A 57,671-nucleotide genomic window follows, 5' to 3' on the forward strand; every position below is an offset into this window, starting at 1 on the left:
GAGATGAGTTCTCACTAGACTTTTAAAGTCTCTGAAGGGCCGTTGAAGACTACAACGTTGATAGGCAAGATGTGGAAGTGGTGTGAGCCATTAAGCTAACTTGTACTAATTACCCGTGAGGCTTAACCATACAACGCCAAACGCGTTTTATGTGATAGTTTATACAGAAGTTAATATGACTAAAGTAGATATTTACTGAAAGACTTAAAAAATATTATCAGATATTTTCCAAATTCAGTTAGTGCGTAGAAATACGAACTGACAACCTAATTTGCTTGGTGACAATAGCGTTTTGGACCCACCTGATTCCATGCCGAACTCAGTAGTGAAACGAAACAGCGCCGATGATAGTGTAGCATTTGCTATGTGAAAGTAGGACATTACCAGGCTTCAAATTAAAGAAACCCGTTACAGCAATGTGACGGGTTTTTTGCTGTCTGGGATTTAATAAATAGCCAAGAGCCCATGACGAACTCAGTAGTGGCCGCTTTCGTACATCCTGTACTCCACGGCATTTGTATTCCTATACATCAAACAAAACAGCTCGAAGGCGAGCCCCNATGCCGAACTCAGTAGTGAAACGAAACAGCGCCGATGATAGTGTAGCATTTGCTATGTGAAAGTAGGACATTACCAGGCTTCAAATTAAAGAAACCCGTTACAGCAATGTGACGGGTTTTTTGCTGTCTGGGATTTAATAAATAGCCAAGAGCCCATGACGAACTCAGTAGTGGCCGCTTTCGTACATCCTGTACTCCACGGCATTTGTATTCCTATACATCAAACAAAACAGCTCGAAGGCGAGCCCCGGCCAACGATAGTGTAGCATTTGCTATGTGAAAGTAGGACATTACCAGGCTTCAAATTGTAGAGAGCCCGATTCGAAAGAGTCGGGCTTTTTTACGTCTGCAGAAAAGTAAAATGTGCGCAATTGACACACACTTACACAACACCTAGCACGTAGGTCGGGCGAGCGTAGCGACTCCCGACGCAAAGAGTGTGTAGCATTTCACTGTGACTCTCCACCGCTGTGGGAACCACGATATTCTGGAAAATTTAAATATAAGGGAATAGCGAACATTACTTACTCGAGGTCCTGCAGTCATAACTCGAACTCAATGGCTCATTGCTTCAGTACTAAAGTTTATAACCAAATTTAAAGGCTATTTAAAATAGTCCGTAAGCTTGGGTTTCTTCACTTTCAGATTCTTCTAGTTGAGTTGGTTTAAATATTACGCTTGGATCAATTAATACACTGTGTTTTTGTGCGAGCTTGATTAATCCTCGCATCATATTTTTAGTTTGTGGGTCTAGATCAAAACCAACCTCAGTGAGCTTATCTAATGGTTTAATGTCTTCTTTTTTATAGTCGATATTATCTTCGACTTTATCTACCAATAACCCTACATGTGGGCTCAAGCCGTCTTTAGTGGTAAAAACAATAATAGGTTTATAGTCTAATGTTATTTGTTCTTTAGCTGATTCAAATAAACGCTCAAGCTGAATTAGACTATTACGCTTAATTTTTTCGAGCAGAGCTGATGCGTGTTTATGATCACTTTGATTATGGGCTGCTATGGCTGCTTTCGTTGTTTCTAGTAATGATTGGAAGGGCTCGTCAAGCCGAGACATTGTTAATTTTAAGTCTTCATTGTCGGTGTTGAATTCTTTGTAAAACAGGACAAAATCTTTTAGTTCTACGTCATTATTTGAAATAGAAGCCGAGCTATTTAATAAGTTGCTTTGAAGGGTATTAAACCAGTTTAATAGTTTGTCTTGCCATATTCTTAGTTGCTTTAGTACATGCGCATTACTTTGTTCAGTTGAGATATTATTTAAAATAATACCTAAATCAAACACCGGTGTTGGTATATCCATATAATCTTTAACACCAATAAAGCTTTTATTATTGTTTGGTAAAGTTGTTAGATTATTGTCAAAGCGCTCAGTTAATAAAATATCGAGTATTTTTAGTGAAATTGTTTTGCAACCTACTTTAAAGTTTATTAATTCCATGCCTTTATCTTAATTTACCTATTAATGCTTTAAGGATAGAACAAATTAAATAAATAGCTTAAAGATGTATAAAATTTAAAAGAGATAGGGCAACTAGAAATTATTGGATGGTGCTAGTGAGGTTTTTTATGGCGCGTTTAAATTGATTCTCAAGCTGTTTCTTTCCTAATAATCCTAAGTGTTTAATCACTTTTTCATTACTTTCATTTTGAAGTACTAACTTTATTAAAAGTTGTTTATCAGACTCTGTTAATTGAGATATATAAGAAGGTGACTGGCTCAGTAACTGCCAAAGAGTTGCAGAGATACTAAATTGAGTGAAGTTACTTTTAGTGAGCAGCGCTAATCGCTCGTGAGTCTCTAGGCTTATTAATTCGTCGCTAAATCCTTCAATTAGGATATTCACGAGTTGCCAATCTAGTGTTTTAAAGTGTGTTAAAAGAGCATAAAAAAAATCGTTTTTAAACTGCTTTTTTAGAGATTGAATAATTGTACTTTTGTCACTTAAGCATTTAACCACAAGCGCCGAATGTTCAGCGGTGCTTTTATCGCGTTGATATCCCAGTTTTACGGTATCAAATCCTTGGTTCTGCCAAAAATTAAGTAACTGCGCTGTTGCGCCAAAGCTTGCACCAAACCAACTACATTGGTCTTTTACTTGTGACTCGCAATAACTAAGTAACTTTTTACCAAGTCCTATATTGTGGGAACTCGGATCAATCGCTATTCGTACAACGCGAGCGCTCAGTTGTGTTAAACAGTCATTATTAAAGCTAAGTTGTGAGAGTGCTTGCGCCATTAAATGTCCTTGCGGACGGCGCTCTCCGCTTATAACCTGTAGGGCAAGTTCTTCACTAAAACCACCTTCTATAGCGATTAAGCATACGCCAACTAATTGATTATTAATTTTGCTAATAAATAGTCGTTGCGATGGTGCGTCTAGTAGTTGGCGTAAGTCGTTTACACTACTTTGATAGTGAGCCAGTGCAAGTAGGGCAATAACTTGCTGCAGTAAAGGTTCATTATTACCAAGGGACTGCTGTGTTATTTCACTATGTACTGGCTGCTCTAATTCATCACTACTTAACTCTATATATTCTGCATCGAGTGCAAGCAAGGTGCGAATGTGCTTCTCGAGGGGATCGTGTTTAGCAAAACGCAGGGGCTCATTAAGCGTTACAACTTTAGAGGCTTTATAGTGCGCTTTAATATAGTTACTAAAGCGAATGGTATAACCCCTACCATTGCCTTCATATCCAATCAGAGTGCTTGCAAAGACTATGCGAGGGTAATGAGCTAGCATTTTTAGCAATAACGGAACAGGGATTGCCGCAGCTTCATCCACTTGTAATAAATCGCACTCAGGTAGCGTATTTAATAACGCGTCAGGTGCAACGTAATGTAAGTTAGCGAGCTGTTTATCATCAGCGTTATATTGTATGCCTAACTCTTGGGCTAAATGTTTAAAGCTGCTATGGGTCGCTTTAAATTGAGTACTGCAAATAATTACTTTTTTATCAGTTAGTTTTGCCGCTGCTAAGCCAAGTGCTGCCGACTTACCTCTACCTCTATCGGCATTAATGAGTAAAGGTCTGTTGGCACGGCCATTAGCTACTTTTACTATTTGCTCAATACAGTTTTGCTGTGGCTCATAATCAATTTTATTATGCATTACGTAGCTAGCGTTATTACTAATAAAGCAATTTTTTTCACTCAAGTGAAAAGCGGGTAATTGCTTAATAATATTCGCGAAACGTTGATTAAATAAACTGTATTCAATGCTCTGACCGTGTGATTGCACTGTACTTAATGAGGGGTCTTGCCAAGAGGCTAAATCATCTAGTTCAGGCAGTAATAAAAACAGTATACCGCCTGCTTTAACGGTGCCGGCAAGTGCTGCAAGTTTATCAGGGTGCAAACCACTAAAACCATCGTAAACAGCATGGGCAAATTCTTGCCCTAAAATTTGGTGTGTGCGAGTAGGCCAGCACGAATTTTTAATCGCGCACAGCTTGGATACAACAAGTGTATTGTTTTCATCTATTAATGAGTTAAGTATTTCATAACACCAAGCTGAGCTGCCAGTAATTAATACTAGCTGACGATGATACGCGCCAGCTAATTGTTGCTCGAACTCATTTAGGTGTGCTTTATACCGCTTGTAATCGTGCATAGGCCGTTACTAACCATTTACTACCAAGGTCATCAAAGTTAACTTGTACGCGAGATTGTGCGCCACTGCCTTCGTAATTTAGTACGGTACCAATACCAAACTTAGCATGCAGTACGCGTTGTCCTAAGTTAAAGCCACTGTCTTCAAATGCGGCATGGCTAACTGATGCGCTAAAACGCCCAGCGGCAGGCGGGCGAGAAACCTGTGTTTTAATACGGATTTCTTCTACGCAGTCTTCAGGGATTTCGCGTAAAAAGCGAGATGGGCTATGGTATTTTTCTTGACCGTATAAGCGGCGACTCTCAGCATGGCTAATGTATAACTTATCCATTGCTCGTGTCATGCCTACATAACAAAGGCGGCGCTCTTCTTCTAAGCGACCCGACTCTTCGTTGCTTTGCTGAGAAGGGAACATGCCTTCTTCTACGCCTACCATAAACACTAGCGGAAACTCCAAGCCTTTAGCTGAGTGAAGCGTCATCATTTGTACGGCGTCTTCGTGTTCTTCCGCTTGTCCTTCACCTGACTCTAGTGACGTATGGGCTAAAAAGCCTTGTAGTGGTGAGCTGTACTCTTCGTCTTCAGGCAGCTCATACTGATCACAAGCGCTAATTAGCTCTTCTAAGTTTTCTACGCGAGCACGGCCTTTTTCACCTTTTTCGGCTTGGTACATTGCCATCAAGCCTGAGGTTTGAATTGTGTACTTGGCTTGCTCATGCAAAGTAAGATCGCTAATTTTATCTTCTATTTGTTCAACGAGTTCTACAAACTTACTTACTGCGCCAGAGGCACGGCCAGATAAATGCTGTTGTTCTACAATTGCTTTTGCGGCATACCAAAGCGGTAACGACTCTGCTCGAGCACAATCGCGTATATGGCTCAATGTTTTATCACCAATACCGCGTGCTGGCGTATTAATTACACGCTCAAACGCGGCATCGTCTTGACGATTACCTACTAGGCGTAAATACGAAAGCGCATCTTTAATTTCTTGTCGTTCGAAGAATCGCATACCACCATAAATACGGTATTTTAAGCCTTCTTGCAGCATGGCCTCCTCGAGTACACGAGATTGCGCGTTACTACGGTATAAAATTGCGGCATCTTGTAGGGCATTACCTGCATTTAACCAACTTCGTAGTTTGCTACTTACAAAGCGTGCTTCGTCTAACTCATTAAATGCTGCATAAATAGAGATTGGCTCGCCGTCGTTACCGTCGGTCCACAAGCTTTTACCCATACGTTCTGAGTTATTTTGAATTAATGCATTAGACGCTTTCAGAATAGTTGCTGTTGAACGGTAGTTTTGTTCAAGGCGAATGGTTTCTGCGCTAAAGTCAGTTAAAAAACGTTTAATGTTTTCGATTTTAGCACCACGCCAACCATAAATACTTTGGTCATCGTCGCCTACAATCATAATGCTGCTTGTATCGCCTGCAAGTAACTTTAACCATGCATATTGAATGGTATTTGTATCTTGGAACTCGTCTACTAGCATATGTGCAAAGCGTTGCTGGTAATGACGCAGTAACGTAGGGTTATTTTTTAACACTTCGTAGCTGCGTAGTAATATTTCGGCAAAATCTACTAGGCCAGCTCTGTCACAGGCTTCTTGATAGGCGGCGTAAACACGCAGCATCATTTGTTCGTTAATATCGTATGCTTGAATATCTTTAGGGCGAAGTGCTTCATCTTTTTTGGCGCTTATGTACCAGCCAAATTGTTTAGCAGGCCATTTTTTATCATCAATATTCATCGATTTTAATAAGCGCTTGATCATCCGAAGTTGATCGTCAGAGTCTAAAATTTGAAAGGCTTCTGGTAGGTTAGCTTCACGGTGATGAGCACGTAAGATACGATGCGATAAACCATGGAACGTACCAATCCACATACCACCTACAGGGGCTTTTAGTGTTTCTTCAACGCGGCTGCGCATTTCTTTAGCCGCTTTATTAGTAAAGGTTACGGCAAAAATACTGTAAGCAGATGCTTGCTCAACTTGCATAAGCCACGCAATACGATGAACTAACACTCGTGTTTTGCCAGACCCAGCACCTGCTAATACCAGCATGTTTTGTAGTGGGGCTGCAACGGCATCGCGTTGTTTGTCATTTAAGCCATCGAGTAATTGTGAAACGTCCATCGTTACGCCTTTTTAATCAATATTGTGGGCAGTATAACAGGTGTTTTTGTTAGGCTAAATAAAATACTGTTTTTATAAACAGCTATTTATAAAATAGCCTTAAAAACGAGTAACTTGCTATTTTTTTGAACAAACAAAAAGTGTAAACGCACAATAAAAATTGCTAATTTGACCTAAAGTTAGCAAAATTTACTAACTCTCTAAATCTAGACTAATTTAACTATATGATTTGTAAGCCTTAATAAATTGGCATAGAGTGTGTAAGTAGATAATTATAAAATCAAATAAATACAGAGGTTAGTATGGCAGATCAAGGTTCTGGCGGTAACGTAATCGCAGCATTATGTAATATATTTTTTCCTGGTTTAGGGCAGTTAGTGCAAGGGCGTATTTTAGCGGCTATATTTTTTGCACTCGCTATTATAATAAGTTACGCACTAATTTATGTGCTTGTAGGTTTTGTACTTGTGCCTATTATTTACTTATGGTCGATTATTGACGCAGCGCGTTATAGATCGCGAAGTTAACGGCTTTAAAGTTGAGTAAAATAGCGCCCTAGTGGCGCTATTTTACTTTATATGTCCTGTGGTTTGCGGGCGTTTACGTATATAATTACGCAATTAAAGATTTACAGGCAAACCCTATGGAATATCAATTTATTCGCGACCCTATTAGTGGGCTACGTATTAAAATAAGCAGTGAACACGCCATTATTGGTCGCTGGCTAAACGAAGAAATAGGCAAAGACAAAGTAGCTATGGTGCAAGCGCTTATTGCATCGGTGAGTTCAAGCTATGAGCCGTTAACGCTAAAAGGCCAAGAAATAGATTTAATATTAACCAAAGACGAAGCACTATTTGAAGCCCATGCGCTTCATCAAGACAGTGAAGACCTAATAGCGTATCAAGATGACGATTTAGCGCTTGAAGAAAATGGTTTAAGTAGTGGTTGTGGCTTTGAAGATTTCATTGATTTAATTGACTCATGGCATGAATTTACGACTTCACGATAAACATAATTAGCACACTAATGAAATATACAGCAATGCACAATCCGCATTTTATCTGTATTATTACACCAACGAAATTACGCCAACCAGAACGACAGGAATTGATATGTCTGCCAATTTAAACAAGCTAGTAGTGATGCTAGAAATGCAAAACGCCATGAATACCAAAGTACATGAGCAATGGTTTACTCAAGGATTTGAATGGTACCGCGCTATTTGGGTTGAGTGTGCTGAAATGCTGGATCATCATGGTTGGAAATGGTGGAAAAAACAAACACCAGATACCGAACAAGTTATTTTAGAGTTGGTTGATATTTTTCATTTTGGTCTATCGCTTAGAATTGACGGCAAAACTAGCTACGAAGACTTAGCAAAGCAACTTGAAACTGAGCTTAGTAATGCTCAACAAGCGGATGACTTTAAACAAACGCTAGAAATATTAGCGGCTTGCGCTGTTGCAGATAAAACGTTTAATGCCGCTGCCTTTGCCGGCTGTATGGCGCAAATGGGTATGGATATTGATGATTTATATCGCGGCTACGTAGGTAAAAATACGTTAAACTTTTTCCGCCAAGATCACGGTTACAAAGATGGTAGCTATATCAAAGAGTGGAACGGGCAAGAAGATAACGAGCATTTAGTTGAAGTAGTTAAAAGCCTTGATACGGAACATGCAGATTTTGCAAAGTTAGTATACCAAGGTCTTGAAGCGCGTTACCCAAAAATCTAGCCCAAGTAAACTACGTTAAATAATCTTACGATAGTCGGTAACACTCAGGTAATCGGCTATTTCGTTATGTGGTTGTTGGCTATCAGGGTTAGCAACTGCAAGTAAGTGCTCAATGCCGTATTCTCGTGCGGCATTTAATACCGGCACACTGTCATCTACAAACAAAGTGCGCTGCTTATTAAACCCTAAGTCTTTTTGTACTTGGTGCCACAAACTTTGCTGCTCTTTACTTACTCCATATTCATGAGTAGACACTACACCATCTAGGTAGTTATCAATCGCTGTATGCTCAAATTTCAGCATGACACTCTCAGGGTGGGCGTTGGTAAGTAAAATTAACTCTTTGCCTGCTTTTTTAAGCTCAGTTAAAAAATGAGGTACGTCTTCGCGCATTTTAATTAAATGCTGAGACTCTCGTTTAAGCTCCATTATAGGCAAGCTTAATTGCTGCTCCCAATAATCTAAACAATACCACTGTATTTGACCGCTCACAGCTTGATAGCGTTTTAAAATATCTGCTTTAGCTGCATCTAGGCTAATGCCTCTCGCTAATGCGTGTTGCGCAGGGATAACGTTAAGCCAAAAATGACTGTCGTAATGTAAATCGAGTAATGTTCCATCCATATCGAGCAAAACGGTATCGATTTTTGACCAATTTAACATAGGAATTTCAACTTATAAGGTTTATTATTGAACTAACTGCCATGATAGCAAATTAACGCCAATGACACAGAAAAAGCACCCAACACCACCACAAATCCTCAGTAACAATGTTGTTGCTAAAAGTCGCCTGTTTACTGTGGAGTCTTTAGAGCTAAAGTTTTCTAATAACGAAGAGCGTCAGTATGAGCGAATTCGCGGCGGTGGCCGGGGAGCAGTGATGATTGTTCCGTTAAGTGCAGATAACGAATTGCTACTTGTACGTGAATACTGTGCGGGCACAAACGATTACCAGTTAGGTTTTCCTAAAGGCTTAATCGATCCGGGCGAAACGCCAGAGCAAGCTGCTAACAGAGAGCTTAAAGAAGAAATTGGCTTTGGTGCTGAGTATTTTAAACCATTAAGAACAGTAACAATGGCGCCGAGTTACTTTAATGCCACTATGCATATTTTATTTGCTAAGCAATTATACCCACAAACCCTTATTGGCGACGAACCAGAGCCGCTTGTTGTTGTTAAGTGGCCATTAACTCAGTGGCAGTCATTATTAGACCAAGAAGATTTTACCGAAGCACGCAGTGTTGCAGCTTTGCTATTATTAGATAAGTATTTAGCGTCTGGAGCTGCCGATGAATAAATTAATCGAACCGTGTATTGAATTAGCTGAGCGTGCTGGTGATGCAATTATGGCCATTTATAAAAAAGGCGATATTGGCCAACAAGAGAAATCAGATAATACGCCTGTTACCAAAGCTGATTTAGCAGCAAATGACGTACTGGTTGCTGGATTAAAAGCACTTGCGCCCGATATCCCAATTATGTCGGAAGAAACACCTATACCTGCACTCGCCGACAGACAGGACTGGCAGCGTTATTGGTTGCTCGATCCAATGGATGGTACAGGCGAATTTATTTTAGAAAGTGGCGACTTTGCAGTAAACATTGCATTGATTGAAAATAATCATCCTGTGCTTGGCGTTATTCATTGGCCTGCAAAAGGTGTGACTTATTTTGCTACAGCTAAAAATGGTGCCTTTAAACGTGAAAACTCAATTGATAAGCAAATATCTGTAGCGCCGCCAGAGAACTTGACGCTTGCAGTGAGCCGCCGCCAAAAAATAGAAGCGGTGAGTCAGTATTTAAATAGCCAGTTTACAACGATTGCTATTGGTTCGTGTTCTTTAAAAGCCTGTACTGTTGCAGAGGGCAAAGCCGATTGTTTTTTAAGAATTGGTCCAACGGGAGAGTGGGATACAGGTGCTTCACAAGTTATCGTTGAAGAAGCCGGTGGTTGTATTACCGATGCAGAATTTAACCCGCTAACGTACAACCAACGAGAGAGTACTGAAAACCCTGACTTTATAGTGATGGGACATCCCGACTGGGAATGGCAAAAAATGATTAATCCGCATCAAAGGTTGAGCGCAGAATAGTAATTTGATTGCTTTTTGTTCGGTTAAACAATTTTAATTAGTTTAGGCCTTGCATTAAATGTTTATTCCTATATAGTAGCGCTCTCTTCAAGGCAGGCTCGTAAATATTACGAAAATGTTTTAAAGAAATTACAGGCGCGGGATGGAGCAGTCTGGTAGCTCGTCGGGCTCATAACCCGAAGGTCGTCGGTTCAAATCCGGCTCCCGCAACCAATTCTTTATAAGATTTGGTTACTGTAAACTCTAGCTTAAGAGATAAAATAAAGTAGTCGATAGACTTAAAATATACAGGCGCGGGATGGAGCAGTCTGGTAGCTCGTCGGGCTCATAACCCGAAGGTCGTCGGTTCAAATCCGGCTCCCGCAACCAATTATTTTATAAAGATTTAGTGCAATAGGTAGTTTTAAAAGGTCGTCGGTTCACTCTTCACCTTCACAGCTCCCGCAATAAATTTTTAATTGGAAGCCAAGTTGTAATGTAAGCAACTTTAAACAAGTCTACAAATTTCAGGCGCGGGATGGAGCAGTCTGGTAGCTCGTCGGGCTCATAACCCGAAGGTCGTCGGTTCAAATCCGGCTCCCGCAACCACTGAAATTAAATATCTAAAAATTCAAAAAAATCGCACTCTTTATCGAGTGATTTTTTGCGTCTGGAATTTGCTAAAATACCTTATATTCTGCTTTATTTAATGTCTTCCCTCTAATACCTATGCCGTTTAACAAATAACTTATTTTTTAAAAAGAGTGTTTTATGTTAAAACGGTCAAAATATTTTAAGTAACAATACACATGACAGAACTTTATCACTGGTTTGATTTAATAGGCATTGCGGTATTTGCTGTATCGGGCACTTTGTTAGCGTACGAGAAAAAAATGGATGGTTTTGGGGTCGTAGTTTTAGCGACAGTAACTGCTATTGGTGGTGGTACAGTGCGAGATCTAATTTTAGATGTTCCTGTGTTTTGGTTACACGATCAAAGTTACTTTTTTGCCATACTAGCTTCAGTATTTGTTACAACACGCCTTATAAATAAACAAAAGCCGATACCTCATTATATTTTACAAACAGCGGATGCGTTCGGGTTAGCTTTTTTTGCAGTAATGGGGGCGCAAAAAGCACAGCTTGTTGGTATGCCCGATATGACTGCGGTAATTATGGCTGTAATTACAGGCTGCTTTGGTGGACTAATTCGAGATGTGCTTGCACGCGAGATCCCTATGCTATTAAAGGGTGAGCTTTACGCTATTACCTGTATAGCGGGTGGTACTGTTTATACGCTTGGCATTAGTTTTTCGTTAGCAACCGAAATGGCGATGGTATTAGGCATGTTAATGACCTTATTACTTCGTTTAGCCGCTATAAAATGGCAAATCACATTACACGTTTTTAAATATCCTGACTAAACTGGTGTAATCACACCATTTACTAGGATAAGGAATGTCGTTAGCTCGTATATTTTCTCGTGCTCAAGTGGGTATAAATGCCCCTGAAGTTATTGTAGAAGTTCACCTAGGAAATGGTTTACCTGCTTTTCATATTGTATTCTCTTATACCTTAAGTGTATTCTAAATAAGAGATAGTAATTTGGAGCTAGATAGTGGCTAGAAAAAACGCTTATTCATACATACGCTTTTCCAGTGAAAGGCAATTAAATGGTAACTCGTTAGAGCGTCAAGAGAGCTTGTTACAAAAATATTTGTCGGAAAACCCAGAATATCAATTAATTGAAGACTCATATAAGGATTTAGGAGTATCTGGTTATACTGGCGCGCATCGTGATGCTGATGGGAGACTAGGCCAATTTTTAGCAGCCTGTGAGGCAGGGCGAATAGCCAGTGATAGTTATTTATTAGTTGAGTCGATAGATAGACTAAGCCGTTTAAATGGTTTTGATGCTAATAAAATGATAATGGACTTATTAAAACATGTATCAATTATTACATTGGAAGATGGTAATACCTATACACGAGAGTCATTTAATAGCCACCAAATTTACGTCCTTCAATCCAAAATCCAGCAAGCTCATAGTTATTCCCAGCAATTATCATCAAGACTGAAAAAGGCTAGAAAATCTACAAGAGATAAAGTGCGAGATGGTCAGCTAAATAAAATAACTAAAACCTCACCCTCTTGGCTCAAATGGTCGGATTTAGAGAGTAAGTTCACCATTATTTCATCTAAGGTCAAGGTGGTTACTAAAATCTTTGAAATGTATGTTTTAGATGGGTTAGGTACTACTGCTATAGCTTCAAAATTAAATAGAGAAAAAGTACCAAGCTTTAATGATAAAGGTTGGCATGGTAGTTACATTGCAAAAATATTGTTCGATAGAAAAGTTATAGGTGAGATGAGAGGACGCTCACAAGAGGTTTTAGTCGATTACTACCCACAAGTTGTTAATACTAAACTATTTTTACTTGCTCAGGAACAAAGATTAACAAAAAGTAAGGCATTTAGGACGAGAGGTCAGAGTAATATCCAACCGTTTGATATTTATTCGGGAGTGATTTTTTGTGAGTGTGGGCAACCAGCCAAACTCAATAATAAAGGAAGTAACCGCTATATATATCAGTGTAGGAGTAGAAGTAATGGATTATGCTCTTTAAGTGATGGTTTAAACAAGTGCGATTTAGTATTTCATTTTGGTGCTTATTTAGATGCAAGTTTAATCAGGAACGTTCGTAAGATGAAAAGCGATTGGGTATTTGATAACGATATAGAAAATGAAGCTGACTTGCCCAATACACTAAAGGATAAAGAGGATAAGCTTAGGCGTAGATTAAGTATCTTTACGGATGAACTAGGTGATGCTATAGATGAATTTGAAATACAGGATATTAAAAGCAAAATAGAAGTTACTAGAAATGCTATTTCAGATGTAGTTTTACAGTTAAAGGGCAGACAAGAGAGTAAATTAACAAATCAGTTAAATCAAACGTTTGAAATGACTGATGTAGGTAATTGTGGGGTGGATTGGAACAGTTTTATTCGTGGCGATTCAAGGAGAATTACACCAAATTTTCGGGCTATGAACCTCAATAAAGCAATGATTAAGCAGAAAGTAAAAATTATTTTACATTCCAACTTTAAGTCCACTTTAGTTGCAAATGATTTATTAATAATGACGTTAAGTAAGCCGCATCGCTCATCTAGAGCTTTCACAAGTAGATTTAAAGATGGGAGCTTATATATAGGAATGGATGAAAAAAAAGCCGTAACGTTTGGTCAATCATTTGAGAAACCTGTTCTCACTGAATTTGTTGATGGGAAGCATAGGCCTATAGATCCTCAAATATTCGTTATTTAATATAGGGCTACTATAGAAAAATAAAAATAGCAGCTATTGCTATTTATTAAGAAACTATTGTTGCCTACACTTTGCGTTTGAGGTAAGTGCGATAACAAACACAGTATAAAAAAGTTTTTAAACCTGCTAATGTTAATATGCAACTAATTAAAAGGAATTTCAAATGATAAAGTTACTCCCTCTCTTAGCTCTCTTTAGTTTAAATGTTAACTCTTCTATTCTAGATTTAATCCCTACTCAAAAAGAGGGAATTATGTCTGAGCGAGATGCTGAAAAAATACTAAATAGTATTAATGCAACTTGTGGTGTGATTACTGGTAAAAGTAAACCATCAGGAAGAAGTATTGCTCAAGGTGCGTTGCTTTTCAATGAGCGAAGTGCTGCATTAGAAGTTATATCAGATGCAACTAAATACACTCTTGAGGAGGATTGTAAAGAAAAACTACCTAAAATGAATGAGGGAGTTTTAAAGATTAAGCAAGCAATGTTGAGTCGTTTAAGTGATGAATCTAAATTTACAGTTTATGGTTATAAAATAGGTGAGAGTAACGATGCGTTACAAGCAGGTGTAAGGTACGGTGTTCCTATCAGTAAGTTTGAAATTCTTTCATCATTATCTGGTGTTCAATGGGAGAAAGACGCTAAAGGTGAGATGGGCGTTGATAATGCGGGGAGGGTATCATCTCTAGTATTTAACTATTTGAAGCCAAAGGTTATTGAAGAAGATACTGAGAGTGGTAGAAAGTTGGGGAACTCTAATGCTGTTAACCGTTCAATACAGTCTTTAATGGTAAGTTTGATTAATGAGTATGGTTTTATAGTTAAACAAAATGTTATTGGTGACTATAGAAACTCTATATCTTTAACCGATGGATTAGTTCATGTGTTTATTGTTAAAAATGGGAACACTTTTAGGGTTGGATTTGGAAGAGAGGAGGAAGATTACATTAAAAACCCTCGCTTGGTCGATAGGATGGTTGCTACATATATTGACTCTGAGATAAATAAAACATTTAAAACATTTAAAACATTTAAACAAACCTTGTAAGGTGCTGGGGGGTCGATATATATCAAAAATGTTTGGCTAAACATCGACTGGCGACTATTTCATTGTTATTTTTTTGTAACTTGAATATTGTCTTTGCTCTCGCACATTCCCATATAGTTACGGGATACATTTTATCCCACGCTTCCATCAGTTGGCGTTGTGCTTTGCTCATGCTATATCGTTTGTATGCATCTTCCATATACAGATAAGTACGAGCAATTTGACCTCTAGCTCTTTCAGGTGGTTCAGCTTTTCTATCATCTATTTTCATACCACAACTGCCAAAATCACTTTTCGATGCAGGGAGCATGGTAAAGTTATAGTTACTTCTTAAAGCGTTTACAGCGCCAATAGCAGGGTAGAGGTTATACATATCAGCTTGCATGTGGCGATACTCTGTATTTACCTTTTCAGCACACCTACGGCCTTTAAATGACTTTCCTTTACTATTAACACACTGTTTGTGCCCATCTCTCCATTCAATAAAGCTACGTCCAAAGTTTTCTGCTGGTACAACATGCTCCCATTCAATTTTTTTAGAGCGTTTAATGTATTTAGTTGTGGAAAATCCTTCGGGGGCAATTACTTTTTTATGGGCGTCAAATACTGCACCGCAGTAAAGTGTAGTGCGATGCCTGTTGTAAACTTGTGTTTCTAAGAGTTTTTTAGCTTTACTAAATGAATCAATTTCTTGGTTTGTAGCAAAAACAGTTGAGGAGTAGAAAGTTACTATAGTTAGTATTGTAAGTTCTTTCATTCTAGACCTTAAAGGTTAATTCGAATAGGGTTTAAGAGTGAGTTTAGTCCACCAGTTCGTGCAAAACTATATGATATGTTTGTAAGAGGGCTAAACTAGTTAGCCCTTCATGATTACATCGATAACATAGTAAAAATTGAAATAATTAACTGTAAAAGCTTAACTGTTTCAACCGTTGAAATTTCTAAGGAAAAGTTGATTTTCAACATTAGTCCTCCAAAAAATAAATGAAGATACTTGATGATGGATCCATAATAAGTTACGCTCATTTTGCAAACCTGAGTACTCAGCTGGACTATTAGCAAGTGACTTTACTAACACCATATTGACGTATGGTGTTAGCCCTTCCACTAATATGACAATACAATATGTAGTGTTTTATCAGTTTCTAATCACAAGATAGAGTGCTTAAGTTCCTAATGCAAGGGACATTGTTGCCCCTTTTTGTGGATAACTTCGGGATAATCCATTTGTGTTGGTATACACTCACCTTCGAACAATCATTTAAATTGAAATATGCAAAAATCAACTAATGATCTGCTAAATTTACGCATTTTAAAAATAAATAATAAATGTGTCATTTAGTTTTAAAGGTAGTCATATAGTACTCTTAGAAGGGGGAAGATGGTGAATCAAATAAAATATGAAGGCCTGTTAGGCCTGCTTAGTAGCTAGCAAGCTCTATCTAGAGCTTATCGTCTTTGCCTCAAATATTAGCAACTATAATTCGATGTTCTCTGATTTTATATACCGATATAATGTTGCAATACTTATATCAGTCGCCCTTGCTGCTTTAGCTTTAGAGTAATCCATTTTAGTGATTAGATTAATAGCATCCTTGCAGGCTTTAACCGTTTTAGGTGAGACTTTTTTTCCTTTGTATAGCCCTTCTGCTTTAGCTCTGTCTATACCAATACGTTGCTTTTCTAGTATTTCTTCACGTTGCATTTCAGCTACTGCAGCAAGTGTTGTTAACACCAATTTACCCATCGAGCTTGTTACATCGATGCCACCAAGATCTTCTACAATCACCGATACATTATTAGTCTTCATTAGCTCTATAAATTCTAATACCTGCACAGTATTACGGCCTAGACGTGATACAGACAATACAACTATTGAATCACCAGTCTTTACCTTTTCTTTGAGCTCATTGAATGCTGGACGGTCTGTAGATTTACCGCTTATTTGTTCTTGGTACACAATAGCATCATTATGCTTTTCTTTAAGCTTGGCTACTTGTTGATTTACATTCTGGTCTGTTGTGCTTGTACGTGCATAAATATATTTAGTCATTGACAATACCTTAAACCGTTTCTTTAGAGTACCCTTATGATAATCGATTCTTTTAGGTTGGTCAAACACTAAAAGAGGTGGTTTTTATGGTGGATGGTTAGACTATACTCTAAAGATAGAGAGTTATAACCACCAACCTCACCGATTAACCCATTGATATATAGGTTTATTTTTCACTTATTGTATGCTTATTAATCAGTGCGATAAGTGAGTGGTGATAATTAAAATCTTTATTATCAATGAGTTATGTTTTTAGATCTGGTGTATGATGGTATTAATTTTTATCAGATTATTGTGGGGGATGGGGATTGCTATCCGTTAAGCAATTTAGCTATTTTCTGTTATCTTTAATTATGCAGTTACGCTTACTCTTTGAGGTTTTGTTCTTCGTAGCGTAGCTCATCCACGATAGCAGTCTAATCATAGTTTCATTAGTGATTGGCATTGAAACACATTTGAAACTCTTTGATTCTATCGATTCTAGATATTCTTGATAGTTGTTATTAAAAACGTCCCACTCATTTAGATATTTAGCTCCCGTTACAACGTTGTAAGCTTTAAAGCGATAACTTTTATCAGTGGGGTTTAAGTTTTTAGCTTTGTTGTTAGCTTTATTTTTCAATGCTTCACGTACTGTTGCCCGAAAGCTTTTATGAATATCTTTGCCTTCGTCGCATTTGTAAGTGATGTAGCAGTGATAATGAAGCCCTTTGTTTATCTTTACAGTGCTTGATTCATATAGCCCATCTTGAACCTCTGTTTCTTCGTTAGAGTCTTCTTGCTTAACAAAAATCAATGAGTCGGGAAAGCTTTCAGATAGAAATTCTGTTACTTGAGCAAACCGCTTATTATCATGTGCATGTAATATTAAGTGCGCCACTCGTTCACCATATATATTTTCAGGGTTCTCCTGATCAAATAGCTTAACTAACTTATTAAACCAGCTTACGTTTGCATCGGCTTTAAACTTCCTATGAATACTATTGATTAATGAGTGGTGAGTCGCTGGCATAATTAACTCCTTTTATTAGCTCTATTGGTATACTGATTTACATAAGATAAGTGCTTGTAGTTTTATCGTGTTAATTTGTTTTTAATTGCGTTTACGCTGGGAAAACCTTTTATTTAAAGGGAGTAAGAGCTTTTGTTGGGGGGGTTATTGGTATAAATAATGATTTGTAAGTCTTTGAAATTAAAAACAATCGTTAAATGGTAATCAGAGGGGTATCTATGTCTATACTTTCCTATATGATTAACCTTATGATAATAATATAAATGATGCAATCTTGTAAAGGTATTTCTTCCGCTATTTTAAATTAATTTATTACAGGCATGAAAAAAGCCCCTTTTATGTTGTACAAGAACAAGCAGTACATGAGTACAGGATATTGTAGACTCGCGTACCAAAGGGGCTTTGGTGCTTCAAAGTAATAATCAGTATAAGGGCGGTGTCAGTGGTTTAAGTAGTTTAGTAAGATGTTTGTGTTGTGGTGGTCTTGTAAGGGCTTGTACGTGGCTCTACAGGCGTTTAGGCAGCGTCTAGTAGTGCTTTGCGTAAGTTGTTCTGGTTTTTCTCTACTTTATCTAATCGCTGTTGTTCTTCTAGTGCCGATTTTTCGGCTGCGACTTCTTCAATTACTTCATTAATAACCTGCTCTTTAATTTGGATTAGGGATTTTTTGTAATCTCTTTTTATGTCGGCTTCAATTTTAGATAGTTCTTTATCTTGAAGGTTTTGAGGTTTCACCAAACAGACTCGGAAGACGCCATCACGGTTGCGAGTATACTGAGTTTCAACATCGTACAATTTATACTCTGATTTGATTGCAATGAGTAAATCAGATAAATCCTTAAACACTAGCAGTAGTTTTTCGTGAGTAGTAGTTCCTGCTCCAAGGTGGGGTAGTCCTTGATAGTAGGTTTGTGTAGCGAACGCTAGTTTCTGATTTAAAGTATCTTGGTTGAGTTCGAATTCATGGGCGCGAGCATCAAATTTGGCTTTAATAGCCTTTGGTAATGGCATGGTGTGTAGTATTCCTTTTCTGTGTGATTACTAGTGGATTTATTCGGAGGGGTAGATATAGATTGATATGTTATACTATAACGTATTATATACTGGATTCGAGTTTAACGCAATAGGTCGGAAAAGTGGTAAGATTAAATTTATGGTTGGGCATAAAAAATAACAATTCATATTGTAGGTTTGCCTGAAGCGTCTGTTAAAGAGTCGAAAGACAGGGTACGTAGCGCACTCGAAAACTCACAATTTGGTTTTCCCGATCAACGAATAACCGTAAATTTAGCCCCAGCCGACTTGCCAAAAGATGGAGGGCGGTTTGATCTGGCTATTGCAGTGGGTATTTTAGTCGCCTCTGGGCAAATAGTTTGCCCTGATATTCATAAGTACGAGTTTTATGGTGAGCTTGCTCTTAATGGTGAAGTGCGTGGTGTAAACGCTATTTTACCTTCGGTACTTGCTGCTAAAGAAGAAGATCGTTGCTGCTTTCTACCTCTTGCAAACGACAGCCTAGCAAGCCTAGTTAATGGCGTTAAACGCAAAGCCGTAAGCTCTATTCAAGAAGTGTGGGGGGACTTACTTAATCAACAACCCTTACCATTGAATATAGAGTACCCCGACTGCACACAAGCCCCTGACTTTTTACTCGATTTAAGCGATGTAAAAGGTCAGCCCGGTGCAAAGCGAGTATTAGAAATAGCCGCAGCTGGCGGGCATAATTTACTATTTTTAGGGCCTCCTGGCACTGGTAAATCAATGCTGGCCCAGCGAATGGCTACAATTATGCCTACTATGTCGGACGATGAAGCTATTTCAACAGCTGCGCTTTACTCTATTATTGGGCAATCCATAGATTTAACTAATTGGCGACAGCGGCCATTTCGTAATCCGCATCATACGTGCTCAGCTGTTGCTTTGGTGGGGGGCTCTTCAAATCCCAAGCCTGGTGAAATTTCGCTGGCACATAACGGTGTGCTTTTCTTAGATGAGTTACCGGAATTCGAGCGTAAGGTGCTTGATTCACTGCGTGAACCAATGGAGACCGGCACTGTTACTATTTCACGTGCAGCTAGGCAAATGGAGTTCCCAGCGCAGTTTCAGCTTATTACGGCATTAAACCCAAGCCCAACGGGGAGCCATACTGATAAGCGGGCAACTCCTGATCAAGTTATGCGTTATTTATCACGCGTGTCGGGACCTTTTATTGACCGTATTGATTTGCAAATAGAACTACCTCGTTTAACGAGTGTTGAGTTACAAAGTACCAAACCAGAAGAAACCAGTGCAGAGGTTAGAGCAAGAGTTGAGGCTGCATATTATGTGCAGCTAAAACGCCAAGGTAAGGTTAATGCGAGGCTTAATAATAAAGAAATGAGTGTGCACTATGAACTTGCGCCAGCAGAGTTGCAGTTTTTAGCCAGAGCAAGCGAGAAGTTGTCTTTATCGCCACGCTCTTATCATAGAGTAATTAAGGTAGCGCGAACTATTAGTGATTTAAAAGGGGCTGAAAATATTAGTTTAAATGAGCTTAAAGAGGCACTCAATTACCGCGCATTTGAGCGCCTTATTGCGCAATTAACTAAGTATTAAATAGAGAGCATATAGCCTTTACCGCGCACGGTAACAATGCGTTTTTGATCTTTTTCGTCATTTAATTTTTTACGTAAACGACCAATAAGTACATCAACAGTACGATCGTTTGGACTCCAATCGGGCTGGCCTATTTCTTCTGATATTTTTTCACGGGATGTGGCTTTACCTGCATTACTAATTAAGCAAATAAGCACTTTATGTTCGGCTTCAGTTAAGCGTGATTCAACACCAGCAGCAGTAATTAGTGTGCGGTTATCGGGATGAAGCTTAAAGTCAGCATATTCTATAAACTCTTCGCTTTCGTCGTCTTCTAGGTTAACGGCAACACGCTTATAGAGCGCGCGCATGCGAAGCTCTAACTCAAGTAAATCAACAGGCTTACAAATATAGTCATCAGCACCTTGAGCAAGACCTGCAATACGATCGGCTTGGGAGTCACGACTCGATAATACAATAACGCCAATATCGGTCAGTGTGTTTAATTCTTTTGCGAGCTGAAGCCCGTCGCGCTTTGGTAAGACAATGTCAATTATGGCTAATGATATAGCACCGCGCAGGTTTACCCGCTGCCTTACAATGTTAAGTGCATCAGCGCCAGTTGGGTCTACCTCTATTGTAAATTCGGTATCTGCAAAGTGATTTTGGATGCGTTTAACGAGTAGTTCATCGTCTTCAACCAATAAAACATTAATAGCCATAGTACTTTATTTTGAATGCTTATAGCTCTGTATGGTAGCACCATTAGGTAAATGCTGAGAAGGGGGTTTATTGGTTTTAAGTAACTTAATATTTCAAAGGTGTATAAGACGTTATTAGAGGATGAGGTTAGCACCTTTAAACTAATTAAAAGGTGCTAAATAATTAATTCTACTATTAATAAATCTTTATTAAGTCGTTATTTTAAAGATTCAGGCTCAGTCATTTTTATACATTGAGTCCCACCATTGAGGCTCGTTTTTTAGCTTTTTATCAAAGTATGCGAGCATGGTGTTCCACCAATCAAATCGTTTATCGCGTGCAAAAATTTGATGGTCGGCGCCTTTGTATTCTATCAACTCTACGTCCTTATTAAGCAGTTTAAGCGCAGTGTACATTGTTAAGCTTTCGCCAACAGGTACATTGGTATCGCTATCACCATGAAGAAGTAGCATAGGTGTTGTTACTTTGTCGGCATGAAACACAGGGCTATGTTGGCTGTAAAGCTCAGGGTTATTCCATGGGAAGCTATTTTTTGATGCTTCGCCAGAATATAAATAACCCCACCAACCTTCACCCCAATACGAGGTAATATTAGAAATACCCGCATGAGCTATTGAAGCACTAAATATATCGGTTTTAGTTGCCAATAACATGGTCATGAAGCCACCGTACGATGCCCCTAAGTTACCTACTTTTTTACTATCAACATAGTTGTATTTATTTAAAAAGGCTTGCGTGCCTTCGATAATATCGTCTGCGGTATAGTCGCCCCAGGCATTAACATGCTGCGCTGAAAACTGTTGTCCAAACCCTGTTGCGCCAGTAGGTTGCACTATATAAACAACGTAGCCATTTTCTGCCCATAAGTTAAACGGATAACGACCTGTAAAACCACGTGTAACTGGTGAAGTACCGCCGTAGTAATAAACGAGCGCTGGGTGCTTTTTAGTCTTGTCTAAATTGCTAGGAATGTAAACACGGCCAGTTATTTCAACCCCATGTTTATTTTTAAAATTAAACTCTTCTAATGTAGGGAGTCGTGTATTTGCATAACTACTTGGTTTTGAATCCCATATTAAATCTGTTTTATTTTTACTTACGTTCAGGCGCTTTAGTTGTTGTGGTGCTAAAGCGTTAGTGCCACTTAATAAAATTTCGGTATTACGGTCGTGTGAGTAACTAAATTGTTCAACAATATCCAATCCCGTATTTAACTTTTTAAAGCGCTGCTTACTTAAATCAAATAGATAAAGTGGTTGAGTGTCTTGCTCTGTTACTTTAATGAGCGCATCGCCGTTTTCTAAAACGTGCAGTTGGCCAATAGCAGAATCGAACTGTTTACTGAGTGCTTTTACGTTTTTACCGCTTTCAGTAAGTAGGTAAAGTTGCCCGTCGTAGTTATTAGCAAGCATTGCTTTTGGTAGTGCTCTGCCTGCGCCATTTTTAAAGTCGGGGCCTGCAACTACATAAATATCTTTATTTGCGTATTTAGCTAAATTAAATGTTTTGAATTTACCAAGCGATGAAAACTTATTTGATTTTAAATCGAGTTCAACTAACTCTGTTTCTGGGTGAGTTGATGCCTGCATTGCCATTACTGGGCGGCTCATTAATACTTTGCCACGGTTACTATTTGAATCTTCAAGGCTGTAAGAAAGAGGGCCTTGGCTAAGTGCTTTTGTTAAACCACTTTTAGTATCAAGCATATAAATTTGGCTGATGGAACGTGCATAAGACCAGCGATCTTGCAGACCTTTATAATGCTTAGTTAAGCTATCGGTACTCTCAGGTGATTTAGACCAGCTAAACAAAAGACTACTGTCGTTATAAAAGGTAAAGCCATTAGCTCCTTCTAAATCGTTTGCTAATGTTTTTATTGAGAGGTTTTTACGGTTAAGTTGTTTAAGCTCACCATTTAACAAGTACACTAAATATTGGTTATCTGGACTCCAAATAATGTTACTTGGTTGGCCTGCTTCAAAGCGATAAAGCGTTTGATTGTCTGAATCTTTAAGAACAGTAACTGTATTTGCTTGATTTTGTGTTTTATCACTATAAGTACGAGTGGTTGTAACGTACTGCTTGGCATTAGGTGCGAGTGATAATTGGCTAATTGTAGGGGCATCAAATAGTTGTTTTGCAGATAAACGTTTTGTTTGTAAAGTGCTGAGCGTAATTTTATCAATGTCGCTTTTAGGTGCAAAATCAAGCGTTACATCGTGCCAATTAGCTACTTGCTGGGCTACTACTAAAGCAGTGTGAGTACTGTTATTTAAAGCTAACTTATAGCTATTTTTATCGCCTGTTTGTAGTTCGCCATTAATAAATAACTGACCTTGCTCAATCCCTTTTAAGGTAAGCGTACCCTGGGTAAAGCGGGTTGTTTCAATATCAAACTTTAATGCCTGTAACCCACCTAAAGTGAGCGCATTGATTTTATTAAATGGCTGCCAGTTTTGTTTTTTCCCAAATACAGAAAAACTATCTTTGTCTGCTTGTAGTTGCGGCAATAGGTTGTTAATAATCGCACTACCATGAGGTGTCTGAAAAGGCTTTAACTGCATGTCTTCGGCAAGTGGGCCGATAAACTGAATTTTTGATTTATCCAATGGTGCAGCTATTGCAGCAAAGCTTAAGCTGCTAAGCGTTAAAAAAGCTGCTGCGTACTTAAATAGCTTATTTTGATGACACCATGGTGCGCTAAATTTCATTATTATGCCTATTATTATTGGAAGTTTGGCCAAATATAGCATGTATTGTTACCATGCTCACATAACCAATATAGAGGAGAGAAAGTGACTTTACTGATAGTTTATATGGTAGTGGCGATTATTATTTCGTTTTTATGTTCTGTGATGGAGGCTGTGTTATTAAGTATTTCGCCCAGTTATGTTGCATCACTTAGAAAAAAACACCCTGAGCTTGCTAAACAGCTCGAAAAGCTTAAAAACAATATAGATCAGCCTTTAGCTGCTATTTTAACTTTAAATACAGTTGCCCATACTGCAGGTGCAGCGGGAGTTGGCGCACAAGCGGCTGTCGTTTTTTCCGATGCGGCTGTAGGTATTGCATCAGCTATTATGACATTTCTCGTATTAATTCTTTCTGAAATTATACCTAAAACCTTGGGGGCTAATTACTGGCGAGCTTTAACCCCAAGTGTTACTTACGCTTTACGGTTTTTAGTTATATCGCTAAAGCCTTTTGTATGGTTTGCTCAAAAGCTAACAAATTTAATGGGTCCAAAGCACGATGAGGCTTATTATATTCGTCAAGAGATAGAGGCAATGGCAGATATAGGCACGGAGTCGGGAGCATTACATCAAGATGAATCTGATATTATCCGTAATTTGTTGCATTTTAAGCATGCAAAATTATGTGACTTAATGACGCCGCGAACTGTTATTTTCAAAATCCATAAAGATTTAACAGTTAATCAGTATTTAAATGAACATGGATCGTCATCGTTTTCTAGAGTGTTGGTATTTGATAAAGATGCCGATGATATCGTTGGGTTTGTGCATAAAAACGATATTATGCTGGCATTTCACCGCTTAGGCACCGATTACAAAATTAGCAAATTGATTAAGCCTATTTATACGGTGCCAACCTCTCAGAATGTATCGTCATTACTGCAAACTCTTTTAACAAAGCGCACGCATATATGCTTAGTTGTTGATGAGTACGGTGACGTACAAGGAATTGTAACGCTAGAGGATATGATTGAAGCTTTAATGGGGTTAGAAATTGTAGATGAGCGTGACCAATCTACTAATATGCGCGCAGTAGCTAAGCAGCGTTGGCACAAACGCTTAGCAAGTAGTGCGCATATAGTCAGTGAGGAAGATAAACACACTCGGGGTGATAATTAGCTAACAGGCCCCGAGTAAATATTAGTACCGCTTTAAGCGGGGCTGCCATCAGTTTTTAGCCAATCTTTAGCCCAAGATATAAATTCGTCTTGTGGTTTAGGGCGACTAAATAAAAAACCTTGTATGGCTAGGTTTCTTCTATAGTGCCTTAAATAATCGAGCTCTTCTGGGCGTTCAACGCCTTCCGCCACTAAATCTAAATTATCTTTACTCGTAATATTAAATAACGAACTTACAACCACTTGAGAAAATAAATCTGTTTCTATATGGCTAATGAGTGAACGGTCTATTTTAATTTCAGTAAAAGGAAGGTTTCTAAGCTGATCCATATTAGTAAAACCAACACCAAAGTCATCTAGCGATAAACCAAAGCCATGCATTCTTAATCTATTTAGTGTTTCTAATTGCATGAGGCTTGAGAGTGCATGTTGTTCTGTTATTTCTATAATTATATTACTAGGCGTGAGTTGGTTTAATTCTAAAATAAGTAGTAATTTATTAGGGCAGTTTAGATCGTCAAGCTGGGTTGGCGATAAATTAAAGGCCATTTTAAAATCATGACCTAGTTGTGCTGTCATATTTTTGAATTCGCTGGTAGCTTTTTCAAAAAGAGAAAATGTAATTTGATTAATTAAGTTGTGTTGTTCGGCAGTATTTATAAAACGGCAAGGTAAAATAATATTGTCGTCTTTACTTGATAAAATACGCGCTAACACTTCAACGCTTTCAATTTTATTGTTATCCGCGTTTATTTTTGGTTGGTAAAAAGGCGTTATTTCATCGTTTTTTAATGCATCAATAAGCTCATCTTTTGAAATGACTGGCTCTTTTAATAAAGTGTGGCTGTTTAATTGCGCCACTTTAATAAGTAACCTACTAACCTGAGACAGTTGAACTGGCTTTGGAATATTACCAATAAGGTGAGCGTTATGTTGTTTCGCGAGATTGGCAGCTAAGCTAATAACTTTATGGTCCATTTCAGAAACAATTATTATACCGCCTTGATAATGTAACTCTCCTAAGTGGCGGATTAATTCCATGCCGTCCATTTCGGGCATATTGAGATCAGTAAAAATAGCATCAAAGTAGTTGATATCCTCTTTAACTTTTTCAAGCGCTTCTTTTGCATTCAGGCACGTAGTTATAGTGTTAGACATACCCAATTCGTTAAGTATAGCTTCCATAACGATCAAAATTGCTTTTGAATCGTCAACAACTAAAATATTAGGCACTATCTTCTTCACTGTTATCCCTTTCAATGTATCGCTTGGAGTTACTATAAAAGTAGTAGTGTTTTTTTATTTTGTCAGTATCAAATGCTTTTATTTTGAAAATAGTTACCTAGCACCTTCCCTCGTGTTTTTAAGCTGATTAGGTATACTAGCGCCATTGTTTTAAACGGTCTTAATTATGATAAGAATAGATCTTACCCTAGCCGAGCAACCATTTTCGCTTATGGTGTCTGGGCAAAAAATTGTGCAAGTGTTTCATGGACAACAAGCCATTACCTTTGATAACCCTCGTGAAAACTACTATCAGTTTACTTATGACAACAAAAAAATAGGTATCGATACAGAGACAGCGGAGGAGCAAAGCATTTCGCTTTTTGTAGATGATCAATTTGCAACACAACTTGCGCTACCAGCACCTAAAAATGGGTCACCTAAAAAAGGCTTTTTAGGTCTGGCTGCATTAGGTTTTAAGCTTTTTAAAAGTGCTAAGGTAATTAAAGTAGTGCTTGCGGGGGCTTCTGTTGCAGGCTATGCGTGGTTATTTAGTATTGAATTTGCACTAATGCTCATTGGTTGCTTAGTCGTACACGAGTACGGCCATGTGCGAGCAATGAAATACTTTGGCATAAAAACCAAAGGTATTTACTTAATTCCGTTTGTTGGAGGGCTTGCTGTAAGTGACGATAAAATAACGACTCGTTGGCAAGATGTCGTTATATCACTAATGGGGCCTGCGTTTGGTTTAATTACCTCGGTGTTGGGTGTCGTTTTATATTACGCCACCGAAATGGAAATATTTGCAGGTGTGGCGGTTCTTAGTGCGTTATTAAATTTATTTAACTTGTTACCAATTTTGCCACTTGATGGCGGGCATGTATTAAAAAGTATCAGTTTTTCAATGCGTTCATGGATTGGTTTAAGTGTATGTTTACTCGGTGTACTGTTTGGCTTATGGCTGAGCTACACATTTGGCTTAATGTTGCTGGTGTTCTTTTTGTTTGTAGGTGCGCTGGAAATTGTATTTGAATGGCGAGGCCGTCACTACTCACATTTAATGCCGCTAGATAAATATGGTCAAGGCTTTTCAGCGGTTATGTACGCCATTGTCGTCGCTGGGCATGTAGCCGTAATGATGCATTTTGCCGATTCAGAAAATCCAATATTGAGCCTGCCGATGACTATTTTATCGAGCTAGCAATAATAACAGCATGGTAGCTCAAAGCTCGCTCACCATGCTGTTTTTTGTACGTTGCTTTTAAGGTTTTTATGCATTTGTTGTTTAGAAAGGAAGCTGTCGCTCAGTAAAGTGGGCGTTTAACAGGGGCAATTACGCTTGCCCAACCATTCTGAATAAAATTAACTGTGTTTATTTTAGCTTGTGTGGCGATAGCAAAATGTTAGTTTTGGTTTGTTTCTTAGTGGGGTAATTGATAAGGTATTATCCCTCAGTATGAAAAATAACAATAAGCAGTGAGCTGATAAAATTATGGATGATTCGATAAAACAACAAGTAAATCAAAGCACAGGGGAATATTTATTGTTCACGCTTTATTGGTTGGCCTTTTTTTTACTGGTGCTCCCAATATCCTCAAACGAGATCCTTTCTTTATTGGATGGTGGATCACTAGTATTCAAATCCAATCCTATTTACCTTTTTATATCTACCTTCCTCATTGCTGTACTTACCCTGCCATTTTTAAAGTCTACTCTTGATGCGCAAAATAAAAGCGACGTTATTGGGCGCTTAGCAATAAAAAAATGGCTCTTTTTCCTTTAATCATTACAGTACTATTAACAGCGGCTTACGTTTTACTGGAACAAGGTTTTTTTGGTTTTATGGAAGTCGCCGTGCCAGACTTTACGTTAGAAATTAAAGCACAAACAAACTCGCTTTTAGATAAAATTTTGCTGCTTTTAGCAGTAGTATTTATTGGGCCTATATATGAGGAAGTAGTTTTTCGAGGAGTGGCATTCTATAGGCTGAAAAAAACCGCCTTGGGAGCTATTGGCGCAATTATTATCCCAAGTATTGTGTTTACATTGATACATGGGCAGTATGATCAAGTTGAAATTTTTATTTCTGTGTTTGTATTTTCTTGCTTGATGGGACTACTTCGTCATCTATCGGGTAACTTGTGGTATTGCATTATCGCTCACATGATCTGTAATTTATTAGTACTAGGTGACATTATTTTTTGATATTAAATGACTTACCAGTTAACTTTATTTTCTTGCTTAGTTCTTTTGGTTTGCAGCTAGCAAGCGCGATATAAAATCGCGCGTATTTATTACCAAAATACTACGGATAAAAATTTAGCATTAATGCAATGAACGCCCCTGTTACAAATAACTGCACAACACAAAATCCCATAATATCTTTTGCTTTTAAGCCCGCTATAGCCAATACGGGTAATGCCCAAAAAGGCTGAATTAAATTGGTCCACGCATCGCCCCACGCAACAGCCATAGCAACACGTGATATATCGGCACCTAGCTCTTGTGCTGCAGGTATAACAATAGGTGCTTGTACTGCCCATTGCCCGCCGCCTGAGGGCACAAACATATTAACGAGTCCTGCACTTATAAAGCTAAAGAATGGCAAGCTATCAGCATCTGCAACGGCAATAAAGCCACGTGATATCTGTTGTGCTAACCCTGTATCGACCATCACCGCCATAATGCCAGCATAAAACGGAAACTGAATAACAATACCCGCACCACTTGGAATTGCTTGTTGCAGGCTATTAAGTAAATTATGGGGTGTTTGATGCAGTGTAATAGCTAAAAACAAAAACACGGCAATAACGCTATTAAGGTTTAAGTTTCCGCCAGCAATAAAAAAGTAATAACCTAAATATGCCAAACCTAATGAGCCAATTGCCATACCGAGTAGTTTACTTTGTTCCAAATGTTGGGCGGGTCTGGTTATTGTTGTGGGCTTAGGTGTTGTCTCTTGTAAAAGAGTTGAGTCGATATATATGCTTTCTTGCTTGCTTGGCAGCATATAGCGATTAACGAGCGGCATAATAATGAATAAGCCTACTAATATGGCTATGTTAAAACCCGCAAATAAAGTGTGCTCTGTACTAATAATACCAATGCTGGCCTCTGAAAAGTGACCTTCGGTTGCGATAGTTAAAGGAATCGAACCTGCTAACCCGCCATGCCATACAACAAAACCCGAGTAAGCGCTGGCTACTAATAATCGATAATCAACATGCGTATTTTTAGCAATTGCTTTGGCAAAAAGGGCACCAATAACTAAGCCAAATCCCCAATTTAACCAACTCGCTAAAAGCGAAATAAGCGTTACTAATATAATTGCTTTAGGTGCGGTGCTTGCAAATGTTGCTAGTTTTTCTAATAACTTACTTATAGGTGGCGTACTTGCCAACATGTAGCCTGTAACTAACACCAGTAGCATTTGCATGGCAAAGCTTAATAAGTTCCAAAACCCACCACCCCATGCTTGGAGTACTTCAATACTGGTTGCGGTGGTAAATAAGCTTGCACTGATAAGAGTAATTATTGTAAGTAAAATCACAAATATAAAGGGATCGGGAAGGTAGCGCTCTACAAGTTTAGTAAAAGGCGCGGCTATTTTATTAAGCATAAATACAACTGTTTTGGTTATTATTTTAACGTTAATTAATCATGAAAAATCACTATTGGCAAACAGCATTTAGTCTTATATTAACGGTTAAAAGCTTAAACATTGCTTAAAAGCAGCGCTTACAGTAACGTACTGTTTATAGATAACTTAATAACAAAGACTTTGTATTATGCCGGTAATATTTAAAAGGCTAGCTTTACTTCTTCGTGCTCATATAGATCAGTTGAGTTGGCAAGCAGTGGCATTAGCTATTTTGACTCATATGCTATTAACATGGGGATTATTGTTTATAGCAAACGAGGAAGCGTTAACCTCGCTTACTACCTTTTTTTACTATTACACAGTAACAACATCAACAGTGGGGTATGGTGATTTTAGTCCAACTACTGATCTTGGTCGTTGGGTGGTGGCATTAATACAAATTCCATTTGGTTTAGCTTTATTTGGTGTTTTGCTAGGAAAAGCAGGACAAACTGTTACTTATTTAATTAGGCGCGCTATGACTGGTGATAAAAACTTTGCCCACAGTAACAACCATATTATTATTTTTGGTTGGCATGATACTCGTACAAAAAAGATGATTGATTACATTTTGGCAGATACGAAACGAACCGAACGTCGTATTTTACTCGCGGTAACAGAGCAAATGGATCATCCTTTTTTAGCTAACGAAAGCGTTGATTTTGCACGTTTAACTAGTTTTACAAACTTAGGGGAGTTAGAGCGTGTTGCTATTCGCCGTGCTGACAAAGTGATTATAGATGGTCAAGATGATGACCAAACATTTACCACAGCACTGCGTATTAGTCGCTTAGTAAAAGACGATTGCCATATAAGCGCTCACTTTTTAGATGAAACCAAAGTTGAGATGATGCTAGAGCATTGCCAAAATGTAGAGTGTAGTAGTGCAAAATCAGCTGAGATACTCGTACGCTCAATGCAAGATCCAGGTTCGAGCCGGGTGCAAGAGGAGCTGCTATCTACTTTGCACGGCGATACACAATTTAGCTTGAAAGTACCAAATGGCTGCAAAGATATGGAGTTTGGTACTTTGTTTCATCATTTTAAGCTTGAACATGATGCAATACTGTTGGGTGTAGCTCATAATTTAAGTGCGCAAAATATGGATTTAAATCCACCATTAGATTACAAAGTAAGTGAAGGCGATATTTTGCACTATATATCGGTAGATCGAGTATTAAGTAGTGAAGTTGACTGGTCGAGTCTAGAAAAATAATGAATGAAGTTGTATTTTTAATTGTTGTTTTAAGTGCTTATATATTACCTGTTGTTATTGTACTCAACAGTAAGCGTACACAGGGTCATGAAAAAAATGGCTGGCTAATGGGAATAATTATATTTTCTTGGTTAGGATTAATGATGTACTTTGCCATTGTGCCCAAGTATGGGCACAAAAAGAAAAAAGCCAAATAGAGTAGTTGGCCTTTACAGTCGTTTTACTAGCGTAATTACTCTTCTAGTTGCTTAATTTTATGCTCAATTAAAGGATCGTCAGGTACAAGTTGTTGGGCAACTTCTAATAACTGAATGGCATCATCAGGATGCTCATCTTGATGCTTAAGGGCAACATCGATTAATGGCTGAATATCAATTTTTGCCTGATGTTCCTGTACGTGAACTTCTTTTTCATCAATCAAAATATTATGAGCTTTGCTTAATAGTGTTTGACGGTGAGCTGAGTTTACATTCGCTTTATTGAGGCTTTTGTAATAATCCTCTTTAAAGCGTAAGGTTTTAGTTTGCAGACGAAATTGCGCAATATCAATTTGCTGGTGCTGAATAAAATCGACGGCTACTTGCTTATAAAATCCAAACTTATTCAAATATGTGGCATGTGTGCCATGTCCCATACCAAATACCCGTAAGTGAGTTAGCTGCTTATAGCGCTTAGCGTGCATGCGGTCTATGCGATTAGTCGGATCGTAAATAATATACCCTTGGGCATCACCTAAATCTAGATCGTGATAATCCTGTTGCCAGTTAAACTGCTGAGCTATATCGGTACTAGAACGGTCATCCCATGGTACTAACTCTTTATTTTTAGTACTTACCGGATGAAAGAATAGCACTTGGTTTAGCTTTAATAATTTAGCAAAAGCACCAACAGCAAATCCGCCACGGCTTAAGCCATAACCTAACCGACAATTAAACGGCGTAAGTAATGTTGATAATTGCTCGAGAAAGAATATTAAATTTCGATTACGAAACCAATTACTCTTACCCAAATGCTGAAAAGCGATAACATTTACGTTTTGTTTTTGAGCTAGATGATAACCCCAAGGTGCAAAATCAGGATTGAGATCTTGTTCTTGCACATTAGTACCAGCAGGAGAAAAAGTAAAAAGCAGGGGCTTATTAACGTCAACAAATTCATACTTAACAAATACATCGCCGAGTAAATCACTCCCCGACATAGGCAGTTGGGTCTGTTGCTCATCTCGCGGGAGAGTTAACCATTCATCTAACCAATACAGTAATTTCATTAATCCTCCAGCTATAAGTCGGCGCGGATCATATCAAACTCAGTGAAATTAGGTCAAACAGAAGGAAAGAGTTGCTACTGCGCCATTTTAATTATTTCATCCCAATCATTTTTAGTGACGGGCATAATTGATAATCGCCCACCTTTTTTAAGTGCGATTTCAGTAATATTATTATTCGCTTTAATATCCTTTAGGCTAACCAGTTTGTTTAAGTGGCTTTGATAAGTAACTTCAACAACAACCCAGCGTGGTTTGTCGCTGGTGGCCTTAGCATCGTAATAATCACTGCTTAAATCAAACTGCGTAGGGTCTGGGTAGGCATTGTGTGTCACTTCAGCAATACCTGCCGCGCCTACGTGTTTACAGCTTGAATGATAAATCATGACTGAGTCACCGACTTTAACGTCATCACGCATAAAGTTTCGTGCTTGGTAATTACGAACGCCTTCCCAGAGGGTAGTTTGTTTTGGTGCGTTTTTTAAATCATCAATCGAAAAGGCATCGGGTTCGGTTTTAAAAAGCCAGTAAGCCATAGCAGTACTCCTAACAAAGATTTACATAGTTGTAGTCTATAGTATCATTAACTTATCTGGGGATTGAGGAAGAAATAATGAGCCAAGTATTAGATGATTTGTTGTCGTTGTTAACACTTGAAGAAATTGAGCAAGGTTTGTACCGTGGGCAAAGCCAAGACTTAGGCTTTGGTGCTGTATTTGGCGGTCAGGTTATGGGGCAGGCACTTTCTGCTGCCAAAGAAACTCTACCTGAGGGGCGAATAGTTCATTCATTACATTCTTACTTTTTACGCCCAGGCGATCCAGCTAAACCCATTGTTTATGATGTAGAAACTATTCGCGATGGAAAGAGCTTTAGTACTCGCCGAGTAAAAGCGATTCAGTACGGTAAGCCTATTTTTTATATGACAGCGTCGTTTCAGGGGGAAGAAAATGGTTTGTCGCATCAAGCAACAATGCCTGATGTACCAGCACCTGAAGACCTGCGTTCATCACTTGAGTTTTATCAAGATAACGCTTCACATATCCCTGAAGTCATCCGTAATAAGTTTACGCGTGAAATGCCGATTGAAATGCGACCGGTTACTTTTCATAACCCGTTTAAACCAGAAGTTATGGAGCCGGTAAAGCATATTTGGTTTAAAGCTAATGGTGAAATGCCAGACGATCAGCGTATCCACAATTACTTATTAGCGTATGCGTCTGACTTTGAGTTTTTACCAACTGCATTACAACCTCATGGTGTATCGTTTATGCAGCCAAATATGCAAGTAGCTACTATTGATCATGCAATGTGGTTTCATCGTCCATTTAGAATGGATGATTGGATTTTGTATTCAATTGATAGTCCAAGTGCGAGTAATGGGTGTGGTTTGGTACGCGGGCAGTTTTTTGATCGCCAAGGCAACTTGGTTGCCTCAACAATGCAAGAAGGGGTTATGCGTCAGCGCTAATCCCCTTTTATAGATATAGTACTAGTTACACTGATCTTGTACTATATCGCTGATTGACTGCCAGACGCGTGCTGGCAGTAATGTTTTAAGGTGTGCATAGGTTTCGCAAAGTTGTGTACTGCCTACTAAGCCCTCATCACCTTCTGTTATTAATGACTCTCCACGTAAGTTTTCGATAAAACTAACAAGTACTTTTTTATCAAAAAATTCAGGTGTTTTAATACCATGCAGTGTACCTAAACGTTGTGCGAGTACTTGGCTTTCACGCTCTAGCTCAGCTTTTTCAATGCCATCACTTGTTTGAATAAAACCAATCACAATCGCGTATCGTTGCAAAGTAAAGCTAAGTGCTCGTCCAAGCATTTCTAGCTTAGCTAGGCAGTCATTACCGTTTGTTATATGAATGTTATTGCCATCAAACTCAATTAAATTTTGATCGGCAAAATTAGCTAAAATACGCGTTATGTAGTTTTCATCAAGAGGCTGTAAATACCACTCTTTAGCAAACAACGGATAAAACGTTTTTACAAGTTGCTGGCATTGAGCAATAGTTGTGCTGTGTTGTTTAAATAGATGTAGTGCAATTAAGCTTGGTACTGCAAACAAGTGCAAAATATTGTTTCGGTAGTAATTAAACAGTACTTTTTCTTTATCGCTAATCGTAATAATTTCGCCAAACTCATCACTGATAACTTCAAACTTATTAAGCTTTAATGCATGCGTTAGTAATTGTTCAGGTGTTTCGTCTGGTGTAGTTACTTTATTACTGTAGCTTGCATCACGCTGTAAGCGCAGATAAAAATCAAGCTGTGCTAATAGCTTTGGTTTACTCAATGCTTGTTTATCGTTAACCAGCAATATCATCGCTAGTAAGTTAACCGCATTAAGCGCCGCTGCATTATTAATTTTAACCATTACTTGGTCGGCAAGTTTAGTTACTTGTGGTGCTAACCATTGTGGCTTTTGCACGTCAGTTGGGTGTATTGAATCACGCCAATCAGGTTGGTTATCGTTTAAGTATTGGTTAATAGAGATTGGATCGCCAAAGTTTAAATTACCACGACCGTAGTTTTTAAGGTTTTTGATTGCCTTAAAAATACCAAATATAGATTCGCCTTTTTTATCTTTACCATCCAGCTCTTTAAGGTAGGTGTTAATTTCCATTACGTGCTCGTAGCCAATATACACAGGAACAATAGATATTGGTCTGTCTATTCCGCGTAGCATTGCTTGTAATGTCATAGATAGCATACCCGTTTTAGGCGGAAGTAAGCGTCCAGTTCGGCTTCGACCGCCCTCCGTGTAAAACTTAACAGAGTAACCTTTAATAAACAGTTGGCTTAAATACTCTTTGAATATGGCAGAATAAAGTTTATTACCTGCAAATGAGCGACGAATAAAAAACGCACCAGAGCGTCTAAATATGCCACCGGCAGGGAAAAAGTTAAGATTTATGCCAGCAGCTATATGCGGAGGTACTAAACCCAAATGATAAATAGAGTAAGTAAGCAGTAAGTAATCCATATGGCTGCGATGACAAGGCATATAAATTATTTCATGTCCTTTATCGGTTAGCTCATGAATTTGCTCAGCATGTTTAATATCAATACCATTATAAAGCTTATTCCATAACCAAGTTAAAAACCTTTCGGCCACACGTATCATTGCTTCAGAGTAATTAGCGGCAATTTCATCAAGTAGCTTAAGTGCATTTTGACGAGCTTCTGTTTGGCTAATATTTTTAGCGTTGGCTTCATCTTGAATTGCTTTTTTTATTGTAGGTGATGCTAATAATGAATTAAATAATTGCTCGCGAGAGGGCATTTTAGGGCCCGTAGCTGCAAGTTTTTGACGCTTAAAGTGTACACGTGCAACACGTAACAACTTATGTGGTAATTCACTTACGTCAGCTTTTTCATTCACTAACAGCGATAAGTCGAGAGGCTGACTAAAGCGAATAAAGTTATCGCGACCTGAAAACAACACCACAAAAATCTTTCTAAACCAGCTAGGAGTTAGGGAATGTGTGATTAAAGTGCGCAATCCTGGCTTTTCTTTACCTGGGTCGCGTCCCCATAAAATAGTAACCGGAACAACTTGTACGTTTTGCTGCCCGCTTTGTATGAGGTACTCAATAATTTGCTTACCTTGAGCTAAAGCATTGGTTGGCTTAGCTTCATCACCAAAGAGTGGCGGCGGGTTTTTAATGCCAATAAAGCGGTCTAAATTTTGGTTTCCTAATACTTGCTCTTCGGTTGGACTAGGTAGGCCATTCTTTTTACAAACATGCGCCAGCGCGGCTAAATCAAAACGTGAATTTAAACGCACTATATAAAATGTAGGATACTCAGGGTTTAGCTCATACTGTTTAATAGGATTTTCTGGCAGCACTTTGCTTTTCACAAATAAGCGGCTAAATCCAGCAGACATAACATTTAAACAATAATTAAAAATACGCATCGACTCACCATATTGAGAGTATTATACCAATCCGCAATAATACTTAATCATTTTGCGGGGCTAAACGTGTCGCTACCTGCGTTAAAAAATTCTCATTTAGAACAACTAAATAGCGAATTTTTTGCCTAACTATCAACACGTTTTTCCAGCCTCAAAATAGCTCACTTTAATAAGCGAATTGATATTAAAGGCAAAATTAGCGCAGTAGGATACCATAATATCTAAAAATCACTTAGTTTGCGTAATTAAGGTGTTAACTTGTTTATTGACTAGCAGGTAGAACTATTAGTTCAAGTATAGCTAGTAAGCATTTATGGGCGCTTATTTAATCAAATTTACAGTCATTGTATTGTTTCTAAATAGTTGTTGCATTTATCACCAATACCTCTATAATACGCAGGCTTTCAAAATTCCTTTGGGGATTAGAAAGGATAAATTAAGCTTGGATCTCAAGCTAATAAACAGGAGTTCCGATTTGGAACTCAACGTAGATATAATCAAACAGCCGGCATCTTAAGTTTTAAGATTGTTTCGGTCGTTTTTTTATGCTCTTTTATATGCTCTTTATATTGAGGTTAAGAATGTCAAATCAACGCATTCGTATTCGCCTAAAAGCTTTTGACCACCGTTTGATTGACCAATCAACGGCAGAAATCGTGGAAACTGCGAAACGCACTGGCGCACAAGTACGTGGTCCAATCCCACTACCAACACGCTTTGAACGTTTTACTGTACTAACTTCACCGCACGTTAATAAAGATGCGCGTGATCAGTACGAGATCCGCACCCATAAACGTCTGATAGACATCGTAGAACCAACTGACAAGACTGTAGACGCGCTTATGCGTTTAGATCTTGCTGCTGGTGTTGATGTTCAAATCAGCCTGGGTTAATCGAAAGATTAGAGAGGTTTTAGGAAAATGGCATTAGGTCTAGTCGGTCGTAAAGTGGGTATGACACGAATCTTCACTGAAGATGGTGTATCTATCCCTGTGACAGTTATTGAAGCGACACCTAACCGCATTGCTCAGATCAAATCTGACGCAACAGACGGTTATAACGCGCTTCAAGTAACCGCAGGCACTAAAAAAGCAAGTCGTGTAAACAAAGCTAAAGCGGGTCATTTCGCTAAAGCTGGTGTTGAAGCGGGTCGCGGTCTGTGGGAATTCCGCCTTAACGGTGGTGAAGGCGATTTTGAAGTAGGCGCTGAGCTTACTGTTGAATTATTCAACGAAATCAACAAGGTTGACGTAACCGGTACTTCTAAAGGTAAAGGTTTCCAAGGTGGTGTTAAGCGCTGGAATTTCAGCATGCAAGACGCTACACATGGTAACTCTCTATCTCACCGTGCTCCTGGTTCAATCGGTCAAAACCAATCACCTGGTAAGGTGTTTAAAGGTAAGAAAATGGCCGGTCATATGGGTGCTGAGCGTGTAACGACTCAAAACTTAGAACTAGTTCGCGTTGACGCTGAGCGTAACTTGCTTTTAGTGAAAGGTGCAGTACCTGGATCTATCGGCGGTGACGTTATCGTTAAACCAGCTGTTAAAGCATAAGTCCTGGAGATTTAGTGATGGAATTAGCAATCAAAGACGCTTCTGGCGCTCTTGAAGTTTCTGAAGCTACTTTTGGACGTGAGTTTAACGAAGCATTAGTACACCAAGTAGTTGTTGCTTACGCAGCAGGTGCTCGTCAAGGTACTCGTGCTCAGAAGACACGTTCTGAAGTAAGCGGTGGTGGTAAAAAACCATGGGCTCAAAAAGGTACTGGCCGTGCACGTGCTGGTACAATCCGTAGTCCAATTTGGCGTTCAGGTGGCGTTAGCTTCGCAGCTAAACCACAAGACCACAGCCAAAAAGTAAACCGTAAAATGTACCGTGGTGCGATTAAAAGCATCCTATCTGAATTAGTTCGTCAAGAGCGTTTAATCGTTGTTGAAAGTTTTGGTCTTGAAGCACCAAAAACTAAAGAACTAGTTGCTAAGCTTAAAGAACTTGAGCTTAAAGATGTACTTATCGTGACTGAAGAAGTAGATGAAAATCTTTTCTTGTCGGCACGTAACCTTTATAAGGTTGACACGCGTGATGTAGCTGGTATCGATCCTGTAAGCTTAATTGCTTTCGATAAGGTACTTATTACAGCCGCTGCTGTTAAGCAACTTGAGGAGGCGCTAGCATGATCCGCGAAGAACGTCTTTTAAAAGTGATCCTTGCTCCACACATCTCTGAAAAAAGCACAATTGCTGCAGAAGAAAACAACACGATTGTTTTCAAAGCGGCAAATGACGCAACTAAAGCTGAAATTAAAGCAGCAGTTGAGAAGCTTTTTGAAGTAGAAGTAACTGGTGTTCGCACACTTAACGTTAAGGGTAAAACAAAACGTACTGGCGCACGTTTCGGTCGTCGTAGCGACTGGAAAAAAGCTTACGTTACTCTTAAAGAAGGCAGCGAGCTAGACTTTGTCGGCGGCGCCGAGTAATAAGGGGATAGAATTATGGCACTTCAAAAGTGTAAGCCTACTTCTGCGGGCCGTCGTCACCTAGTTAAAGTGGTTAACTCTGATCTACATAAGGGTAAGCCATACGCACCACTTTTAGAGAAAAACTCTAAATCAGGTGGTCGTAATAACAATGGTCGTATTACGGTTCGTCATATCGGTGGTGGTCATAAGCATCATTACCGTTTAATCGATTTTAAACGTACTAAAGATGGCATCCCAGCCACTGTTGAGCGTTTAGAATACGATCCAAATCGTAGCGCAAACATCGCTCTTGTATTATATGCAGACGGTGAGCGTCGTTACATTATCGCACCTAAAGGCTTAAAAGCTGGCGATGCAATCCAGTCTGGTGTTGATGCACCAATCAAACCTGGTAATGCATTACCAATGCGTAATATGCCTGTAGGTTCGACTGTTCACAACGTAGAATTAAAACCAGGTAAAGGTGCTCAAATCGCACGTTCTGCTGGTGCATACGTTCAAATCCTTGCTCGTGATGGTCAGTATGTAACATTACGTCTTCGTTCAGGCGAAGTTCGTAAAGTTGAATCTGATTGTCGTGCGACACTAGGTGAAGTAGGCAATGCTGAGCATATGCTTCGTTCACTTGGTAAAGCAGGTGCAAATCGCTGGCGTGGTATTCGTCCGACAGTTCGTGGTGTTGCCATGAACCCGGTAGATCACCCACACGGTGGTGGTGAAGGTCGTACATCTGGTGGTCGTCATCCTGTGTCTCCATGGGGTAAACCGACTAAAGGTGCGAAGACGCGTAAGAACAAGCGTACGGATAAATTTATAGTACGTCGTCGTACTAAGTAATATTGAGGAATAGCCATGCCACGCTCTCTCAAGAAGGGTCCTTTTATAGACCTACACTTGCTGAAGAAGGTAGAGAAAGCTTTGGAAAGCGGTGAGAAAAAGCCAATTAAAACTTGGAGCCGTCGTTCAATGATCATACCTAACATGATCGGATTGACCATTGCTGTCCATAATGGTCGCCAGCACGTACCAGTTTTCGTTTCTGACGAAATGATCGGTCACAAACTAGGTGAATTTGCACCAACTCGCACTTACCGTGGCCATGCTGCGGATAAGAAAGCGAAGAAACGATAAGAGGGGAAGATAAATGCAAGCATTAGCTAAACATAAATTCGCCTCTGGTTCGGCGCAAAAAGCACGTCTAGTTGCAGATCAGATCCGCGGGTTACCTGTAGATCGCGCACTAGAAATCCTGGCGTACAGCCCTAAGAAAGCGGCTGTATTAGTTAAGAAAGTACTTGAGTCTGCTATTGCTAACGCAGAGCATAACGAAGGTGCTGACATTGATGAGCTTCGTATAACAACGATCTTTGTGGACGATGGTCCTACAATGAAACGTATTATGCCTCGTGCTAAAGGACGCGCAGACCGCATCCTTAAGCGTACAAGCCATATCACTGTTATGGTTTCAGATAGCTAGGAGTATAAGTAATGGGACAAAAAGTTCATCCTACTGGTATTCGCCTAGGTATATCTAAACCTTGGGTTTCTACCTGGTACGCGAGTTCAAAAGATTTCTCTGCACAGCTTTTTGGCGATCACAAAGTTCGTACATTCCTTACTAAGGAATTAAAAACGGCTTCTGTGTCTAAAATCGTTATTGAGCGTCCAGCAAAATCAATCCGAGTAACAATCCACACGGCTCGTCCGGGTGTTGTTATCGGTAAAAAAGGCGAAGACGTAGAAAAATTACGTCAAGCAGTAACTAAAATCGCTGGTGTACCTGCTCAGATTAATATCTCTGAAGTACGTAAACCAGAACTAGATGCACAACTAGTAGCAGACGGCATTGCCTCTCAACTAGAACGTCGTGTTATGTTCCGTCGCGCTATGAAGCGTTCGGTACAAAATGCAATGCGCATCGGTTCAAAAGGGATTAAAGTTGAAGTTAGCGGTCGTCTTGGCGGCGCTGAAATCGCACGTTCAGAATGGTATCGTGAAGGTCGTGTACCTCTACATACTCTTCGTGCTGATATCGATTACGCAACTTCTGAAGCCTTAACCACTTATGGTATCATTGGTGTTAAAGTTTGGATCTTCAAAGGCGAAGTTATTGGTGGTTTACCACTAGTACAAGAGCAAGAGAAGCCAGCTAAACGCGCACCAAAGAAAGCCAAGAAAAGTGCTAAGTAGAGGTAGCGAGTAATGTTACAGCCAAAACGTACAAAATTCCGTAAAATGCACAAAGGCCGCAACCGCGGTTTAGCGCAAAACGGTAACAAAGTAAGCTTCGGTACTTTCGGATTGAAAGCAACTGGCCGTGGCCGTATGACTGCTCGTCAAATCGAAGCAGCTCGTCGTGCTATGACGCGTCACGTGAAACGTCAAGGTAAAATCTGGATCCGTGTCTTCCCTGACAAACCGATTACAGAAAAACCTCTTGAAGTTCGTATGGGTAAAGGTAAAGGTTCTGTTGAATATTGGGTTGCTGAAATTCAGCCTGGTAAAGTACTTTACGAAATGGAAGGTGTTTCAGAAGAGCTTGCTCGTGAAGCGTTTGACCTTGCTGCTCGTAAACTGCCATTCAAAACAACTTTCGTAACTCGGACGGTAATGTGATGAAAGCTAGCGAACTAAAAGATAAAAGCGTAGAAGAGCTTAATGCTGAACTTCTAGGACTACTTCGTGAGCAATTTAATATGCGCATGCAAGCTAGCACTGGTCAGTTAGCTCAGACACACACGCTAAGAACAGTACGCCGCGATATCGCGCGTGTAAAAACAGTTATTAACCAGAAGGCAGGTCAATAATGAGCGATAAAATTCGTACTCTTCAAGGCCGTGTAATCAGCGACAAGATGGAAAAATCTTTCACTATCGCTATCGCACGTTATGTGAAGCACCCAATCTATGGGAAATTCATTAAACGTACGACTAAGTTACACGTACATGACGAAAATAACACAGCAAAAGCGGGTGACGTAGTTACTATCCGTGAATGCGCACCAATTTCTAAGAATAAATCTTGGACTTTAGTAGACGTTATTTCTAGTCCAAAACAAGCTTAATTTTTAATTAAGTTAGTTTTGTAAAAAAGCCCTGGCATTAGCCGGGGCTTTTTGTATTTAAAGCTGAGTATGTTAGCCCTCTCATCTGAAAATATGGAAGGTATATAGGGAGTGGCTGGAGTTTCGTGTGCCAGTTATGTTTTGTTAGTAGGGCTGGCTGCTGGAGCAGAAAAATAAGATAATAAGGCTTCATATTTCAGTTACTTTAACGCATGCATTTAGTTGTCTAATTAACGGTGTTACTTTTCTTTTACTGTCTTCTAGCCAAAAAAATTCACTTACCTTATTTGATTGTAATGATACAGTTTCAAAGTATCGAAAAATAGATATCCAAATACTGCTTCGATTATAAGTTTATCCGGTTTTTTATGCCTAAAACCTCAATTTATCGCCTTAAATTAATATTCTGGTATGATTAGCAAATATGCGCTTTTGAATGAACTTTTGAGGTAGTAATGACGCGTAGTTTTGAATTTCATTTAACTGATGAAGTAGCCACGGTCTCAATGGGTAACCGTGTTGCTGATATTATTGAGCAAGGTGCGGTGATTTATTTGCATGGTGATTTAGGTGCGGGTAAAACAACGTTTACTCGAGGAGTAGTGCAGGGTTTTGGCCATACAGGTAAGGTTAAAAGTCCAACATATACACTTGTAGAACCTTATGAGCTCGAACGCGCAAATGTTTATCACTTTGATTTGTACCGCTTAGGTGATCCTGAAGAACTTGAATACATGGGAATACGTGATTATTTTTCACCAGATGCAATTTGTGTTGTTGAATGGCCTGAAAAAGGTGGCGAATTTATTCCTGTGCCTGATTTAGATATTACTTTAAGCTATGTAGGTGATGAGCGTAAAATTGTTATTAATAGCGCTAGTGAGCGTGGTGTAGCAATCGTCGAAAAACTAAATAGCTAAAATATGAAAACTAGCTCTTATAATAAAAATAGTTAAGGCAGTGGTTATTAAAATGACTCGAGGTATAACTAAATTCTTTCTTACTCTCATGGTATTCGTTGTGAGTTTACCGTTGTGGGCACAAAATACTATTAATAGTGCGCGAGTTTGGCCATCGCCAGATAGCACTCGTGTTGTATTTGATCTAGATGAAAAGCCAGATTTTAGCTACTTTATGCTAAAAAACCCGAGCCGTTTAGTGGTTGATTTAGAAAATACTAGTGAACTTAAAATACTGCCAGGCGTTCCGCCAAAGCATCAAATTGTTAGTAAGCTGCGCTATTCTAAACCTAAAAATAAAAAAAGCGTCCGGTTAGTATTTGAGCTTAGTTCTCCTGTTAAACCCGTTATTTTTGCACTAGCACCCGCTGGCCCATATAAAAATAGATTAGTAGTCGATTTATATAACAAAGCTCAAAAGCAAGCCGTTGTGTCACCTGCGCAAACAGCGGCTAAAAACCGTCAACTAAGCCAAGAGCGCGACATTGTTATTGCGATTGATGCGGGGCATGGCGGCGAAGATCCTGGTTCAATTGGGCCATCAGGCACCTACGAAAAAACAGTTACACTGCAAATTGCGAAACGTTTAGAGCGCATGATTGATGGCGAACGTGGCATGATTTCGCGCATGGTACGAAGCGGTGACTATTTTGTAAAATTAAATACCCGTACTAATCGAGCCCGTGAAAAAAAGGCAGATTTTTTTGTTTCTATTCATGCTGATGCATTTACAAGCCCTGGGCCAAATGGTGCCTCTGTGTGGGTTTTATCATTAAGACGTGCTAATTCAGAAATAGGTAAATGGATAGAAGATAAAGAAAAACACTCTGAGCTCTTAGGCGGCGCTGCTGATGTAATGAAAGATGCCGCCAATGAAAAATATCTAGCACAAGCGTTGCTTGATATGTCGATGGACCATTCTATGAAAACTGGCCTAAATGTAGCTGACGAAGTGGTTAAAGAGCTTCGGAAAGTTGCCAAACTGCATAAAAAAGATCCCCAGCATGCGAGCCTTGCAGTACTAAAATCACCAGATATTCCATCTATTTTGGTAGAAACGGGGTTTATATCTAACCCGCGAGAAGAAAAGCTACTTAAAAGCCCTAATCATCAAGAGCGTTTAGCTAAAGCTATATTTACTTCCATTAAAAATTATTATTTGAAAAATCCGCCGGATGATTCTTTATTTGCTAAATTAAAGTCGCAATATCCAACAAAGCATAAAGTACGCCCCGGCGAATCTTTGAGTATGTTAGCGAGTCGCTATGGCGTTACAGTCAATAAATTAAAACAAGTTAATAAGCTTAGTTCTAATACCTTATTTATTGGACAAGAGCTCGATATACCTCAAAGTTAGTCATTATTATTAGCGCAATGTTTGCTAGGAAGTCTCATGAATATTGAAATATTACCCGCGCGTTTAGCCAACCAAATTGCCGCAGGCGAAGTGGTTGAGCGCCCAGCGTCGGTAGTAAAAGAGCTTGTTGAAAATAGCTTAGATGCTGGCGCAACGCGTATTCAAATTGATATTGAGCGCGGCGGCCACAAACTTATTCGTATTCGTGATAATGGCGCAGGGATAAGTAAAGATGAGCTAACGCTCGCACTTTCTCGCCACGCAACAAGTAAATTAAAATCACTTGATGACCTTGAAAACATTTGCTCACTTGGCTTTAGAGGGGAAGCACTTGCGTCAATTAGTTCTGTGTCGCGTTTAACGCTGAGCTCAAAACCAAAAGAGCAAGAAGCAGCTTGGCAAGCTTTTGCAGAAGGCCGCGACATGGCCGTTCAAGTAAAACCTGTAGCGCATCCCGATGGCACAACCATTGAAGTAAAAGATTTATTTTTTAATACTCCAGCACGTCGTAAATTTTTACGCACCGAAAAAACTGAATTTAGCCATATTGATGAGTTGATAAAGCGTATTGCGCTTAGTCGCTTTGATGTCTCTATTACGCTAACTCATAACGAAAAAGTAGTAAGGCAGTATCGTGCCAAAACTGATCCCTCTCAGGCTATAACACGCGTAGCACAAGTTGCAGGTAAGGCTTTTGCTGAGCAAGGTTTGCATATTCAATCAGGAGAGGGCGGCTTACAGCTGCATGGCTGGGTGCTACCTGTAGGCTCAGCGAATACTACTCAGTACACTTATGTGAATAATCGCATGATGCGAGATAAGCTTATTTTGCATGCAATACGCCAAGCGTTTGAAGAGGTAAGTGGGACGCAAGAGCTACCAGGGTTTGTTATTTATATTGATATTGACCCACGACAGGTTGATGTAAATGTTCACCCTGCTAAGCATGAAGTGCGTTTTCATCAAGGGCGGTTAATTCATGATTTTATATTGCAAGCTATTAAGCAGGTAGTAGTGCCATTGCAAGGCGAATTCACTAACGAATCAGCGAGCACAGAAGCAGAATTCACGGCTGCGTTCATTGAGTCAACGCATAGCAGTGCTAATAATATAGAAAGCGAAGGGGTGTTCGATTACCCTAAATCGCAATTACAGCCCTCTTCCTCTGGCAGTGCTGGTAGCTCAAGTTCGTCCTCAGGTACTGGAAGTGTTGGCAGTGCATACCGTCCTGCACCCAGTACGAGCCATCATGATGTAAATGCGTTTTATCAAGGGGTAAGTGAGCAACACGCCGCGCATTTTGATAATGCAGCCAATATATCTGCTGCACAACACCAGTCAGTATCTGTTGATAATGTCTTAAAAGCTGTTTCTATTATAAGTGTTAGTGAAGGAGTGTGTGTCTTTAGTGAAGAGCAGCAACTGTATTGCTCACATTTTAAATATGCATTAGTTGATGATTGGCATAATCAAATTAAAGAGTTCGGAAGTTTAGAAGGGAAAGCTCTTTTGTTACCAGTGCGAGTAAACTTAGAAAAAGAAGATTGCTTACTTATAGAATCCCAGCAATCGTGGTTTACCTTACTTGGTTTTGAACTTGTAATAGAAAAACAATTTGTAATGGTTAAAAAATTGCCAGCGTGTTTATATTTACTTGACGTAAGTGCAGCGGTAGGTGAGCTACTTGATGCGTGTAAAGCAAAACTTGAAAATATAGAAAACTGGTTAGAATGGCAGATGAAATGTGTGCCGACCCGATTTTATTTAAGCAATGTATTTTTAGCGCAACAAATGCGCTTACAAAATAATCCACAAACTATTGAACGCTTGCGTAAAAAAGCAGTTAAAATAGAGCTAAATCACTATTTAACGCAATTAGATTAAGGTATCAGTGTTGAGTAATTTACCAGTTATATTTTTAATGGGTCCAACTGCAGCAGGTAAAACAGCATTGGCAATCTCGCTGTGCGAGCATTTAAATACAGAAATAATCAGCGTAGATTCAGCGCTAGTGTATAAAGGTATGGACATTGGTACAGCAAAACCTGATGCCGGAGAATTAGCCAAAGCTCCGCATCATTTAATTGATCTACTTGACCCGAGTGAAACGTATTCAGTTGCAGATTTTAGGCGCGATGCAGTGCAAAAAATTGACGAATTTCACAGACAAGGTAAAGTGCCTGTGTTGGTTGGAGGTACAATGCTGTACTTCAAATCTTTAATTGATGGTTTATCGCCTTTACCTGAAGCAGATACAGAGATAAGAGCAGAGTTAGAAGCGCAAGCGAAAGAATTTGGCTGGCCTCATTTATATAAAGAATTAGTTAAAGTTGACCCAAAAGCAGCCGAAAAAATAAGTGAAAATGATTCACAAAGAATTAATCGAGCTTTAGAGGTTTACAGGTTAACTGGTAAGACCATGACTGAGTTGCAAATGCAAAAACAGCCGGCTTTACCTTATACTTTTCATCAATTTGCAATTGCACCGCAAGAACGCAGTGAATTACATACCCGAATTGAAGAAAGGTTTAAAATAATGATTGATCAGGGGTTTGAAAACGAAGTTTCGACCCTATATCTACGTAAGGATTTACATCCCAATATGCCTTCTATTCGTTGTGTTGGTTATAGACAAATGTGGGATTACCTTGCGGGTGAAACAAACCATGATGAAATGGTTTTTCGTGGCATCGCAGCAACACGTCAGCTGGCAAAACGGCAGTTAACGTGGCTTCGTAGTTGGCCTGATGTTACTTGGTTAACAACAGGCAACGAAGAAAACTTGCATCGTGTAGTAAGTTCGCTAAGCTAGTAGTAGTTGAATATTGTTTTTTATCAAATAAGTTCAGCCACTTAATTATAATAACACCTAGAACGAAGGAACAATAACATGGCAAAAGGCCAATCGTTACAAGACCCATTTTTGAATGCACTACGACGTGAGCGCATTCCAGTATCAATCTTTTTGGTAAATGGCATAAAATTACAAGGCAAAATTCAGTCATTTGACCAATTTGTTATTTTACTAGAGAACACCGTAAATCAAATGGTTTATAAGCATGCAATTTCTACAGTTGTCCCTGCTCGCGCAGTTAACTTCCAAGCAGTTCAAGGAAGTGATGACACTGAAGAGGCAGAAGCTGGAAACTTTTAATTAGGAGCATAATGTTTGTTTGACCGCTATGAATCCGGCGAACAGGCAATTTTAGTTCATATCGACTTACCTAAAGAAGGAGATCGTGAAGATCTTCATGAATTAGAAATGTTGGTATCTTCTGCTGGTGTTAGTAGTTTGGCGGTTGTGCAAGGCAGCCGTCAAGCACCACATCCGAAACTATTCGTCGGTACCGGTAAAGCAGAAGAAATAGCTGAGATTGTCAAAATCCACAAAGCAGATGTCGTAATTTTTAATCATCAACTCAGGCCATCACAAGAGCGTAATTTAGAGCGCGTTTGTCAATGTCGTGTGCTTGATAGAACGACACTAATTCTTGATATTTTTGCCCAACGCGCACGTACCCACGAGGGTAAGCTGCAAGTTGAATTGGCTCAACTTCGCCATATGTCGACTCGATTAATTCGAGGTTGGACTCACCTTGAACGTCAAAAAGGCGGGATTGGTTTACGTGGTCCTGGTGAAACTCAACTTGAAACTGATAGAAGATTACTTCGTGCCCGTATCCAAAATATTCGTGCACGTTTAGCTAAAGTTGCAGTGCAACGTGAACAAGGTAGGCGAGCTCGTACTCGCAACGAAATACCTACAGTTTCGTTAGTTGGTTATACCAATGCGGGTAAATCTACATTATTTAATCGAATTACAAATTCAGATGTATACGCGGCCGATCAGTTGTTTGCCACGCTTGACCCGACTCTACGTAAGCTTGAGTTAGGTGATGTTGGCCCTGTGATTTTAGCCGATACAGTAGGCTTCATTCGTCACCTACCACATGACTTAGTTGCTGCTTTTAAAGCAACGCTTACTGAAACTCGCGAAGCTGATTTGCAGTTACACGTAATTGATGCAGCAGACTCACGTCTGCAAGAAAATATTGAACAAGTACAATCGGTGCTTAAAGAAATTGAGGCCGATGAAGTACCACAGCTATTAATTTATAATAAAATTGATGCGCTGGATAACGTAAGCCCACGTATTGATCGAGACGACGAAGGCCAACCTATAAGAGTATGGCTTAGCGCTCAGACTGGTGAAGGGTGTGAATTACTTAGCGAGGCTATTAGTGAGCTATTAGCTAAGAAGATGTTTAACGAAACATTATTTCTTACGCCATTGTATGGTCGCTTAAGAGCTGCATTGTTTAGTTTAAATGCAGTGCATGAAGAGCAATTTGATGAGCAAGGTAATTGGCTGTTAGATGTTAGAATGCCAATGGTTGAGTGGAATCGTTTAATTAAAGAATTTGGTCCTGAAATTGCTGGTTTTATCAACCGTAATTAAAAATTGACGTTTTAATGTCGGTTTTTGTATGAGAAACGCGGTAGATTTGTTAGATTTAACACAATTTCCTAATTTATTTAGATAACAATGGAGTATAGCTATGGCCTGGAATGAACCGGGTAATAATGGCAATGACAAAGATCCGTGGAATAATAAAGGCGGACGTGATCAAGGCCCACCTGATTTAGACGAGGTGTTCCGCAAGTTTAGTAACAAGTTCAGTGGCTTATTTGGCGGGAAAAAATCCGGCAATGGTAGCGGCGGTGGACTTGGCGGAGCCGGTATTTCATTCATACTTATTATCGCCGTTATTGTATGGGCGTTAAGTGGTATTTATACGGTTAAAGAAGCCGAGCGTGGTGTGGTTCTTCAATTTGGTAAATATGACCGAATTGCTGATCCTGGTTTGCGTTGGAAAATGACTTTCATCGAAACGGTAATCCCAGTAGATATTGAAGCAGTTCGTTCATTATCGGCTTCTGGTTTTATGCTTACTGAAGACGAAAACGTAGTGAGCGTAGAGTTTCAGGTGCAATACCGTGTTATTGACCCATACCTTTATGAATTTAGCGTAACTAACGCTGATAGTAGCTTAGAAGAAGCGCTAGACAGTGCACTGCGTTATGTTGTGGGCCATGCAAAAATGGACCAAGTATTAACTAATGGCCGTGAGGTTGTTCGTCAAAATACATGGGATGAGCTTAATAAGATTATCGAACCATATAACTTAGGTTTAATTGTTACTGACGTGAACTTTAAAGACTCTCGTCCACCAACTGAAGTTAAAGATGCATTTGATGATGCAATTGCTGCACAAGAAGATGAAGAACGTTTCATCCGTGAAGCAGAAGCTTATGCTCGTGAAATTGAACCGCGTGCTCGTGGTCAAGTAACGCGTATGACTCAAGAAGCAGAAGGTTATCAAGAACGCATTACATTAGAAGCACAAGGTGAGGTAGCTCGCTTTGAAAAGCTTTTACCTGAATATCAAGCAGCTAAAGAAGTTACTCGTGAGCGCTTATACATTGATGCAATGGAAGAAGTGTTAGGGAGTAGTTCTAAAATATTGGTTGATGTTAAAGGCGGCAATAACATGATGTATTTACCTCTTGATAAAATCATGGACAAGCAAGGAGCTGCAACACGCGTTGCACTTCCAAGCTCAAGTGATATTCAAGACTTACGTAATAAAGTTAATACGTCGCGCAATAGCTCTGTTAATAGTGGCAATGACCGCTTTAACAACGACCGCTTCAATGATGGGAGATAATCATAATGAAAAACTTTAGTTTAGTAATACTATTAGCTGCCATTGTCATGTCTTTCTCATCGGTATTTGTTGTACCTGAAGGGCAAAAAGCAATTGTAATGTTATTCAGTAAAGTACAAAAAGATAGCGACGATAAAGCGATTGTATATGGCCCAGGCCTACAATTTAAAGTACCATTTTTTAGCCAAGTACGTCGTATTGATGCACGTATTCAAACGCTAGATGGTGCGCCAGATCGCTTTGTTACTAGCGAGAAAAAAGACTTAATTGTTGATTCGTTTGTAAAATGGCGCGTTAATGACTTTAGTGCTTTTTACTTACGTGCTCGTGGCGATAAGCAATATGCTGAAACGCTACTTAAGCAAAAAGTAAACAATGGTCTTCGTACAAACTTTGGTACACGTACAATTCGTGAAATTGTATCAGGTGAGCGTAGCGAGTTGATGGAAGAAGCGTTAGTACAAGCTTCTGAAAGTGCACGTGAGCTAGGTATTGAAGTACTAGACGTACGTGTTAAGCAAATCAACCTACCACAAGAAGTGAGTAGCTCTATTTACCAACGTATGCGCGCTGAGCGTACTGCAGTTGCAAAAGAGCACCGCTCTGAAGGTCAAGAAAAAGCAGAGACTATTCGTGCGGGAGTTGACCGTCGAGTAACAGTAATGCTTGCTGATGCTGAACGTAATGCACGTTCTGTACGTGGTCAAGGCGACGCTGATGCTGCAGGCATTTATGCTAATGCGTATAACAAAGACCCTGAGTTCTTTAGTTTTGTACGTTCGCTTGAAGCTTACAAAAAGACTTTTAAAGATAAGCAAGATGTTATGGTGCTTTCACCAGATAGCGACTTCTTCCAATATATGAAAGGCGCTAAAGCTCAATAGACTTTACGTTAATTATTTAAAAGTTAAAAAGCCTCGCATTTGCGGGGCTTTTTGTTAAATACAAACTAGTGCGTTAAATCACTGTTATTTATGTGGTTATTGGTCAATATTTGAATATAACAATTGCCCGCAGAAAAAATAAGCTGAACAGGGGTGATCTTTACTTTAGTTTTCTGGTAAAATCTCGTCCTAATTTTCTCTAAGTGAATTTACGATGGGTAAAAACGTTGTTGTATTAGGCACCCAATGGGGTGACGAAGGAAAGGGTAAGGTAGTTGATCTCCTTACAGACAAAGCATCTTTAGTAGTTCGTTATCAAGGTGGCCACAATGCGGGTCATACTTTAGTTATCGAAGGTGAAAAGACGGTTCTACACCTTATTCCATCGGGTGTATTACGTGACAATGTTAAATGTGTGATTGGTAATGGTGTAGTTTTATCACCAGAAGCGCTCATGAGAGAAATTGGCATGCTTGAAGAGCGCGGCGTACCAGTACGCGAGCGTCTTTTAATAAGTGAAGCATGTCCGCTAATCTTGCCTTTCCATGTTGCATTAGATGTAGCCCGCGAAACAGCTCGTGGCGATAAGCCTATTGGTACAACTGGCCGTGGAATCGGTCCTGCGTACGAAGATAAAGTAGCACGTCGTGGTTTACGCGTAGGCGATTTATTTAATCCTGAAGTATTTGCAGCTAAATTAAAAGAAGTGCTTGAGTACCACAACTTCACTTTAGTTAACTACTACAAAGTAGATGCTGTAGATTTCCAAAAAACGTTTGATGATGCAATGGCTGTTGCTGATATCTTAAAAGCAATGGTTGTAGATGTAACTGAGCTTTTAGATCAAACGCGTTTAGCAGGCGAAAACATTTTATTTGAAGGTGCACAAGGTACGTTACTTGATATAGATCACGGTACTTACCCTTATGTAACATCTTCAAACACTACCGCTGGTGGCGTTGCGACTGGTGCAGGTTTTGGTCCATTAAACCTTGATTACGTTTTAGGTATTATTAAAGCGTACACGACACGTGTTGGTTCAGGTCCTTTCCCTACAGAGCTTTACGACGGTCTTGATAAACAAGATCCAGTTGGTAAGCACCTAGGTGATAAAGGCCATGAGTTTGGCGCTACAACAGGTCGACTTCGTCGTACTGGTTGGTTAGATGCAGTGGCTATGCGCCGTGCAGTTCAAATCAACAGTATTTCAGGTTTTTGTTTAACTAAGCTTGATGTTTTAGATGGCTTAGAAACACTTAAAATCTGTACTGGTTACAAGCTTGAAGATGGCACAGTTACTAACGTAACACCATTAGCGGCTGAAGGTTACGATAAAGTAACACCAGTATACGAAGAAATGCCAGGTTGGTCAGAAAACACTGTTGGTGTAACGAGTCTTGACGGTTTACCAAAAGCTGCGATTGACTACATCAAACGTATTGAAGAAATTACGGGTGTTCCAATTGATATTATTTCTACAGGTCCTGACCGTGTAGAAACTATGGTGCTTCGCAATCCGTTTGCGTAATTACCATTAGATTAAAAAAAGCTGCTTCGTGCAGCTTTTTTTGTGTCTAAAATTCACCTTGGAACGATCTTTGTATATTATTTAACAAGTTTATTTATATAAGTGGTGAACATGCGTTTATTTGACCGTAATTGCGTACTAAGGCTTTCGTTAATTCCGCTGTCTTTATTTATAGCAACCAACAGCTTAGCTACAGAAAGCCCTGCTGCTGTGCCGCTGTATACAGAATCAGAGCTAATTGCGTTAATAAATAAAAATACGCATTTAGCGCGCGTAAAGGCAGATGATTGCCAGTTAGTGCAAGATATAGAAGCACGAGCCAATAAAATGGCATTGCCGTCTTATCAATTTTTATACGGCGATATGCTGGCTTATAACGTGTGCGTTGATCGCAATGTAGAGTTGGGTGTGTATTACATGCGAAAAGCAGCTGAGCAAGGCTTAGCGGCAGCGCTAGAACAGTTGGGACGATACTACGACACTGGTCGCTTAGTTCAGCAAGATAAAGCAATGGCAATTACGTATTTGCGTGAAGCCTCGTCGCAAGGTAGTTTAAAAGCACAACTACGTTTAGTTAAATTATTTAATGATGGCTATGGCAGCCCGCGTGATTTTGAAGATGCCTATCGTTGGCTATTTAACTCTATGGTGGCAGATAAAGCGACTCATAAAAAAATTGAGCGAGCACTGAGCAAATTAGCGAAAAAAATGCCAGATAGCGTAGTTGCTCGAGCCCGTCTTCCAATTTAATGGGCTCTAAAAACACAAAAACCCTAACTTATAAGTTAGGGTTTTTGTGTTTTACAGTGAGTGAAAAAGTTTAACTTTCTTCTTTAGCCTTATTTTGTGGATCTTTTAAAACCGACATTTTAGGAGGCTGTAATGCAACAACACGCTCGCCCTCTTGAGGCGGCTTTTCCATATTTATTGTAAATGGTCTTAGTTTAACAGGTGTATCTTCATCGCTGTCTTTGTCGCCTTTCAATATGAATAGCGGTATAGCTTCAGGGTTCATTTCTTGGTAGTTTTCCCAATCAAATTCTTCTGAAATGCGCGTTGCGCTTACTTTACCGCCTTTAGCTATAACGCTACTTAAGCGTGCATATGAGCCATCATCACCAAATAGTATTTGTCTTGATAAAAATGTGGCACTGTCTTTGTTCGCCTTGGCGTGAGAAGTTGATGAGCGCAAAGAAAATACATTTTTCTCATTTAATAAATGAGAGAAATACTGCACACCCAGCGCATTATGATGTCGGTTTGGCGACAACGCTAATACACTGCGAATAGTGGTTAATGGTAAATAACGCTCTGCATGCTCAGACTGCGGATTACCGTAATAACACGCTAAGCCATCCATACGCGCCATTCTACAGTTTTCCCATGCAGGATCTGAAAGGTGAACCGGAATATTTTGCTCTTGTAAGCCACGCCCAATTGCACGTGATACATGGTTTGCACCAATAATTAATATAGTGTTTGGAGATGGCTGGCGTACACCTAATAGCTTTGCAACAGGAATGGCTGTTAAGCTTTGTAGTACAACTGTAATGATGATCACTGTAAATATCAGTGGCACCATTTTTTCAGCATCTGCAACACCTGCTTCCATCATGCTTAATGCAAATACCGACCCAACAGCTGCAGCAACAATGCCTCGAGGCGCTATCCAGGCGAGTACTAAGCGAGACTTCATTGGTAGGTCTGTGCCAAAGGTCGAAATTGCTATACACAGTGGGCGTGCAATAAAAAGTACTATGGCTAAAAATATAAATACGTCGCTGTCGAGCATCATTAAATCAGAGAGCTGTAAGCGTGCTGCAAGTAAAATAAACAGCGTTGATATTAATATCATCGACAAGTCTTCTTTAAACTCAAGTACAGAATCTATTTCTAAATCGTCTTGGTTCGCAAGCCAAATGCCAAATACAGTCACTGCTAATAGGCCTGATTCATGGCTTAAATAGTTTGATACAGAAAAACTAATGAGTACTAATGCCAATATACCAAACTTATGTAATTCAAATGGTAGCCATTCGCGGCGCATTAATAGTGTTGTTAGCCAACCTGCTGCAACACCAATACTTAAACCAACGCCAAGTGTTTTAACTAAAGCAATTATGGTGTGGCTAAATACTTCGCCTTGGCCTACAAGCATTACAGCTTCAAATACTAATACGGCAAATAATGCGCCAATAGGGTCTATTACTATACCTTCCCAGCGAAGAATGCGGTCTATGTCTTGTGTTGGGCGCATTGAGTTTAATAAAGGTGCTATAACGGTGGGGCCTGTTACAACAAGCACTGCACCTAACACCGCAGCAACACGCCAATTTAGCTCAAGTAACCAGTAGGCGCTTAAGCTAATAATAATACAGGTAGTAAGCATGCCGATGGAGCAGAGATTCCTTACAACTTTTCCTATCCCTTTTAATTCTCTGAAATGCAGAGTGAGTGAACCTTCAAATAAAATGACTGCAACGCTTAGTGATACAACAGGAAATAGTAAATCACCTAAAAGTGCATCAGGGTCTAATACACCACTAAATGGCCCAAGTAGAAGACCAGTAAGCAATAAGAAAAGAATAGCAGGCACTCTAAAAGCCCACGCGACCCATTGGGCAAGCACAGAGCAAAGTGCGATACCGGCTATGTAAATTGCTGACATAGATTAAGAATTCCTTATTTATGAAGGTTTGTTTAGAAAGTATAACTTTTGTTAATTATTAATACAGGGGTATACACGGGAAATTCAAATATTACTAATCAATTTTAGCTGCTTATAGAAAATTAGTAGGCTTAAATTATTTTGCGCGTGTTAAGCCACCTTATTTTAAGCTGTATTAATTGTTTAATAGATTGAATTTTAATAACGATCTAACACCACAAACGAGAAGGAATTAGCTTCGCTCGAATTTTAACCTTGATTTTTAAGAAGTATTTAGTGTAATATACTTCGTGTTCTAATAATTAGTTATCTAATGAAGTTTGTTGGAAGTAAAAGTGGTTTGTTAATCTTAACGTCATTTTTAATCTTTATAATCATGCATTAGTGATGTTACTAGTATTTGAACACTACATAATTTCATTTGCCGAACTCTTGGTATGGTTTTGCTAAACATGTTTATTTAATTATTTAAGTAAATAAAGGTTTGAGTTGAACTATTACTTTCAATGTTTAACCCTCATCGTGGCGGTTAAATCTCGGTCCTTTGGTCTTCACCCTATCTGTTGGTGTATCAGACTTTAGAGGCTCTATGTATGTTGTTAATAAAAAAGCCACACACAGCTTTTTACAGCGATGCATAAACAACACTTTTAAATTTTTTGATTAGTGCTGCTCAATATTATTGGGTTGTTGCTACTTTATACTTAACCTTAAATCTAAGCTTATTGTTTTAGATATGGTTTTCGCGTGTGTGTAAAAAAAGTGTTGCCTAAATGAAAGACAAATTCGAAGCTATGTTTTAAACCTAGCTAGTTAGTTTTAGCTCGTCTAATTAAGGCGAGCGCAGATAAAATGGAAAGTTGAACACTTATGCAAAAGTTAAATTGGCGACGTATCGTACTTAAAGTAGGTAGTGCATTAATTGCACCAGATCAAGATGGCTGCCGTTCGCGTTACATATTAACCATCGCACAGTTCATTGTTCGTTGTCGTGCCCGCGGGATAGAGGTGATTTTAGTATCATCTGGTTCAGTAGCGGCTGGCGCACATTTATTCCCATCAGATAAACCACGTTCTGTGGTAATGAAAAAAGCAATGGCGGCAGCAGGTCAAACCGAAATGATGGCAATGTGGGATCGCTTTTTTGACTTTCCTTCAGCGCAGTTATTATTGACTCATGGTGATTTACGTGATCATGAGCGTTATCAGAGTATTCGTGAAACCGTATTTACCCTACTAGAGCACGGTATATTACCTATCATTAACGAAAATGATGCTGTAACTACTGATGATTTAAAAGTAGGAGATAATGATAATCTATCAGCCATGGTTGCAGCTGCAGCAGATGCTGATGCATTGTTGATATTTTCGGATGTTGATGGGTTGTATGATAAAAATCCTAACTTACATGATGATGCGGTGTTACTGCCTGAAATAAAATCAATTGATGAATCTATTTATGCTATGGCAGGATGTGCAACAAGTGCTGTTGGCACTGGTGGCATGAAAACTAAAATAGAAGCAGCCGAAAAAGCAACGTCACATGGTATAGCGACTTATATTATAAACGGCTTTAAAGAAGAAACATTTACAAAGCTGCTAGCTGGAGAAAACCCTGGCAGCGTATTTTTACCGTACGAAAAACCAATGCAAGATTCTGTACACTGGATGACACACACAGCAAACGAGCAAGGCGAAGTTGTTGTTGATGGATCATTTGACGAATCGCTAGAAGGTGAAAGCGGATGTATTCGTGGTGATGAAATCATGGAAGTGCATGGTGAATTTGCTGTTGGTGATACCATTTTAGTACGTAGTGAAGACGGTACGCGTTTGGCGAAAGCGACCGCTAATTATAGTAGCTGTTTGTTAAACTTTATTGCAGACAACGAACAGAGTGAATTCAGCGAAAAAATGCAGGATTCAATTGGACCAGTTATATCTGAAAAACATATCGCATTATTGGAGAAGTCATGAGTTTAATTACGGACATTTCACGTCAGGCAGCAAAAGCTGCACATACACTTGCTTTACTCGATACCGAGACTAAAAACCAAGTATTAGTTGAAATGGCAGCGGCACTAAGAGAGCAAAAAGCATTTATAATCAAAGAAAATGAAAGTGACCTAAGCGCAGCACGCGATAATAACTTAGCAGCTTCAATGATCGACCGCTTAACGCTAAACGATGAGCGTATTGAAGCAATGGCTGAAGGCATTGAAGTCATAGTAAGTCTAGATGATCCTGTTGGTCAGTTACGTGACATCACAGAGCGACCAAATGGTATTAAAATTCGTAAAATGCGCGTACCTCTTGGCGTTGTATGTATGATTTACGAAGCACGCCCAAATGTTACAGCGGATGCCGGCGCATTATGTTTTAAATCGGGTAATGGTGTTATTTTACGAGGCGGTAAAGAAGCCCTTAAAAGCTCACAAGCTATTGCAAGCGTAATGCACAGTGTGCTTGAAAAGCACAACTTACCGGTATCGCTTATTTCAGTGATTCCAGATCCGGACCGCGCACTATTAATGGAACTAATGCAGCAACGTGAAAGTATTGATTTAATCATTCCACGTGGCGGCGAAGGATTAATTAACTTCGTTACCGAAAACAGTACGATTCCTGTAATTCAGCACTACAAAGGTGTTTGCCATCTTTATGTTGATAAAGATGCAGATCTAGAAATCGCGCTCAACTTACTACTTAATGGTAAAACACAGCGTACTGGTGTTTGTAATGCACTCGAAGGTTTAGTTGTTCATCAAGATGTTGCAGATGAATTTTTAAATCTGTGTGCTGTCGTATTACGCCAAGAAGGTGTAAAAATAAACGCAGACAGTTTTGCTGCTAAATACTTTGATAACGCAACTGTTTTAGCCGATAACGAATTTGGTGAAGAATACCTAGACTTAGAAATCGCTATTCGCGTTGTTCCAAGCTTTACGGCAGCGGTTGAGCACATTGCCCA

55 protein-coding genes, 3 tRNA genes, 2 rRNA genes and 1 pseudogene (1 of these 61 running past the window's edge) are annotated in these 57,671 nt (G+C 39.3%); 45 read left to right on the forward strand and 16 right to left on the reverse strand.

Translation table 11 applies throughout. The features are described 5' to 3' along the window. Both EU510_RS12185 and rrf read left to right on the forward strand, forming a co-directional pair. Window positions 1-130, forward strand: a 23S ribosomal RNA gene (locus EU510_RS12185); the annotation flags it as partial. 144 nt (window positions 131-274) lie between these two features. Continuing rightward, window positions 275-389, forward strand: a 5S ribosomal RNA gene (gene rrf / locus EU510_RS12190). Between the two features lie 778 nt (window positions 390-1,167). Here the strand turns inward: rrf and EU510_RS12195 are convergent. The 3 genes from EU510_RS12195 to uvrD all read right to left on the reverse strand — a co-directional run bounded on the left by EU510_RS12195 (window position 1,168) and on the right by uvrD (window position 6,332). After that, a complete protein-coding gene (locus tag EU510_RS12195; RefSeq protein ID WP_149593732.1) occupies window positions 1,168-2,016 on the reverse strand; it encodes a chemotaxis protein in 849 nt (282 codons plus the stop codon). Between the two features lie 100 nt (window positions 2,017-2,116). Next, the gene (locus tag EU510_RS12200) at window positions 2,117-4,189 is read right to left on the reverse strand and encodes a GNAT family N-acetyltransferase (RefSeq protein ID WP_149593733.1); all 2,073 of its coding nucleotides are present in this window, start codon (window positions 4,187-4,189) and stop codon (window positions 2,117-2,119) included. Further along, complete coding sequence (gene uvrD / locus EU510_RS12205; RefSeq protein ID WP_002963007.1) at window positions 4,167-6,332, reverse strand: DNA helicase II; 2,166 nt, start codon at window positions 6,330-6,332, stop codon at window positions 4,167-4,169. The genes EU510_RS12200 and uvrD overlap by 23 nt, the downstream gene beginning before the upstream one ends. A 302-nt stretch (window positions 6,333-6,634) precedes the next feature. On the opposite strand from uvrD, the gene EU510_RS12210 reads away from it, so the two are divergent. From EU510_RS12210 to EU510_RS12220, 3 genes are all read left to right on the forward strand, one after another. After that, entirely contained in the window at window positions 6,635-6,859 is a 225-nt protein-coding gene (locus EU510_RS12210) for a hypothetical protein (protein ID WP_002963009.1), read from the forward strand. Window positions 6,860-6,975: 116 nt separating this feature from the next. After that, the gene (locus tag EU510_RS12215; protein ID WP_024592461.1) at window positions 6,976-7,344 is read left to right on the forward strand and encodes a YacL family protein; all 369 of its coding nucleotides are present in this window, start codon (window positions 6,976-6,978) and stop codon (window positions 7,342-7,344) included. 103 nt (window positions 7,345-7,447) lie between these two features. Next, window positions 7,448-8,071, forward strand: a complete 624-nt coding sequence (locus EU510_RS12220; RefSeq protein WP_149593734.1) for a dUTP diphosphatase — start codon at window positions 7,448-7,450, stop codon at window positions 8,069-8,071. 15 nt (window positions 8,072-8,086) lie between these two features. On the opposite strand, the gene yrfG is transcribed toward EU510_RS12220, so the two are convergent. Continuing rightward, a complete protein-coding gene (gene yrfG, locus EU510_RS12225) occupies window positions 8,087-8,734 on the reverse strand; it encodes a GMP/IMP nucleotidase (RefSeq protein WP_007378908.1) in 648 nt (215 codons plus the stop codon). Between the two features lie 61 nt (window positions 8,735-8,795). On the opposite strand from yrfG, the gene nudE reads away from it, so the two are divergent. The 9 genes from nudE (at window position 8,796) to EU510_RS12265 (ending at window position 14,519) form a co-directional block, all read left to right on the forward strand. Next, entirely contained in the window at window positions 8,796-9,368 is a 573-nt protein-coding gene (gene nudE / locus EU510_RS12230; protein WP_007586548.1) for an ADP compounds hydrolase NudE, read from the forward strand. Continuing rightward, on the forward strand, window positions 9,361-10,164 hold the full coding sequence (gene cysQ, locus EU510_RS12235) for a 3'(2'),5'-bisphosphate nucleotidase CysQ (protein WP_149593735.1): 804 nt from the start codon (window positions 9,361-9,363) through the stop codon (window positions 10,162-10,164). The genes nudE and cysQ overlap by 8 nt, the downstream gene beginning before the upstream one ends. A gap of 136 nt (window positions 10,165-10,300) precedes the next feature. Beyond that, window positions 10,301-10,377: transfer RNA gene (locus tag EU510_RS12240), tRNA-Met, on the forward strand. A 79-nt stretch (window positions 10,378-10,456) separates the two neighbouring features. Further along, window positions 10,457-10,533, forward strand: a tRNA-Met gene (locus tag EU510_RS12245). A gap of 142 nt (window positions 10,534-10,675) precedes the next feature. Continuing rightward, window positions 10,676-10,752 (forward strand) — tRNA-Met (locus tag EU510_RS12250). A gap of 200 nt (window positions 10,753-10,952) precedes the next feature. Beyond that, complete coding sequence (locus EU510_RS12255; RefSeq protein WP_002957915.1) at window positions 10,953-11,567, forward strand: trimeric intracellular cation channel family protein; 615 nt, start codon at window positions 10,953-10,955, stop codon at window positions 11,565-11,567. Between the two features lie 34 nt (window positions 11,568-11,601). Further along, window positions 11,602-11,733: a hypothetical protein gene (locus EU510_RS20085; protein WP_262501225.1), complete on the forward strand. Its 132-nt coding sequence runs from the start codon at window positions 11,602-11,604 to the stop codon at window positions 11,731-11,733. 28 nt (window positions 11,734-11,761) lie between these two features. Further along, window positions 11,762-13,471 (forward strand): recombinase family protein, encoded by a 1,710-nt coding sequence (locus EU510_RS12260; protein WP_149593736.1) that lies wholly within the window; start codon window positions 11,762-11,764, stop codon window positions 13,469-13,471. Between the two features lie 163 nt (window positions 13,472-13,634). Next, complete coding sequence (locus tag EU510_RS12265) at window positions 13,635-14,519, forward strand: hypothetical protein (RefSeq protein ID WP_149593737.1); 885 nt, start codon at window positions 13,635-13,637, stop codon at window positions 14,517-14,519. A gap of 22 nt (window positions 14,520-14,541) precedes the next feature. Here the strand turns inward: EU510_RS12265 and EU510_RS12270 are convergent, their stop codons facing one another. The 4 genes from EU510_RS12270 to EU510_RS12285 all read right to left on the reverse strand — a co-directional run bounded on the left by EU510_RS12270 (window position 14,542) and on the right by EU510_RS12285 (window position 18,595). Then, window positions 14,542-15,276: an endonuclease gene (locus EU510_RS12270; protein WP_149593738.1), complete on the reverse strand. Its 735-nt coding sequence runs from the start codon at window positions 15,274-15,276 to the stop codon at window positions 14,542-14,544. 720 nt (window positions 15,277-15,996) lie between these two features. Continuing rightward, on the reverse strand, window positions 15,997-16,572 hold the full coding sequence (locus tag EU510_RS12275; protein WP_149593739.1) for a recombinase family protein: 576 nt from the start codon (window positions 16,570-16,572) through the stop codon (window positions 15,997-15,999). A 331-nt stretch (window positions 16,573-16,903) separates the two neighbouring features. After that, the gene (locus tag EU510_RS12280; RefSeq protein ID WP_149593740.1) at window positions 16,904-17,584 is read right to left on the reverse strand and encodes a hypothetical protein; all 681 of its coding nucleotides are present in this window, start codon (window positions 17,582-17,584) and stop codon (window positions 16,904-16,906) included. 516 nt (window positions 17,585-18,100) lie between these two features. Beyond that, complete coding sequence (locus EU510_RS12285; protein WP_149593741.1) at window positions 18,101-18,595, reverse strand: hypothetical protein; 495 nt, start codon at window positions 18,593-18,595, stop codon at window positions 18,101-18,103. Window positions 18,596-18,763: 168 nt separating this feature from the next. Here EU510_RS12285 and EU510_RS12290 point away from each other — a divergent pair. Next, window positions 18,764-20,179: pseudogene (locus EU510_RS12290) on the forward strand (YifB family Mg chelatase-like AAA ATPase); the annotation flags it as partial. On the opposite strand, the gene EU510_RS12295 reads toward EU510_RS12290, so the two are convergent. Then, on the reverse strand, window positions 20,176-20,880 hold the full coding sequence (locus tag EU510_RS12295; RefSeq protein WP_002957913.1) for a response regulator transcription factor: 705 nt from the start codon (window positions 20,878-20,880) through the stop codon (window positions 20,176-20,178). The pseudogene EU510_RS12290 and the gene EU510_RS12295 sit on opposite strands and share 4 nt — an antisense overlap. Before the next feature lie 216 nt (window positions 20,881-21,096). Continuing rightward, entirely contained in the window at window positions 21,097-23,592 is a 2,496-nt protein-coding gene (locus tag EU510_RS12300) for an alpha/beta hydrolase family protein (protein ID WP_149593742.1), read from the reverse strand. Between the two features lie 84 nt (window positions 23,593-23,676). Between EU510_RS12300 and EU510_RS12305 the strand changes: the two genes are divergently transcribed. After that, the gene (locus EU510_RS12305; protein WP_149593743.1) at window positions 23,677-24,753 is read left to right on the forward strand and encodes a hemolysin family protein; all 1,077 of its coding nucleotides are present in this window, start codon (window positions 23,677-23,679) and stop codon (window positions 24,751-24,753) included. A 32-nt stretch (window positions 24,754-24,785) separates the two neighbouring features. Here EU510_RS12305 and EU510_RS12310 read toward each other — a convergent pair whose 3' ends face one another. Beyond that, window positions 24,786-25,997, reverse strand: coding sequence for an EAL domain-containing protein (locus tag EU510_RS12310; protein WP_149593744.1), 1,212 nt, complete (start codon window positions 25,995-25,997; stop codon window positions 24,786-24,788). A gap of 166 nt (window positions 25,998-26,163) precedes the next feature. On the opposite strand from EU510_RS12310, the gene EU510_RS12315 reads away from it, so the two are divergent. The 3 genes from EU510_RS12315 to EU510_RS20095 all read left to right on the forward strand — a co-directional run bounded on the left by EU510_RS12315 (window position 26,164) and on the right by EU510_RS20095 (window position 28,184). Continuing rightward, window positions 26,164-27,180: a metalloprotease gene (locus EU510_RS12315; protein WP_149593745.1), complete on the forward strand. Its 1,017-nt coding sequence runs from the start codon at window positions 26,164-26,166 to the stop codon at window positions 27,178-27,180. 291 nt (window positions 27,181-27,471) lie between these two features. After that, window positions 27,472-27,762, forward strand: a complete 291-nt coding sequence (locus EU510_RS20090; RefSeq protein ID WP_262501226.1) for a hypothetical protein — start codon at window positions 27,472-27,474, stop codon at window positions 27,760-27,762. Then, a complete protein-coding gene (locus tag EU510_RS20095) occupies window positions 27,744-28,184 on the forward strand; it encodes a CPBP family intramembrane glutamic endopeptidase (protein WP_262501227.1) in 441 nt (146 codons plus the stop codon). Before EU510_RS20090 ends, EU510_RS20095 begins: the two co-directional genes overlap by 19 nt. 100 nt (window positions 28,185-28,284) lie before the next feature. On the opposite strand, the gene EU510_RS12325 is transcribed toward EU510_RS20095, so the two are convergent. Then, a complete protein-coding gene (locus EU510_RS12325; RefSeq protein ID WP_149593746.1) occupies window positions 28,285-29,598 on the reverse strand; it encodes a short-chain fatty acid transporter in 1,314 nt (437 codons plus the stop codon). A gap of 169 nt (window positions 29,599-29,767) precedes the next feature. On the opposite strand from EU510_RS12325, the gene EU510_RS12330 reads away from it, so the two are divergent. Together EU510_RS12330 and EU510_RS12335 are read left to right on the forward strand one after the other, a co-directional pair. Beyond that, complete coding sequence (locus tag EU510_RS12330; RefSeq protein WP_149593747.1) at window positions 29,768-30,835, forward strand: potassium channel family protein; 1,068 nt, start codon at window positions 29,768-29,770, stop codon at window positions 30,833-30,835. Beyond that, window positions 30,835-31,032: a PLDc N-terminal domain-containing protein gene (locus EU510_RS12335; protein ID WP_002957905.1), complete on the forward strand. Its 198-nt coding sequence runs from the start codon at window positions 30,835-30,837 to the stop codon at window positions 31,030-31,032. Before EU510_RS12330 ends, EU510_RS12335 begins: the two co-directional genes overlap by 1 nt. Window positions 31,033-31,067: 35 nt before the next feature. Here EU510_RS12335 and EU510_RS12340 read toward each other — a convergent pair whose 3' ends face one another. Next, a complete protein-coding gene (locus EU510_RS12340) occupies window positions 31,068-32,102 on the reverse strand; it encodes a cytosolic protein (protein WP_149593748.1) in 1,035 nt (344 codons plus the stop codon). A 74-nt stretch (window positions 32,103-32,176) separates the two neighbouring features. Continuing rightward, entirely contained in the window at window positions 32,177-32,635 is a 459-nt protein-coding gene (locus tag EU510_RS12345) for an EVE domain-containing protein (protein ID WP_149593749.1), read from the reverse strand. A gap of 77 nt (window positions 32,636-32,712) precedes the next feature. Between EU510_RS12345 and tesB the strand changes: the two genes are divergently transcribed. Continuing rightward, window positions 32,713-33,570, forward strand: a complete 858-nt coding sequence (gene tesB / locus EU510_RS12350) for an acyl-CoA thioesterase II (RefSeq protein ID WP_149593750.1) — start codon at window positions 32,713-32,715, stop codon at window positions 33,568-33,570. 21 nt (window positions 33,571-33,591) lie between these two features. Here tesB and plsB read toward each other — a convergent pair whose 3' ends face one another. After that, complete coding sequence (plsB, locus tag EU510_RS12355) at window positions 33,592-36,030, reverse strand: glycerol-3-phosphate 1-O-acyltransferase PlsB (protein ID WP_149593751.1); 2,439 nt, start codon at window positions 36,028-36,030, stop codon at window positions 33,592-33,594. A gap of 581 nt (window positions 36,031-36,611) precedes the next feature. On the opposite strand from plsB, the gene rpsJ reads away from it, so the two are divergent. From rpsJ to EU510_RS12460, 21 genes are all read left to right on the forward strand, one after another. Beyond that, entirely contained in the window at window positions 36,612-36,923 is a 312-nt protein-coding gene (rpsJ, locus tag EU510_RS12360; protein ID WP_002957900.1) for a 30S ribosomal protein S10, read from the forward strand. Between the two features lie 27 nt (window positions 36,924-36,950). Further along, window positions 36,951-37,586 carry a 50S ribosomal protein L3 gene (gene rplC / locus EU510_RS12365; RefSeq protein WP_149593752.1) on the forward strand — a complete coding sequence of 212 codons (636 nt, stop codon included), beginning with the start codon at window positions 36,951-36,953 and terminating at the stop codon, window positions 37,584-37,586. Window positions 37,587-37,603: 17 nt separating this feature from the next. Then, entirely contained in the window at window positions 37,604-38,209 is a 606-nt protein-coding gene (gene rplD, locus EU510_RS12370) for a 50S ribosomal protein L4 (RefSeq protein ID WP_008108340.1), read from the forward strand. Then, a complete protein-coding gene (gene rplW, locus EU510_RS12375; protein WP_149593753.1) occupies window positions 38,206-38,508 on the forward strand; it encodes a 50S ribosomal protein L23 in 303 nt (100 codons plus the stop codon). Before rplD ends, rplW begins: the two co-directional genes overlap by 4 nt. Before the next feature lie 15 nt (window positions 38,509-38,523). Further along, window positions 38,524-39,348 (forward strand): 50S ribosomal protein L2, encoded by an 825-nt coding sequence (gene rplB / locus EU510_RS12380; RefSeq protein ID WP_149593754.1) that lies wholly within the window; start codon window positions 38,524-38,526, stop codon window positions 39,346-39,348. A gap of 15 nt (window positions 39,349-39,363) precedes the next feature. Continuing rightward, on the forward strand, window positions 39,364-39,642 hold the full coding sequence (rpsS, locus tag EU510_RS12385) for a 30S ribosomal protein S19 (protein ID WP_004588689.1): 279 nt from the start codon (window positions 39,364-39,366) through the stop codon (window positions 39,640-39,642). A gap of 13 nt (window positions 39,643-39,655) precedes the next feature. After that, the gene (rplV, locus tag EU510_RS12390; RefSeq protein WP_002957892.1) at window positions 39,656-39,988 is read left to right on the forward strand and encodes a 50S ribosomal protein L22; all 333 of its coding nucleotides are present in this window, start codon (window positions 39,656-39,658) and stop codon (window positions 39,986-39,988) included. Between the two features lie 11 nt (window positions 39,989-39,999). After that, window positions 40,000-40,701, forward strand: a complete 702-nt coding sequence (gene rpsC, locus EU510_RS12395; protein ID WP_002957891.1) for a 30S ribosomal protein S3 — start codon at window positions 40,000-40,002, stop codon at window positions 40,699-40,701. A gap of 12 nt (window positions 40,702-40,713) precedes the next feature. Further along, entirely contained in the window at window positions 40,714-41,127 is a 414-nt protein-coding gene (gene rplP / locus EU510_RS12400; protein WP_002957890.1) for a 50S ribosomal protein L16, read from the forward strand. Further along, window positions 41,127-41,318: a 50S ribosomal protein L29 gene (rpmC, locus tag EU510_RS12405; RefSeq protein ID WP_002957889.1), complete on the forward strand. Its 192-nt coding sequence runs from the start codon at window positions 41,127-41,129 to the stop codon at window positions 41,316-41,318. The genes rplP and rpmC overlap by 1 nt, the downstream gene beginning before the upstream one ends. Next, complete coding sequence (gene rpsQ / locus EU510_RS12410; protein WP_002957888.1) at window positions 41,318-41,575, forward strand: 30S ribosomal protein S17; 258 nt, start codon at window positions 41,318-41,320, stop codon at window positions 41,573-41,575. Before rpmC ends, rpsQ begins: the two co-directional genes overlap by 1 nt. 455 nt (window positions 41,576-42,030) lie before the next feature. Next, a complete protein-coding gene (gene tsaE / locus EU510_RS12415) occupies window positions 42,031-42,495 on the forward strand; it encodes a tRNA (adenosine(37)-N6)-threonylcarbamoyltransferase complex ATPase subunit type 1 TsaE (protein ID WP_149593755.1) in 465 nt (154 codons plus the stop codon). A 52-nt stretch (window positions 42,496-42,547) separates the two neighbouring features. Beyond that, window positions 42,548-43,891, forward strand: a complete 1,344-nt coding sequence (locus tag EU510_RS12420; protein WP_149593756.1) for an N-acetylmuramoyl-L-alanine amidase — start codon at window positions 42,548-42,550, stop codon at window positions 43,889-43,891. A gap of 36 nt (window positions 43,892-43,927) precedes the next feature. Next, window positions 43,928-45,775, forward strand: a complete 1,848-nt coding sequence (mutL, locus tag EU510_RS12425) for a DNA mismatch repair endonuclease MutL (RefSeq protein WP_149593757.1) — start codon at window positions 43,928-43,930, stop codon at window positions 45,773-45,775. Window positions 45,776-45,785: 10 nt separating this feature from the next. Beyond that, window positions 45,786-46,703, forward strand: a complete 918-nt coding sequence (miaA, locus tag EU510_RS12430; protein ID WP_149593758.1) for a tRNA (adenosine(37)-N6)-dimethylallyltransferase MiaA — start codon at window positions 45,786-45,788, stop codon at window positions 46,701-46,703. Between the two features lie 78 nt (window positions 46,704-46,781). Then, window positions 46,782-47,045: an RNA chaperone Hfq gene (hfq, locus tag EU510_RS12435; RefSeq protein ID WP_002957883.1), complete on the forward strand. Its 264-nt coding sequence runs from the start codon at window positions 46,782-46,784 to the stop codon at window positions 47,043-47,045. Window positions 47,046-47,060: 15 nt separating this feature from the next. Further along, window positions 47,061-48,350, forward strand: coding sequence for a ribosome rescue GTPase HflX (gene hflX, locus EU510_RS12440; RefSeq protein WP_024597267.1), 1,290 nt, complete (start codon window positions 47,061-47,063; stop codon window positions 48,348-48,350). A 100-nt stretch (window positions 48,351-48,450) separates the two neighbouring features. Next, window positions 48,451-49,620, forward strand: a complete 1,170-nt coding sequence (gene hflK, locus EU510_RS12445) for an FtsH protease activity modulator HflK (protein ID WP_149593759.1) — start codon at window positions 48,451-48,453, stop codon at window positions 49,618-49,620. A 5-nt stretch (window positions 49,621-49,625) separates the two neighbouring features. Further along, window positions 49,626-50,504: a protease modulator HflC gene (hflC, locus tag EU510_RS12450; RefSeq protein ID WP_002957880.1), complete on the forward strand. Its 879-nt coding sequence runs from the start codon at window positions 49,626-49,628 to the stop codon at window positions 50,502-50,504. A 214-nt stretch (window positions 50,505-50,718) separates the two neighbouring features. Next, window positions 50,719-52,032: an adenylosuccinate synthase gene (locus EU510_RS12455; RefSeq protein WP_024597266.1), complete on the forward strand. Its 1,314-nt coding sequence runs from the start codon at window positions 50,719-50,721 to the stop codon at window positions 52,030-52,032. A gap of 111 nt (window positions 52,033-52,143) precedes the next feature. After that, the gene (locus EU510_RS12460) at window positions 52,144-52,782 is read left to right on the forward strand and encodes a tetratricopeptide repeat protein (protein ID WP_149593760.1); all 639 of its coding nucleotides are present in this window, start codon (window positions 52,144-52,146) and stop codon (window positions 52,780-52,782) included. Window positions 52,783-52,852: 70 nt separating this feature from the next. Here the strand turns inward: EU510_RS12460 and EU510_RS12465 are convergent, their stop codons facing one another. Then, window positions 52,853-54,700 carry a cation:proton antiporter gene (locus EU510_RS12465; protein ID WP_149593761.1) on the reverse strand — a complete coding sequence of 616 codons (1,848 nt, stop codon included), beginning with the start codon at window positions 54,698-54,700 and terminating at the stop codon, window positions 52,853-52,855. 870 nt (window positions 54,701-55,570) lie between these two features. Here EU510_RS12465 and proB point away from each other — a divergent pair. Further along, window positions 55,571-56,677, forward strand: a complete 1,107-nt coding sequence (gene proB / locus EU510_RS12470) for a glutamate 5-kinase (protein WP_149593762.1) — start codon at window positions 55,571-55,573, stop codon at window positions 56,675-56,677. Beyond that, window positions 56,674-57,671, forward strand: the 5' portion of a protein-coding gene (locus tag EU510_RS12475; protein WP_149593763.1) for a glutamate-5-semialdehyde dehydrogenase. The gene runs 250 nt beyond the window's last position; the window shows 998 of its 1,248 coding nt (coding positions 1-998); it begins with the start codon at window positions 56,674-56,676; the stop codon falls past the right edge of the window. The genes proB and EU510_RS12475 overlap by 4 nt, the downstream gene beginning before the upstream one ends.

It is taken from the genome of Pseudoalteromonas sp. FUC4 (assembly GCF_008370255.1).
Taxonomy (GTDB): Bacteria; Pseudomonadota; Gammaproteobacteria; order Enterobacterales; family Alteromonadaceae; genus Pseudoalteromonas.

What these genes read in the sequence shown, in the direction of transcription:
- rplD (WP_008108340.1), top strand. Translation starts at nt 37,604, where the DNA reads ATGGAATTAGCAATCAAAGACGCTTCTGGCGCTCTTGAAGTTTCTGAA.
- rplW (WP_149593753.1), top strand. Translation starts at nt 38,206, where the DNA reads ATGATCCGCGAAGAACGTCTTTTAAAAGTGATCCTTGCTCCACACATC.
- hflC (WP_002957880.1), top strand. Translation starts at nt 49,626, where the DNA reads ATGAAAAACTTTAGTTTAGTAATACTATTAGCTGCCATTGTCATGTCT.
- EU510_RS12285 (WP_149593741.1), bottom strand. Translation starts at nt 18,595, where the DNA reads ATGCCATTACCAAAGGCTATTAAAGCCAAATTTGATGCTCGCGCCCAT.
- EU510_RS20095 (WP_262501227.1), top strand. Translation starts at nt 27,744, where the DNA reads ATGGCTCTTTTTCCTTTAATCATTACAGTACTATTAACAGCGGCTTAC.
- EU510_RS12330 (WP_149593747.1), top strand. Translation starts at nt 29,768, where the DNA reads ATGCCGGTAATATTTAAAAGGCTAGCTTTACTTCTTCGTGCTCATATA.
- EU510_RS12295 (WP_002957913.1), bottom strand. Translation starts at nt 20,880, where the DNA reads ATGGCTATTAATGTTTTATTGGTTGAAGACGATGAACTACTCGTTAAA.
- rplB (WP_149593754.1), top strand. Translation starts at nt 38,524, where the DNA reads ATGGCACTTCAAAAGTGTAAGCCTACTTCTGCGGGCCGTCGTCACCTA.
- rplP (WP_002957890.1), top strand. Translation starts at nt 40,714, where the DNA reads ATGTTACAGCCAAAACGTACAAAATTCCGTAAAATGCACAAAGGCCGC.
- EU510_RS12300 (WP_149593742.1), bottom strand. Translation starts at nt 23,592, where the DNA reads ATGAAATTTAGCGCACCATGGTGTCATCAAAATAAGCTATTTAAGTAC.
- EU510_RS12270 (WP_149593738.1), bottom strand. Translation starts at nt 15,276, where the DNA reads ATGAAAGAACTTACAATACTAACTATAGTAACTTTCTACTCCTCAACT.
- EU510_RS12220 (WP_149593734.1), top strand. Translation starts at nt 7,448, where the DNA reads ATGTCTGCCAATTTAAACAAGCTAGTAGTGATGCTAGAAATGCAAAAC.
- EU510_RS12200 (WP_149593733.1), bottom strand. Translation starts at nt 4,189, where the DNA reads ATGCACGATTACAAGCGGTATAAAGCACACCTAAATGAGTTCGAGCAA.
- EU510_RS12460 (WP_149593760.1), top strand. Translation starts at nt 52,144, where the DNA reads ATGCGTTTATTTGACCGTAATTGCGTACTAAGGCTTTCGTTAATTCCG.
- rpsS (WP_004588689.1), top strand. Translation starts at nt 39,364, where the DNA reads ATGCCACGCTCTCTCAAGAAGGGTCCTTTTATAGACCTACACTTGCTG.
- tesB (WP_149593750.1), top strand. Translation starts at nt 32,713, where the DNA reads ATGAGCCAAGTATTAGATGATTTGTTGTCGTTGTTAACACTTGAAGAA.
- EU510_RS12275 (WP_149593739.1), bottom strand. Translation starts at nt 16,572, where the DNA reads ATGACTAAATATATTTATGCACGTACAAGCACAACAGACCAGAATGTA.
- EU510_RS12255 (WP_002957915.1), top strand. Translation starts at nt 10,953, where the DNA reads ATGACAGAACTTTATCACTGGTTTGATTTAATAGGCATTGCGGTATTT.
- proB (WP_149593762.1), top strand. Translation starts at nt 55,571, where the DNA reads ATGCAAAAGTTAAATTGGCGACGTATCGTACTTAAAGTAGGTAGTGCA.
- plsB (WP_149593751.1), bottom strand. Translation starts at nt 36,030, where the DNA reads ATGCGTATTTTTAATTATTGTTTAAATGTTATGTCTGCTGGATTTAGC.
- EU510_RS12335 (WP_002957905.1), top strand. Translation starts at nt 30,835, where the DNA reads ATGAATGAAGTTGTATTTTTAATTGTTGTTTTAAGTGCTTATATATTA.
- hfq (WP_002957883.1), top strand. Translation starts at nt 46,782, where the DNA reads ATGGCAAAAGGCCAATCGTTACAAGACCCATTTTTGAATGCACTACGA.
- rplC (WP_149593752.1), top strand. Translation starts at nt 36,951, where the DNA reads ATGGCATTAGGTCTAGTCGGTCGTAAAGTGGGTATGACACGAATCTTC.
- EU510_RS12465 (WP_149593761.1), bottom strand. Translation starts at nt 54,700, where the DNA reads ATGTCAGCAATTTACATAGCCGGTATCGCACTTTGCTCTGTGCTTGCC.
- EU510_RS12215 (WP_024592461.1), top strand. Translation starts at nt 6,976, where the DNA reads ATGGAATATCAATTTATTCGCGACCCTATTAGTGGGCTACGTATTAAA.
- rpsC (WP_002957891.1), top strand. Translation starts at nt 40,000, where the DNA reads ATGGGACAAAAAGTTCATCCTACTGGTATTCGCCTAGGTATATCTAAA.
- EU510_RS12265 (WP_149593737.1), top strand. Translation starts at nt 13,635, where the DNA reads ATGATAAAGTTACTCCCTCTCTTAGCTCTCTTTAGTTTAAATGTTAAC.
- rplV (WP_002957892.1), top strand. Translation starts at nt 39,656, where the DNA reads ATGCAAGCATTAGCTAAACATAAATTCGCCTCTGGTTCGGCGCAAAAA.
- hflK (WP_149593759.1), top strand. Translation starts at nt 48,451, where the DNA reads ATGGCCTGGAATGAACCGGGTAATAATGGCAATGACAAAGATCCGTGG.
- EU510_RS12420 (WP_149593756.1), top strand. Translation starts at nt 42,548, where the DNA reads ATGACTCGAGGTATAACTAAATTCTTTCTTACTCTCATGGTATTCGTT.
- rpsJ (WP_002957900.1), top strand. Translation starts at nt 36,612, where the DNA reads ATGTCAAATCAACGCATTCGTATTCGCCTAAAAGCTTTTGACCACCGT.
- EU510_RS12210 (WP_002963009.1), top strand. Translation starts at nt 6,635, where the DNA reads ATGGCAGATCAAGGTTCTGGCGGTAACGTAATCGCAGCATTATGTAAT.
- EU510_RS12195 (WP_149593732.1), bottom strand. Translation starts at nt 2,016, where the DNA reads ATGGAATTAATAAACTTTAAAGTAGGTTGCAAAACAATTTCACTAAAA.
- rpmC (WP_002957889.1), top strand. Translation starts at nt 41,127, where the DNA reads ATGAAAGCTAGCGAACTAAAAGATAAAAGCGTAGAAGAGCTTAATGCT.
- rpsQ (WP_002957888.1), top strand. Translation starts at nt 41,318, where the DNA reads ATGAGCGATAAAATTCGTACTCTTCAAGGCCGTGTAATCAGCGACAAG.
- EU510_RS20085 (WP_262501225.1), top strand. Translation starts at nt 11,602, where the DNA reads ATGTCGTTAGCTCGTATATTTTCTCGTGCTCAAGTGGGTATAAATGCC.
- EU510_RS20090 (WP_262501226.1), top strand. Translation starts at nt 27,472, where the DNA reads ATGGATGATTCGATAAAACAACAAGTAAATCAAAGCACAGGGGAATAT.
- EU510_RS12345 (WP_149593749.1), bottom strand. Translation starts at nt 32,635, where the DNA reads ATGGCTTACTGGCTTTTTAAAACCGAACCCGATGCCTTTTCGATTGAT.
- cysQ (WP_149593735.1), top strand. Translation starts at nt 9,361, where the DNA reads ATGAATAAATTAATCGAACCGTGTATTGAATTAGCTGAGCGTGCTGGT.
- tsaE (WP_149593755.1), top strand. Translation starts at nt 42,031, where the DNA reads ATGACGCGTAGTTTTGAATTTCATTTAACTGATGAAGTAGCCACGGTC.
- uvrD (WP_002963007.1), bottom strand. Translation starts at nt 6,332, where the DNA reads ATGGACGTTTCACAATTACTCGATGGCTTAAATGACAAACAACGCGAT.
- EU510_RS12315 (WP_149593745.1), top strand. Translation starts at nt 26,164, where the DNA reads ATGATAAGAATAGATCTTACCCTAGCCGAGCAACCATTTTCGCTTATG.
- nudE (WP_007586548.1), top strand. Translation starts at nt 8,796, where the DNA reads ATGACACAGAAAAAGCACCCAACACCACCACAAATCCTCAGTAACAAT.
- EU510_RS12325 (WP_149593746.1), bottom strand. Translation starts at nt 29,598, where the DNA reads ATGCTTAATAAAATAGCCGCGCCTTTTACTAAACTTGTAGAGCGCTAC.
- EU510_RS12455 (WP_024597266.1), top strand. Translation starts at nt 50,719, where the DNA reads ATGGGTAAAAACGTTGTTGTATTAGGCACCCAATGGGGTGACGAAGGA.
- EU510_RS12280 (WP_149593740.1), bottom strand. Translation starts at nt 17,584, where the DNA reads ATGCCAGCGACTCACCACTCATTAATCAATAGTATTCATAGGAAGTTT.
- EU510_RS12340 (WP_149593748.1), bottom strand. Translation starts at nt 32,102, where the DNA reads ATGAAATTACTGTATTGGTTAGATGAATGGTTAACTCTCCCGCGAGAT.
- yrfG (WP_007378908.1), bottom strand. Translation starts at nt 8,734, where the DNA reads ATGTTAAATTGGTCAAAAATCGATACCGTTTTGCTCGATATGGATGGA.
- mutL (WP_149593757.1), top strand. Translation starts at nt 43,928, where the DNA reads ATGAATATTGAAATATTACCCGCGCGTTTAGCCAACCAAATTGCCGCA.